The sequence below is a fragment of the Clostridia bacterium genome (assembly GCA_026414765.1).
GTDB lineage: Bacteria > Bacillota > Clostridia > Acetivibrionales > DSM-27016 > SKW86.
In genome coordinates this window covers 1-57,671 of sequence record JAOAIJ010000012.1, presented here as the reverse complement: position 1 = coordinate 57,671, position 57,671 = coordinate 1, and the positions used below count along the sequence as shown (strand labels likewise).

At 38.8% G+C, this 57,671-nt stretch carries 50 protein-coding genes, 1 pseudogene and 1 riboswitch (1 of these 52 running past the window's edge); of the genes and pseudogenes, 20 read left to right on the top strand and 31 right to left on the bottom strand.

All coding sequences use genetic code 11. The features are described from left to right. From N3I35_03155 to N3I35_03135, 5 genes are all read right to left on the bottom strand, one after another. Positions 1-646, bottom strand: the 5' portion of a protein-coding gene (locus N3I35_03155; protein ID MCX8129081.1) for a toll/interleukin-1 receptor domain-containing protein. The gene continues 485 nt to the left of window position 1, outside the view; the window shows 646 of its 1,131 coding nt (coding positions 1-646); the start codon lies at positions 644-646; its stop codon lies off the left edge, out of view. Between the two features lie 226 nt (positions 647-872). After that, entirely contained in the window at positions 873-1,340 is a 468-nt protein-coding gene (locus tag N3I35_03150; GenBank protein ID MCX8129080.1) for a DUF1934 domain-containing protein, read from the bottom strand. 51 nt (positions 1,341-1,391) lie between these two features. Beyond that, positions 1,392-2,198 carry a glutamate racemase gene (gene murI / locus N3I35_03145; protein MCX8129079.1) on the bottom strand — a complete coding sequence of 269 codons (807 nt, stop codon included), beginning with the start codon at positions 2,196-2,198 and terminating at the stop codon, positions 1,392-1,394. A gap of 179 nt (positions 2,199-2,377) precedes the next feature. Next, positions 2,378-3,484: a D-alanine--D-alanine ligase gene (locus N3I35_03140; protein MCX8129078.1), complete on the bottom strand. Its 1,107-nt coding sequence runs from the start codon at positions 3,482-3,484 to the stop codon at positions 2,378-2,380. A gap of 281 nt (positions 3,485-3,765) precedes the next feature. Beyond that, positions 3,766-5,055: a hypothetical protein gene (locus tag N3I35_03135; protein MCX8129077.1), complete on the bottom strand. Its 1,290-nt coding sequence runs from the start codon at positions 5,053-5,055 to the stop codon at positions 3,766-3,768. Between the two features lie 78 nt (positions 5,056-5,133). On the opposite strand from N3I35_03135, the gene N3I35_03130 reads away from it, so the two are divergent. Then, positions 5,134-5,991 carry a hypothetical protein gene (locus tag N3I35_03130; GenBank protein MCX8129076.1) on the top strand — a complete coding sequence of 286 codons (858 nt, stop codon included), beginning with the start codon at positions 5,134-5,136 and terminating at the stop codon, positions 5,989-5,991. A 55-nt stretch (positions 5,992-6,046) separates the two neighbouring features. Continuing rightward, the gene (locus N3I35_03125; GenBank protein ID MCX8129075.1) at positions 6,047-6,262 is read left to right on the top strand and encodes a zinc ribbon domain-containing protein; all 216 of its coding nucleotides are present in this window, start codon (positions 6,047-6,049) and stop codon (positions 6,260-6,262) included. A gap of 175 nt (positions 6,263-6,437) precedes the next feature. Here N3I35_03125 and N3I35_03120 read toward each other — a convergent pair whose 3' ends face one another. Beyond that, entirely contained in the window at positions 6,438-7,541 is a 1,104-nt protein-coding gene (locus N3I35_03120) for a CehA/McbA family metallohydrolase (protein MCX8129074.1), read from the bottom strand. Between the two features lie 197 nt (positions 7,542-7,738). Between N3I35_03120 and N3I35_03115 the strand changes: the two genes are divergently transcribed. The 5 genes from N3I35_03115 to N3I35_03095 all read left to right on the top strand — a co-directional run bounded on the left by N3I35_03115 (position 7,739) and on the right by N3I35_03095 (position 10,677). Continuing rightward, positions 7,739-8,170: a hypothetical protein gene (locus N3I35_03115; GenBank protein ID MCX8129073.1), complete on the top strand. Its 432-nt coding sequence runs from the start codon at positions 7,739-7,741 to the stop codon at positions 8,168-8,170. Beyond that, the gene (locus N3I35_03110; protein MCX8129072.1) at positions 8,163-8,474 is read left to right on the top strand and encodes a LytTR family transcriptional regulator DNA-binding domain-containing protein; all 312 of its coding nucleotides are present in this window, start codon (positions 8,163-8,165) and stop codon (positions 8,472-8,474) included. The genes N3I35_03115 and N3I35_03110 overlap by 8 nt, the downstream gene beginning before the upstream one ends. 144 nt (positions 8,475-8,618) lie before the next feature. Continuing rightward, entirely contained in the window at positions 8,619-9,257 is a 639-nt protein-coding gene (locus N3I35_03105; GenBank protein ID MCX8129071.1) for a hypothetical protein, read from the top strand. A 113-nt stretch (positions 9,258-9,370) separates the two neighbouring features. Next, positions 9,371-9,955, top strand: coding sequence for a hypothetical protein (locus N3I35_03100; GenBank protein MCX8129070.1), 585 nt, complete (start codon positions 9,371-9,373; stop codon positions 9,953-9,955). Between the two features lie 38 nt (positions 9,956-9,993). Then, positions 9,994-10,677, top strand: coding sequence for a hypothetical protein (locus tag N3I35_03095; GenBank protein MCX8129069.1), 684 nt, complete (start codon positions 9,994-9,996; stop codon positions 10,675-10,677). On the opposite strand, the gene N3I35_03090 is transcribed toward N3I35_03095, so the two are convergent. Next, on the bottom strand, positions 10,674-12,815 hold the full coding sequence (locus tag N3I35_03090) for an ATP-dependent RecD-like DNA helicase (GenBank protein MCX8129068.1): 2,142 nt from the start codon (positions 12,813-12,815) through the stop codon (positions 10,674-10,676). The two genes, N3I35_03095 and N3I35_03090, sit on opposite strands and share 4 nt — an antisense overlap. Before the next feature lie 263 nt (positions 12,816-13,078). Then, positions 13,079-13,161: riboswitch (cyclic di-GMP riboswitch) on the top strand. Between the two features lie 110 nt (positions 13,162-13,271). Here N3I35_03090 and N3I35_03085 point away from each other — a divergent pair. The 4 genes from N3I35_03085 (at position 13,272) to N3I35_03070 (ending at position 17,442) form a co-directional block, all read left to right on the top strand. Then, the gene (locus N3I35_03085; protein MCX8129067.1) at positions 13,272-14,324 is read left to right on the top strand and encodes an HD-GYP domain-containing protein; all 1,053 of its coding nucleotides are present in this window, start codon (positions 13,272-13,274) and stop codon (positions 14,322-14,324) included. Positions 14,325-14,525: 201 nt separating this feature from the next. After that, complete coding sequence (locus tag N3I35_03080) at positions 14,526-16,040, top strand: PLP-dependent aminotransferase family protein (protein ID MCX8129066.1); 1,515 nt, start codon at positions 14,526-14,528, stop codon at positions 16,038-16,040. Positions 16,041-16,076: 36 nt separating this feature from the next. Further along, entirely contained in the window at positions 16,077-17,315 is a 1,239-nt protein-coding gene (locus N3I35_03075; protein ID MCX8129065.1) for a PLP-dependent aminotransferase family protein, read from the top strand. Continuing rightward, positions 17,299-17,442, top strand: coding sequence for a hypothetical protein (locus N3I35_03070; protein ID MCX8129064.1), 144 nt, complete (start codon positions 17,299-17,301; stop codon positions 17,440-17,442). The genes N3I35_03075 and N3I35_03070 overlap by 17 nt, the downstream gene beginning before the upstream one ends. 88 nt (positions 17,443-17,530) lie before the next feature. Here N3I35_03070 and N3I35_03065 read toward each other — a convergent pair whose 3' ends face one another. Together N3I35_03065 and N3I35_03060 are read right to left on the bottom strand one after the other, a co-directional pair. Then, a complete protein-coding gene (locus tag N3I35_03065; protein MCX8129063.1) occupies positions 17,531-18,352 on the bottom strand; it encodes a GerMN domain-containing protein in 822 nt (273 codons plus the stop codon). Positions 18,353-18,478: 126 nt separating this feature from the next. Then, entirely contained in the window at positions 18,479-19,342 is an 864-nt protein-coding gene (locus N3I35_03060; protein ID MCX8129062.1) for an N-acetylmuramoyl-L-alanine amidase, read from the bottom strand. A gap of 268 nt (positions 19,343-19,610) precedes the next feature. Here N3I35_03060 and N3I35_03055 point away from each other — a divergent pair, with 268 nt between their 5' ends. Then, complete coding sequence (locus N3I35_03055) at positions 19,611-20,438, top strand: hypothetical protein (protein ID MCX8129061.1); 828 nt, start codon at positions 19,611-19,613, stop codon at positions 20,436-20,438. A gap of 36 nt (positions 20,439-20,474) precedes the next feature. Next, entirely contained in the window at positions 20,475-20,597 is a 123-nt protein-coding gene (locus tag N3I35_03050; GenBank protein MCX8129060.1) for a cyclic lactone autoinducer peptide, read from the top strand. Between the two features lie 180 nt (positions 20,598-20,777). On the opposite strand, the gene N3I35_03045 is transcribed toward N3I35_03050, so the two are convergent. The 4 genes from N3I35_03045 to N3I35_03030 form a co-directional block, all read right to left on the bottom strand. Next, positions 20,778-21,980 carry an MFS transporter gene (locus tag N3I35_03045; GenBank protein MCX8129059.1) on the bottom strand — a complete coding sequence of 401 codons (1,203 nt, stop codon included), beginning with the start codon at positions 21,978-21,980 and terminating at the stop codon, positions 20,778-20,780. Between the two features lie 243 nt (positions 21,981-22,223). After that, a complete protein-coding gene (locus N3I35_03040) occupies positions 22,224-23,774 on the bottom strand; it encodes an SPASM domain-containing protein (protein ID MCX8129058.1) in 1,551 nt (516 codons plus the stop codon). 87 nt (positions 23,775-23,861) lie between these two features. Then, positions 23,862-25,610, bottom strand: a complete 1,749-nt coding sequence (locus tag N3I35_03035) for a glycoside hydrolase family 13 protein (GenBank protein ID MCX8129057.1) — start codon at positions 25,608-25,610, stop codon at positions 23,862-23,864. 931 nt (positions 25,611-26,541) lie between these two features. Next, positions 26,542-27,195, bottom strand: coding sequence for a helix-turn-helix domain-containing protein (locus N3I35_03030; protein ID MCX8129056.1), 654 nt, complete (start codon positions 27,193-27,195; stop codon positions 26,542-26,544). 351 nt (positions 27,196-27,546) lie between these two features. On the opposite strand from N3I35_03030, the gene N3I35_03025 reads away from it, so the two are divergent. Beyond that, positions 27,547-27,924: a hypothetical protein gene (locus N3I35_03025; protein MCX8129055.1), complete on the top strand. Its 378-nt coding sequence runs from the start codon at positions 27,547-27,549 to the stop codon at positions 27,922-27,924. Between the two features lie 64 nt (positions 27,925-27,988). Next, positions 27,989-28,204 carry a hypothetical protein gene (locus tag N3I35_03020; protein ID MCX8129054.1) on the top strand — a complete coding sequence of 72 codons (216 nt, stop codon included), beginning with the start codon at positions 27,989-27,991 and terminating at the stop codon, positions 28,202-28,204. A gap of 164 nt (positions 28,205-28,368) precedes the next feature. On the opposite strand, the gene N3I35_03015 is transcribed toward N3I35_03020, so the two are convergent. The 8 genes and pseudogenes from N3I35_03015 to N3I35_02980 form a co-directional block, all read right to left on the bottom strand. Beyond that, a complete protein-coding gene (locus N3I35_03015; GenBank protein ID MCX8129053.1) occupies positions 28,369-28,644 on the bottom strand; it encodes a metalloregulator ArsR/SmtB family transcription factor in 276 nt (91 codons plus the stop codon). Positions 28,645-28,696: 52 nt separating this feature from the next. Continuing rightward, complete coding sequence (locus N3I35_03010; GenBank protein ID MCX8129052.1) at positions 28,697-31,165, bottom strand: FAD-dependent oxidoreductase; 2,469 nt, start codon at positions 31,163-31,165, stop codon at positions 28,697-28,699. Positions 31,166-31,502: 337 nt separating this feature from the next. Next, positions 31,503-31,730 carry a glutathione S-transferase N-terminal domain-containing protein gene (locus tag N3I35_03005; protein ID MCX8129051.1) on the bottom strand — a complete coding sequence of 76 codons (228 nt, stop codon included), beginning with the start codon at positions 31,728-31,730 and terminating at the stop codon, positions 31,503-31,505. A 91-nt stretch (positions 31,731-31,821) separates the two neighbouring features. Continuing rightward, on the bottom strand, positions 31,822-32,694 hold the full coding sequence (locus N3I35_03000; GenBank protein ID MCX8129050.1) for an NAD(P)/FAD-dependent oxidoreductase: 873 nt from the start codon (positions 32,692-32,694) through the stop codon (positions 31,822-31,824). 31 nt (positions 32,695-32,725) lie between these two features. Further along, on the bottom strand, positions 32,726-33,664 hold the full coding sequence (gene trxB / locus N3I35_02995) for a thioredoxin-disulfide reductase (protein MCX8129049.1): 939 nt from the start codon (positions 33,662-33,664) through the stop codon (positions 32,726-32,728). Positions 33,665-33,700: 36 nt separating this feature from the next. Then, a pseudogene (locus tag N3I35_02990) lies at positions 33,701-34,003 on the bottom strand (thioredoxin family protein). A 12-nt stretch (positions 34,004-34,015) separates the two neighbouring features. Beyond that, positions 34,016-34,588, bottom strand: a complete 573-nt coding sequence (locus N3I35_02985) for a TlpA family protein disulfide reductase (GenBank protein MCX8129048.1) — start codon at positions 34,586-34,588, stop codon at positions 34,016-34,018. A 13-nt stretch (positions 34,589-34,601) separates the two neighbouring features. After that, positions 34,602-35,306, bottom strand: a complete 705-nt coding sequence (locus N3I35_02980; protein ID MCX8129047.1) for a cytochrome c biogenesis CcdA family protein — start codon at positions 35,304-35,306, stop codon at positions 34,602-34,604. 938 nt (positions 35,307-36,244) lie between these two features. Between N3I35_02980 and N3I35_02975 the strand changes: the two genes are divergently transcribed. From N3I35_02975 to sleB, 4 genes are all read left to right on the top strand, one after another. After that, positions 36,245-36,568, top strand: coding sequence for a membrane trafficking protein (locus N3I35_02975; protein MCX8129046.1), 324 nt, complete (start codon positions 36,245-36,247; stop codon positions 36,566-36,568). A 91-nt stretch (positions 36,569-36,659) separates the two neighbouring features. Then, entirely contained in the window at positions 36,660-37,049 is a 390-nt protein-coding gene (locus tag N3I35_02970; protein ID MCX8129045.1) for a hypothetical protein, read from the top strand. A gap of 15 nt (positions 37,050-37,064) precedes the next feature. Beyond that, entirely contained in the window at positions 37,065-37,394 is a 330-nt protein-coding gene (locus tag N3I35_02965; GenBank protein MCX8129044.1) for a hypothetical protein, read from the top strand. Between the two features lie 224 nt (positions 37,395-37,618). Next, positions 37,619-38,320, top strand: coding sequence for a spore cortex-lytic enzyme (gene sleB, locus N3I35_02960; protein ID MCX8129043.1), 702 nt, complete (start codon positions 37,619-37,621; stop codon positions 38,318-38,320). 29 nt (positions 38,321-38,349) lie between these two features. Here sleB and N3I35_02955 read toward each other — a convergent pair whose 3' ends face one another. The 6 genes from N3I35_02955 to N3I35_02930 form a co-directional block, all read right to left on the bottom strand. Continuing rightward, positions 38,350-39,120 (bottom strand): hypothetical protein, encoded by a 771-nt coding sequence (locus tag N3I35_02955; protein MCX8129042.1) that lies wholly within the window; start codon positions 39,118-39,120, stop codon positions 38,350-38,352. Between the two features lie 435 nt (positions 39,121-39,555). Further along, positions 39,556-41,019, bottom strand: coding sequence for a hypothetical protein (locus N3I35_02950; protein MCX8129041.1), 1,464 nt, complete (start codon positions 41,017-41,019; stop codon positions 39,556-39,558). A 235-nt stretch (positions 41,020-41,254) separates the two neighbouring features. Continuing rightward, a complete protein-coding gene (locus N3I35_02945; protein ID MCX8129040.1) occupies positions 41,255-42,271 on the bottom strand; it encodes a hypothetical protein in 1,017 nt (338 codons plus the stop codon). A gap of 179 nt (positions 42,272-42,450) precedes the next feature. Further along, positions 42,451-43,098: a response regulator transcription factor gene (locus N3I35_02940; GenBank protein ID MCX8129039.1), complete on the bottom strand. Its 648-nt coding sequence runs from the start codon at positions 43,096-43,098 to the stop codon at positions 42,451-42,453. Positions 43,099-43,104: 6 nt separating this feature from the next. Continuing rightward, the gene (locus tag N3I35_02935; GenBank protein MCX8129038.1) at positions 43,105-44,901 is read right to left on the bottom strand and encodes a histidine kinase; all 1,797 of its coding nucleotides are present in this window, start codon (positions 44,899-44,901) and stop codon (positions 43,105-43,107) included. A gap of 228 nt (positions 44,902-45,129) precedes the next feature. Next, complete coding sequence (locus N3I35_02930) at positions 45,130-47,283, bottom strand: RNA-binding transcriptional accessory protein (GenBank protein ID MCX8129037.1); 2,154 nt, start codon at positions 47,281-47,283, stop codon at positions 45,130-45,132. A 433-nt stretch (positions 47,284-47,716) separates the two neighbouring features. Here N3I35_02930 and N3I35_02925 point away from each other — a divergent pair, with 433 nt between their 5' ends. Continuing rightward, positions 47,717-48,757 (top strand): diguanylate cyclase, encoded by a 1,041-nt coding sequence (locus tag N3I35_02925; GenBank protein ID MCX8129036.1) that lies wholly within the window; start codon positions 47,717-47,719, stop codon positions 48,755-48,757. Positions 48,758-48,982: 225 nt separating this feature from the next. Here the strand turns inward: N3I35_02925 and N3I35_02920 are convergent, their stop codons facing one another. The 4 genes from N3I35_02920 to N3I35_02905 form a co-directional block, all read right to left on the bottom strand. Then, complete coding sequence (locus N3I35_02920; GenBank protein ID MCX8129035.1) at positions 48,983-52,222, bottom strand: Ig-like domain-containing protein; 3,240 nt, start codon at positions 52,220-52,222, stop codon at positions 48,983-48,985. A gap of 463 nt (positions 52,223-52,685) precedes the next feature. After that, on the bottom strand, positions 52,686-54,275 hold the full coding sequence (locus N3I35_02915; GenBank protein ID MCX8129034.1) for an alkaline phosphatase: 1,590 nt from the start codon (positions 54,273-54,275) through the stop codon (positions 52,686-52,688). 228 nt (positions 54,276-54,503) lie between these two features. After that, a complete protein-coding gene (locus tag N3I35_02910; GenBank protein ID MCX8129033.1) occupies positions 54,504-56,279 on the bottom strand; it encodes a hypothetical protein in 1,776 nt (591 codons plus the stop codon). 842 nt (positions 56,280-57,121) lie between these two features. After that, positions 57,122-57,439 carry a hypothetical protein gene (locus N3I35_02905; protein ID MCX8129032.1) on the bottom strand — a complete coding sequence of 106 codons (318 nt, stop codon included), beginning with the start codon at positions 57,437-57,439 and terminating at the stop codon, positions 57,122-57,124. Positions 57,440-57,671: the final 232 nt, after the last annotated feature.

The following is a 57,671-nucleotide window of genomic DNA, read 5'->3' as shown; positions in this document are numbered from 1 at the left end:
CGTACTTTACTGTAAAGCTATTTTCACTAAGATTTTTCAGTTCATTTATCCCCATCCTCAGCCTTGATACTTCTTCCTCTCTCTGCCTGAGTAATTTTTGATATTCACTGTTATTCCCATGCATGACTGGTTTCACGATATCCGTATTTCCATGGATATTTTGTACACCTTTTATCAGCTTGTTAACCTCAAAAATAAAAGTATCTCTTCTGCGCTCCCATCTGTTTATATCAAATTCGTTGATACTAAAAAACTTCCTGACCTGATTGTACAGTGAATTCAACTTGGGCCTATCATTTATAGCCATGCTTTGGGTATTGGAAACCACACCCTTCATATCATCAAAGCCAAAAGGAGGTATTAATATGGGAATATGCATATTGGTCTTTATCCAGGTTGCACCCATCTCACAGAGACATATCGGGCTTCTGTAAAAGTTGTTTGAAAGGAGGAATAAAACCAGAACATTTTCATTCAATTCTTCTTTCAGTCTCTCGATAAAATATTCACCAAGAGGAATTCCATAGCCTTCAAAGGAGGAGCAGAATATCTTTCCTGATGGCACTTCCATGTCCTCCAATAGTCTTATCAAATAGCCCACATAGCTTTTATCATAGGATGAATGACTAATAAATATCTTATTCACAGATCATACACCTCACATATGATACTTTTTTATACCGGTACTTCTGAAAGGATATAGCTCTTACTTGCGAAAAGTTTAAGTGATAGGAAAATCAAGTGTCTTCATAGATAATTTTCAATATAATTATACCATAAATATCCATTAATGTATATCAAAACTAATTCTCCGAATAAAAAAACGTCAGGAAGCCTTTGATTGCGCCCCTAACGTTATGTATCAAAATAATTCAATTTCCCCCCGCATTTTTTGCAGGATGTTTTTCCCCCCTGGTACCAGCCTCTCTTATCAACATGTGAAAGTCATTTATCCCTGATTTATTATTATCAATCTCTATTTCATAATCTACTTTTATTTCACCGCCGTTATCATTTATATCAACATTGACTTCATTTGCAAAAACCCCAATAGTAAATGCACCATGCACAGTATCATAATATGATACATGTTTTTGCCCGCGCTCAAAAATGAATTGTGTATTTACAGCGCCAAATCTCATGAGCGTTACTCTACCCTCGGAGATTTTCAACGTAGTGGTAGTACCTTCCATACCGGTTACTTCACTTTCCTTATATGTCACAAAATAGCTGCTGCCCTTTTTGTAGTATTTACCTTCGGTTAAAAGCTCCAGCTCGCTGACATCCTGGTTTACGGAAGTCTGAGTGCCTTTTACTGAAATAATAACGTTTTTATTCAAGGAAGTCTCCACTAAACACGCACCTCTCATTAATAAAGAGTTTATCCTGTACTAATATTTTTCTATATCTACCTTTTCTGCCGAGCACACATTCCTTTGCAAAAATGAGTTGCCCAATGCTTCAAATTTTTCCACACTGTCACTTGTATAATACCTGTATACCGGACTTATATGGCCGTCACGCTGCAAGCTGTCAGACATTACAATATCTTTTACCACTTTTGCTACCTCCAGGCCTGAACTCACAAGCTTTACGCCATCCCCCATTACTTGGGATATGGTTTTGATCAAAAGCGGATAATGTGTGCACCCCAAAACGAGAGTATCGATACCTTCATTTTTTAAAGGGATAAGGTATTCTTCAGCTGTTCTTAATGCAATGTCATTATCCCACCATCCCTCTTCTGCAAGAGGTACAAAAAGCGGGCATGCTTTGGAAAATATTTTGATGGAATTATCAATACCATTTATAGCCTTTTCATAAACACCGCTTCCAATGGTTCCCGGTGTTCCTATTACCCCTACCTTTTTGTTTGCAGTCTCCCTTACAGCAGCTGCTGCCCCTGGTCGGACCACTTCAATTACCGGAATATCAAAACAGCTCCTGACCTGCTCATAACTGTATGCACTTGCAGTATTACATCCGATAACGATCATCTTAATATCCTGGTTGAGCAGGAATCTTATATCCTGAAAGGTGTATTTTATAATAGTCTCCCTGGATTTTGTACCATAAGGAGCTCTTCCGCTGTCACCGAAATAAACAAGACTCTCTGACGGTAAAAGCTCCATTATTTCCTTCAAAACCGTAAGGCCGCCTAGACCCGAATCAAATACGCCTATAGGTCTGTTGTCCATTTATTTTACCCCCAACAAAATACAATTGGCAACGTACATTGACAATTGATAATAGAAATTTTTCTTTTGTTAATTATGCTGCTTTTAAACTTATCAAAATAATTTCCTATATGAAATAATTCATTTTTCAGTAGTTATGCTCTCATTCTTCGGCAGTATACCTTCACTGTTTATTATTATCAAGCATCAATTGCCTTCCTGTTGTCCTCAAACCTTTCCAGTGCAAGGCCTATTAGCCTGTCTATGAGCTCGTCGTACGGTATTCCCGACGCTTCCCACAGTTTTGGATACATGCTTATACTGGTAAAGCCAGGAAGTGTATTAATTTCATTAATGTATACTTTTCCGGTTTCCTTGTGAACAAAAAAATCAACTCTTGAGAGTCCGGCACAATCAAGGGATTTAAAAGCCTTTACAGCGTAATTCCTGATTTTTTGCACTGTTTCATCATCAAGGTTTGCAGGAATAACACATTTTGAATCATTAGCCACATATTTTGCCTGATAGTCATAAAACTCATTACACGGTATTATCTCACCGACTGTGGAGGCAACAGGCTCGTCATTTCCAAGAACAGCGCATTCTACCTCCCTGCCGTTGATAAACTCCTCAACCAATACTTTTCTGTCATACTTCACTGCTTTTTCCAAAGTCTTAATCAGCTCAGCCTTATTGTGAGCCTTACCGACACCTACTGAAGAGCCTGCATTTGAAGGCTTTACAAAACAAGGATATTCCAGTTCGCTTTCAACTTTTCCTATTATTGCTTCCATATCATTTTCTACTTGCTTTCTGCTGAAAACAAGATATTTGCCCTGGGGTATACCTGCTTTTTCAAATATAATCTTCGAATAGGCCTTATCCATACCCAAAGCTGCCCCCAAAACCCCGCAACCTACATAAGGCATAGCTGCTAGTTCAAAAAGTCCTTGTATTGTACCGTCTTCTCCATTGCAGCCGTGAAGTACGGGAAAAACCACATCGATTTTTTTGTCCATCTCTTCTGCTCCGGCAGCTGCAAATATATATCTGGCAGAATTGCCGCAGGGTAATTGTATTCCCTTTTTCACATTATCTTCAGCTTCCTTTTCCCATTCCCCACTGCTCAGTTTCTCTACAGGGCCGCTATATGTAAGCCACTTACCATCCTTAGTAATACCTATCATTACTACATCATACTTATCCCTATTTATGTTTTTTATAACAGATTCGGCTGAAACTCTGGATACTTCATGTTCTGAAGACTGCCCACCGAAAATAACCGCTACCCTTTTTTTGTCAGACATATATACTCTCCTTCAACAAAAAAATTAGACTTGTACCCAAACAGGAAAAAGACTTGAAAAAAGACTCAGATAGTACTTTGTTCAAAGCTGTATCAGCCTTTATATCTCAGTCTTGATCTTAACAGGTTTTACCTTATTGCCGCTATTACACACAACTTTATCAGCATATATTAATAATATGCCGCTTATTAATATATATTTTTAATTTTACTATTTCAGTACGGCAACTTCAAGTTTTTTGGGAAAATAAGAGTTCTTAAAACAGTGGGAATATATTCATACTACTCACTTTCTGCTTTCCTGTAAGATTCTGAAGGGGCTGATGCAAGCATTCCGTATATCTCAGACTGTACATTTCCCATATTATCAATGACGTAAGCTTTTGTACTTCCTTCTTCTTCTGAAAAATATAGCATATATTTACCTTCTCCCCCATCGATTTTGTATGATGAAATAACAGGCCCTATGATATCCTGTCCCTTTACCAGAGTTCTGACATCCCTGCTTTGTGAATTTACTGCCATAATCGACTTTTTCCCACCCTCTGCATCAGCTGTATAGCAAATATCAAAGTTTTGATTCTGCTTCCTGTTGGTAATACTCAATGCAGGCATTTCATCAGTTTTTGGAGTGTACCTGAACCGCACCATTTTCTCAACATGTCCATCAAGCTGCATTTTTTGTACACTGTAAGAGTTGTTTTCTTCCCTTTCAGCAAAAACTATTACAGCGTCATCAGAATAAAATAATGGATTATGTACATTATCGCGTATTTTCCGTGGCTTGCCCCCTTGTGCCGGTACACGCCACAGATCATGCATGTCAACATACTGGAATTTTCTGTTCAATCTTGAAGTTGAAAAAAGTAATTCATAATTACCCACCCATCCTACAAGGCTCCCTGCAGCTATGGAAATCTCCTTCTTTTGCTCAGGCTGTCCTTGTATAAAACCTCCGCCTGAGAACATACCTCCTGCCAGGGAATATAAATTTATAAACGGCCTTCCGAACAGTCCTCCCTGACTGATATAGGCCAGATGGGAACCGCCGTAGGAAGACAGTACAGGCTCGGCCTTATCGTTGAAAGTAAAATATACACCATAGTCTATATATTGCCCATCATCTTCATAAGCAAACATCCCGTTTCCAAGCATTATCGTACCGTATCTTTTGCCCGGCGTAAGCGAAACTTTGCTACTTTCATCGTCCACATTATCCCTATATATATTGTTCTCAACCTGGCATATTTCTTTTTTTAAGGGGTCCAATACTGCGAATACCATCGGTGTTCTGCCGGCTGAGGGGTTCTCCTCTCTCGAGTAGTCTTCACCGGGTTCCGGAGCGTTAACCGCAAATACAAGCTTATACCCGCCCTTACCAACGTGAACCCATTCAGGCAAAGTATTATAGTATGAGTTTTCATTTTTGATGATCAAAGCCGGTGATTTCGGCCTATCCTTTTCCGGGCCAAAATAAAATCCGAAAGCAATACTGATGCAAAGTATCAGTACTGTACAAACAACAGCTGCTGCAGATATTGCAACCGCCGAAAGCCGGGTTTTTACTCTCATATATTTTACCAAACCCTTCATATGTGGTATAGTAATTTTAGCACTATAAAACATAAAATGGAAGAGGGAGGCAGTCCTTTGACATATACTGATGCAGCAAACAGGGGAGCGAAAATAATAAGAAAGAATTTATGGCTTTTACTTATACCAGTAGTAAGTGATTCAGTAGTTCTACTGCTGAATTACCTGTCGTCAGGGGTATTTATAAATATATCGAAAATTCCCTCATTCCAGTTGAAATTTACTCTGCCTTCGTCATTGCCCAGCCTGAAGAATATAGTAGATGCTTTTCCAGACCTTATCAGCTTTAGTACAAATACCGGCTTCCAAAACTCCATACTGTCGCCATATACTACTATACCGGCACCGTGGAGCAGCCTATATATAGTTTGCAGTGTCCTGCTCTTTTCGATTTTTACAGCATTCCTTGAGGGCGGCTTCCTGGGCTGTATAGCAAACACATACAGAAAGGACGAAAAGTCGTCTATAAAAGATTTTATACATTTTGGCTGTCACTACTGGAACCGTTTCCTCGGATTAAGAGTAATCGGATACCTTGCCATAGCATTTGGTATAGCTTTCTTACCTGTAATTTTTGTTTACTTTTTTGTCGCGCTTTTGATTTTTTATTTGTCCTATGCACTCGTATGGGATGATGTATCTGTTTTTGAAGCTTTTACCAGAGCTGTTTCGAGATTCACTTCCAGATTAGGCAACAGCCTGGGATATATGATATATCTGGCATTTCTGCTGGGACTTCTCTCACTGGTGGTAATCCCGCTTTCCCGAATCAGCGTTTTTCCGGCTTCAATACTGTATAATGTATGTGCCTGTTACCTGATAGCAGGCATTATGGTTATGTATGCAGGAGAAAGGTCTGTTCCGGAAACAGAAACCCGTCCGGAGGATAGCGGCAGTTTTGACATAAGGGTTTGAAACACGCAAATCATATGCTATAATTTTATAAAATCGCATAATGGAGGTTATAAAAATGCCCTTTTATGATTTGAAATGCAAAAACTGCGGAGAAGAGTTTAACATAATGGCAAAGATGAGTGACAGGGACAATAAGACTATAAAATGCCCGAAATGTGGCTGCGATGAGCTTGAAACCGTGTTTAAGAGTGTGAATATAGTTCAGTCAAGGAAGTCCGGGGGTGGAGAATGCCCGAATATACACAAGTGCGGAGGCTGCTGCGGACATTGAGTAAAGATCTGAGACCGCCACGAACGGCGGTCCCTGAATTTACTGTTTCTCGCACCTTTATAGTAATCAGCCAGAGCTTTATAAGAATTATTTGAATAAGTGATTTTCCGATTTTTACAACAATTTGTATAAGTTAAGTCCTTTTGCCCATCTTTATGCCAAAGCAAAGAGTTCCTCATTGTATATACACAGGAGAGGAAATTGCCTCATTGCCGTCTGCCTGTTTTACTTTAATATAGTAATAATCACCAGTGGAGGTAGTAAGACTTTGTGTAATAACAGGATTCGTGCTGTTTGGAGTCCATGTATATATTGCTGTCCCGTTTTTGAACAGCTTCACTTCAGAAAATACTTCAGAGTTCCCGTCTCCTGCTTTTATAACTGCATCGTATGTTCCTGCACTTATGGTTGAACCCATCTGGGATCCGCTTATTTCAAGTGACAAGGTAATGTTCTTATCCAGCGTGGTAAAAAATCTTCTGTTTTGCAGGGCTTCATATATGGAAGCTCTTGTTTTGGCAGTTGCCAGTATTGCAAGGCGGTAGTCGTTTTCAGTCCCCCATGTGCCGCTGTGGTTATCATGTGCACCTGCTGCTCCTACTTTCCACCTGCGGGTGTTGGCTTCATCGAAATACCCTTTGCTCCCGTCGTTTGGATAATAGCCGTCATTGTAGTAATAGGTAGTGAATGGATCGTTTTTATTCCACAACTCCATTCCGACAAATTTGCTGCTTGGCGTTGTTGAAAAGTGGTTAAACTCACTTCCTATAGAATCCTGGCGTCCGGGGTGATTAAAGAATGCGACGCAATTTCTTGATGATAACCATGTTATCAGCTCACTGAAAGTATTTGTGGCCAGACTGGTACTCTTACAGTAGTCTGTTGTGTTGATGACTGCAACATGTCCATAGGTTGAATGAGACCACTCAAATCCATGTAATGCAACAAATGTACCATCCTGGTTATAAGTATCAGCAGCATTTTTTATGGACGTCCATTCTGTCGAAGATATGCTTTCAGCATGGTCGGCAAGGGCAAAAAAATCAAGGCCTGCAGTGTCTCTTGCATATGCATATGCCTGTGCAGGTGTTCCTGTGCCGTCCGACACATTTGAATGATTGTGCAGTGATCCGTAGTAAACGTTATAGTTGACAGAGGCAGCATTTGAGACATATTCAGCACTTGCCAAAACAGTAAACGTTACTACAAGCATTACCACAGTCAGCAAAGCAGTAATAGACGGCTTCAAGTGATTAACGGTTGATTTGCTTTTTGACATTCTTCTTTCCTCCTTAAATTTAGTTTAACAATATAATAACCAAACTATGTTAAGTGATTATTTTCAATATGTTATTTTATGGTAAATACGTAAACACCACCCATATGCTCTTGCGCTGGTACTCAGCTAAAACCTCTGCAGATTGTTGTCAATAATCTATAGTGTATCAATCAGAACGAGAACGAGGAGGAATTTAAATGAGAGTCGTACTTATAGGGGATAATCAATCTTTTTTGGCAAAGCTGGAGAGCGAGCTGAACAAGCTCCCCCAGATTTCAAGCCTTTTGATGGTGTCTGCTCCGTCCCTGTTTGCCGGAGAAATAAGCAAGCTGGAAGCTGATGCGGCATTTATTGATATGGATATACCCTCAGGGATAAAAGCCGCAAAGAAGATACAGGGAGAAAAAAGGGAAACGGAAATAGTATTTATGTTTGAAAGCAACCCTACCCTCATAGACATATGCAAGCTGGAGTCCATATTTTTTTTATCAAAACCACTGTCTGCCGTGCAGTTGGAGGAGACCATAAACAACCTTAATAAAAAAAACCCGGGATGTGCAAAAAAAATACCAGGCACAAGGAACTGGCCGCAAGTCTTCTCATACAGGCAGGGTTGCAGTCATGTATGAAAAACGCATATTGCTAAAAAATGAAAAGGATATTTGTTTCTTCCAGGCAGAAACCGGCAGGGTGTTCAGCATTATTAATAAAGCATCCTCTTTTGAAAACAGGCACTCGTTGTCATATTTAGAAAAACACCTGTCGGACAGGTTCTTCAGGTGCCACAAAAACTATCTGATCAACCTGGACAAGGTTCTGGAGGTAACACCATGGTTTAACAGCACGCTCATGCTGAAACTGGAGTCATGGGAAGGTACTGTCCCCGTCAGCAGGAAATATATAAAGGAGTTCAAGCAGATTATAGGCTGGTAGGATATGCATTTTGCATGCTATATTTGAACATTATCCCTGCTATTTGCATCTCAGCATGAAAATAAGATAATCTTATCAATTCTCATCATAATAATACTGCGATAGTTAACTATTCAAAACAATCTGAATTAGGAGGAAAATATAATGCAATACAACCTCAATATCAATTTTAAGAAGGAAGATCTTGCCGCTCTGTACGAAGCCGGTGAAAATATTACCATATTCAAACAGGTTAAAACAAACGGGATAGGCAGCAAAAATGTTGCATGGGTAAGCTTTAAGCCATTTATGAGTAATACGGTTACGTGGGAGGAAAACTATGCCTTATATTGTTCCAATAAGGTAGAACTGGACGACGGAACGGTGATAAATAAGATGTCCCACGAGAACGATGTAGTTGACCAGAAATGCTATCCGTTTGAGAAGGCCATATTCCAGAAAAGGACAGAACCTCCACCGGAAAAGCCTCTCACCGGCGGTCAGTTCATGGTTCTCAATAAAGACTCGGCTTATAATAGTCTGACCTTTGGTATGGCACAGGATGTCATTGTAAACAACACGAACTATAAAGTAAACACCCTAAATGCAGCCGTAATACCTTACAATCAGTACGGTATTTTCACACCTCTTGAAAAAATAAGTGTCGTAATGCTTGCAAATACGCAGAACGATATGGTAATCAGCCAGGTCGGAAGTAAAACTCTGGATATAACATATTCAGGCAGTGACATAGAAAAAAATATCGTATATGACCAAAAGAAAGGTATGTTCGTATATGCCTGAGCCGCTTTCGACAACTTTGCCCTAAAACCGAAGTATCACCGGAGTTTTACAAGCCCTCCGGTGATGCCCTTTGTTCACAGGCCAGACAATTATTTCATGTGGAGGACATATAAATGAAAACCCGATTGATTATTTGGAATGATAATCATAATCATACTACAGGTCAGAAATATGCAGCAGCATTATGCGAACGGAGTGCCAGCTGCGTAAATATCCAGGCAAATGGGTTGGATGATATCACAACGCAAATAGCACGTTACCAGCGGCGAGGAAATGAATTTTCGCAGGTGATTATCGCTACCCACGGAACAGCAAATTCTTTCCAGATCTCTTCCGATAACGGAAGAGATCCCGTTGTCCGAGTAGGATATGGTGCCGGAGACATACCGCCGAGAGCTTTTATAAATGCAATAAATCCATATATTCTGCCGAACTCCTCCCTCATCATCCTCGCCTGCCAGGTAGCGTCAGACGGGGACAGGTCGATATTCATGGAAGATCTGTCTTACTACGGAGATGGACCGCGTGTACACTTCATATATGCCTGTACAGACACCGTATTCCTCTATCCCGACAGGCCAGCTGCCACAACAATTGGAAGCGTTTTGCGCCTTAACCACGATAGACTGGATGTAGTTCAACTAAACATACACCGTCCTAACGAGCTGGAAATTGATATCCCGAGTTATACTATTTGAAGAGCAGTATCAAATTATCCTGGAAGGGAGAAGAAACTGTGGGGACATATACGCTCACCGTGACTTTTAACCCGGAAGATCTTAGCATAATCAATAAGGCTGAAGAAAAGCTGGTCTTCGTAAAACTGTATGCAGACCCCACTCCATATACAAAGCATATTGTATGGGTAGCAGTAAAACCTTTTCAGAACAATGTATTTGAGTGGAGTCCTGAATACAGTGTTTTTTGCTCCCTGAACGATATTGAAGAAGGGAGTGTGATCAGAGTCAATTCAATAGCTCCTTCAATACCCGGAAAAAACTATAAATTCGCAGACAACATGTTTGAAAATCCAGTTTCACAAGAGGGGCTTGACCAGGAAGAATATATGATTACCAATAACCAGAGGGAGCCAAAAGGAATGGTTTTCGGCCTTGCCCAGAGTGCGCGTGCAAACCAGCAGTTGTATTCCCAATGTCCGACCACAGGAGTATATTTGCCCTACAGCCAATATTCCCTGTTTAAACCGGTTGAGTATTTGTGCATCCTGCTGTCCAGTCAGGTGGAAAACGGCAGTGTAATAAAGATTTACCAATGGCAATCTTCGATGGGCAGAACCAGTAACTCATACGTAAGCAGAGCTCAGAGCAAGGCCTTTAAGATAGCCTTCAGCAGCAACCAGACACAGAAAACCGTAAAATATAATGGGAGCAGAGGTGAGTTTGAGTATATTGCGAATTAAGGTGCCTGCAAATCAGATAAGCGTTTTGACAACATAGTGTTCCTGAGGATGTTCTTGTTGTTTTTGATCGCATATGCAACAGCTTTTTTTGTGCCCACAAGAACTACTGCTTTTTTAGCCCTGGTTACACATGTATATAGAAGATTCCTTTGCAGCATCATGAAATGCTGCATCGTAAAGGGAGCGACAACTATCCTGTATTCTGAGCCCTGGCTTTTGTGTATGGTTGTTGCATAAGCCAGGACAACCTCGTCCATCTCGGCTATATCGTATTCAACCTCATTATCGTCAAACAGTATTGTTACCGACTTTTCTTCTGTATCTATTTTTGTTATCTTTCCCAAGTCACCGTTGAACACGTTTTTATCATAGTTGTTTTTTATTTGCATCACCTTGTCGTTTAGCTTGAAGCTGATTCCACCGTATTTAATGCTTTCACTGGACTTGTTAAGAGCTTCCTGCAGCACTTGATTCAAGTTATATGCTCCCGATTCTCCTCTTTGCATGGGGCAAAGAACCTGGATATCCTTTATCGGATTCACCTTGAAGTAATTAGGCAGCCTTTTAAGGCACAGCTCTTTTATTTGTGATACTATTTTCTCCGGTTCAGCTTCTACATAGAAGAAATCACTTTGTTTTCCGCCCCTCAGATTCGGGAATTCCCCTTTGTTTATCCTATGGGCGTTAGTTATGATCATACTGTCCTGAGCCTGGCGGAATATCCTTGTAAGCCTTACCACACTTGCAACTCCCGAGTCTATTATATCCTTCAGCACGTTACCGGCCCCGACAGACGGAAGCTGGTCTACGTCTCCTACAAGCAATACTATAGTACCGTTTGATATGGCTTTAAGCAGGTTATACATCAGGATGATGTCAATCATTGATGATTCGTCTACGATGAGTACATCGCCTTCCAGCGGGTTATCCGCATTTTTGTTATAACCTTCCGGGGGCTTGTACTCCAAAAGACGGTGTATAGTCTTTGCTTCCATCCCTGTAGCTTCGGACATGCGCTTTGCTGCCCTGCCTGTGGGGGCAGCTAGTAAGACCTTAAGCCCCATTTTCTCAAATACCTTGATTATTGCAAGCGTTGTTGTTGTTTTTCCAGTTCCCGGACCACCTGTAAGCACCATAAATTTTGAGTCGGCAGCTTTCTTTATTGCTTCTATCTGTACATCGTCATAAGCTATTGACTGTTCTTCCTGGGTTTGAGAGATTATTCCGTCGATATTCAGATTGGCCGAATCGCTTCTCAAACTTGTTATTTCTTTTATTCTTTTTGCAACCCCTGCTTCACTGAAATAGAAGGTTGGAAGGTAGATTGAATTTTCATAGTCAAGTATAACTGATTTTTCAATAATCATTTTTTCTATTGTTGAGCTGATGTTTTCTTTCGTGAGCTCCAGCATTTTTACCGTTTCGGAAATAAGCTGCTCCCTGGTAGCAAAGCAATGACCGTCATTGGACAGCTCATTTAAAACATAAATGAGCCCTGCACGGCAGCGCTCGTATGAATTAGCGTCAAATCCAAGCTTTTGAGCTATTTTATCTGCGGTTTTAAATCCGATTCCCCAGATATCATCTGCAAGTTTGAAGGGATTTTCTTTAACTATTTTTATACTGTCATTGCCATACGTCTTATATATCTTTACAGCGTAGGAGGTTGATACACCATAGCTTTGCAGAAATATCATGACATTCTTGATTTCCTTCTGTTCCTGCCAGGCTTTTTTGACCATCTCAACTCTTTTGTATCCAATTCCTTCTACCTCTATAAGTCTATCTGTTTCTTCTTCAATAATCCGTATAGTATCTTCCTTGAACCTTTTCACAATCCTTTTTGCATTAACCGATCCGATGCCTTTAATCAGGCCGCTGCCAAGGTATTTCTCAATACCAGCCACAGTGGCAGGTACCATTTCAGTATAGGAATGCACATTAAACTGCTTGCCGTATTTGCTGTCACATTTCCAATCACCCTGCAGCTTTACTACAGAGCCGATATTGACAGCAGCCATATTGCCCACAACAGTAACAAGGTCCTGAAAGCCCCTGGACTTTATTTTAATAACGGTAAATCCGTTTTCCTCATTTTCAAATGTAATTCTCTCTACCATACCTGACAAAAATTCCATAGCTGATATCCATTTCTAATATGATTACTGGCTTTATAATAGATTATATCATAGTGAATCCGGCTTTTTCATATATTTAGGAGTTTTTCAGTGAAGAAAATAACACCTTTTGGAATGATAACACTAACATCATAAGATAAAGAAAAATACCACACTTTTACAGTGTAGGCACCAGAAATAACCCTTGATAGTCTACTGAAAATATTGTATTATTAAGTCGTATTCTGTTGTTTTTGATAAAATCTATGAAAAATCAATACTTGCTGTGTAAAGAGTAAACTTATTGAAAAATAAGGACACAAAGCCACGGGTCTAAAGTATATACTATGACAGCCGGGTTGCCAAGCGACAGGAGAAATACCTAACCGCAGCCTGGCTGCGGTTTTATTTTTTCATAACCCATTATTTTTCTCTTTAGCCTCACAAATGAAAAACTCATATAACGGAGGATTTTTGATGAACAGGAGATATGTTTCGGTTTCAGACTGCATTGAAGGTGACATACTCGCAAAGGATATCTTCAATCAGCAGGGAACTGTGATTGTATCAAAGGATACTGTCCTAAATAAATATATTATCGATAGGCTGAAGCTCTGGGATGTAAAGTACATATACGTTTATGGAATGCATGTAGCCTCAGATACAGACAGCCCTGAAGAAAAACTTGCCAGAATGGAATCGGCATACAGGTGCAGCGTCAGGGAAATAAAAGAGCTGGTTTGCAGCATAGCTGAAGGGCGGAAGCTGGATGAAGAAAAGCTGAACAATATTTCCAGTTCGATAATCAGTAACATTAATGAGACGCATACAATAATATCCCTTCTTGATAAAGTAAAAAGTACTGATGAATATACATATACACACTGTATGAATGTATCGCTTTACTCTATGCTCATCGGAAAATGGCTAAAGCTCCCGCAGCATGAAATAAAAAAGCTGATTTCTGCAGGACTGCTTCACGACGTGGGTAAAACCCAAGTCCCATCTGAAATCCTCAACAAGCCAGGGAGACTGCTTCCTGAAGAGTTTGACATAATGAAGAAACACTCCCTATATGGTTATGATATGCTGAAAAATATACGGCTGCTTGATCAGGATATAGCTTTAGCCGTTCTTCAGCATCACGAGCGCGAAGACGGTTCAGGGTACCCTTTAAGGCTGACAGCCGACAAAATCAGTATCTATTCGAAAATAATCGCTGTTTCGGATGTGTATGATGCAGTTACATCCGACAGGGTATACAAAAAGAGGGCTACACCTTTTGAAGCTTTCAAAATATTCCGGGATGAGTGTGTAAACAGCTTTAACTTAAGTATAGTCAATACGTTTCTGAACAACCTTGCATCATACTACACAGGAAGTAAGGTTATGCTCAGTTCAGGCAACATCGGAGAAGTAGCATTTATTCCTCCGAACAATATATGCAAGCCAATCATCAGAATACGTGATACATTCCTTGATCTCGCAAAAGAAAAGAATCTGGAAATAGCCTATTTTATAGACTGCTGATTCTTTAGCACAATAAAGGAAATCGAAGAAAAATTTTAGACAAGGTATATGGCATGAAATATAACCAATATCTTGTTTTTTTTTGCAAAAACCACAAAATTGGATGGTTAAAAAAAGTACCAATTGGATGTTTATTTTAATAGTATAATGTTGTAAAATATAATTGGATTAGTCCAAATACAAAAAAAGAGTGGTGTACCTATGAATATTAAAATTGACAGAGATTCTAAGATACCGGTATATATCCAAATAAGAGACCAAATAAGATCCATGATTCTGGATAACAGTCTTACCGCAGGCTGTATATTGCCTCCAGAAAGAAAGCTGGCAGACAGTATGGGAATAAACAGAAGCACTGTACTAAATGCTTACAGGGAGCTTAAAGCCGATGGCCTTGTAGACTCACATGTAGGAAAGGGTACTATTGTACTCTCACATCTGTCACAAGTTTCCAATGAATATGGGGTCTACGAACCTCCGGTATGGCGGCAGTTTTTCAGCCAGATGGCAGAACGGTCAGGCGGGCCGCTTTTAAGAGAACTTCTGGAGGCTGCAAACAGAGATGATGTTATTTCTTTTGCAGCAGGCATTTCATCTTATGAAACAGACCCGGTAGAAGCCCTCAGAGGTATTGAAGCAGAGCTTTCAGAGCAACCCGGACATTTCGCACTCAAACACACGCCCACAGAGGGGTTTTCGGGCTTAAGGGAAAGTATAGCCGGGCTTATGCAAAAAAAGGGTATAGGATGTACCGCTGAAGAAGTGCTTGTTCTCTCCGGTTCCCAGCAAGGCATAGATCTGGCGGCAAGAGTATTTATCGACCCCGGCGATGTAGTCATTGTCGAAGAGCCTTCCTTCTTCTGCGCGCTTCAGATCTTCCAGGCAGTCGGCGCAAGAGTTATCGGTATTCCTGTTGACTATAACGGAATGAGAGTAGACCTTCTGGAGCAGGCTCTTCAAAGATATCGCCCCAAATTCATCTATACCATGCCCACTTACCAGAATCCATCAGGCGTAAGCATGAGTCTGGAAAGAAGGAAAGCACTCATCGAGCTGGCATATAGAAAAAAAACTCTTATTCTGGAGGATGATCCCTACGGAGAACTCCGGTTTGAAGGAGGCAGAATTCCGACACTGAAGGAATTGGATAAATATGGATATATAATATATTTGAGTACTTTTTCCAAGATTTTGTTCCCCGGTATAAGGATTGGATGGATGGTAGCTCCAAAGCCTGTAATCAGTCAATTTTCAATGGTGAAGCAGATGTCCGACCTTCATGCCAACAGCATATCGCAATGGCTTGTAGACAGGTTTATACGAAGCGGTCTGCTCGAACCCCACCTGAAAAAAATCTGCTGCGAGTATCGCGAGAAAAGAGACATAATGATCGACGCTCTTCTCGAATATCCACAGGAGGAGCTTGTATGGAACAAGCCCCTCGGAGGATTTTATCTTTGGTGCAGGCTGCCGGAGGAAATACCGCACTCATCTCTTCTTGCAAAAGCAGCAGAAAACGGAGTCGTATATGTACCAGGTACTACCTTTTACATAGGAGCAAGGGGAGGAAACTACATCAGGCTGAACTATACTTATCCGGACAAGGATAGTATCAGACCGGGTATACAGCGATTATGCAAATCCATAACTGAAACCCTGTCCGGCATAACAAATTCAAAGAAACTGAAACTTATTGAAATCAGGCCTATTGTTTAAAAGCATCACCGGTCTGAAGAAAGGCAGGACAACTATATGAAAACTTTTAACTTTGCAAAACGTATGGAAAACATCAGAGCATCTGAGATCAGAGAGCTTCTAAAAATAACGGAAAATCCCGAGATCATATCCTTCGCCGGAGGCCTCCCGGCTCCGGAGCTTTTTCCTACCGAAGAGCTGGCTGCAATATCTGTAAAAGTGCTACTTGAAGAAGGCCAAAAAGCTCTTCAATACTCTACTACGGAGGGTTATATCCCATTGAGGAAAAAAATCGCCGGCAGGATGAACAGGATATTCAAAACTTCTGTCAGCTCAGACGAGATCCTGATCACCAATGGCTCTCAGCAAGCACTTGATATGATAGGCAAGGCTTTCATCGATGAAGGAGATGCAATTTTTTGTGAAAGTCCCTCCTACATGGGTGCTTTGAATGCATTCAGGGCTTACGGCCCGAAATTTGTAGAAGTCCCCACAGACAGTCAGGGTATGCTGCCGGAAGAGCTTGACAGAGCCCTGTCTGCCAATCCGTGTAAAAAACTGATTTATGTCATACCCGACTTCCAAAATCCTACAGGAAGGACATGGTCTGTAGAAAGAAGAGAAGCTCTTGCCGTACTGGCAGAAAAGCACAAAGTTATTGTAGTGGAGGATAATCCATACGGCGAATTGAGCTTCGATGGCAAAATCCAACCGTCGGTAAAATCAATGGATAAAAACGGAAAGGTCATCTATCTAGGTACGTTTTCAAAAACCTTTTGCCCCGGAATGCGCATCGGCTGGGCAGCAGCCGAAGCAAGGATTATAGAAAAACTTGCTCTGGTAAAGCAGGGCGCCGACCTCCACACCTCCACCATAAGCCAGATACAGCTAAACCGGTATTTGGAGGAATACAACCTGGATGAACGGATTCTAAAGCTCCGTGAGGTTTATAAGTTGCGCAGAGATACAATAGTTGAAGCTATGGAAAAATATTTTCCGTCTTATGCGAAATTCAACAGACCCGGCGGAGGGCTCTTTACCTGGGCTGAGCTTCCTGAGTGCATAAACAGCAGAGCCTTGCTTAAAAGAAGTCTTATAACGGGAGTTGCTTTTGTTCCCGGTGGTTCTTTCTTCCCATGCATCCCAAAAGAAAATACTATGAGAATAAACTATTCAAACATGCCAGAGGAAAGAATCGTAGAGGGCATCAGACGATTGGGCTCCTGCATTGAAGAAATGTATAATTCACATAATTCAACTCCAACGGAGATAAATAAACATGGATATCAGGTTTGAACGGATGACAGCCGAATACCGTAAAGAAGTAATGGGCATATTCAATCATTATGTAGAAAACAGCTTCTCAGTATATCCTGAAAATGTACTGCCTTATGAATTATATGGGATGTTTCTGTATCTATAACAAGCATCCAACCAGGGCTTGCTGCATGCAGGGTCCCTGGTTGGATACAAAAAAAATAAGCCTGTCAGGCTTATTCTAAAAAGTATCTTTATTCAAGGGGTTCGCCATCGAGCTGCTCTATAACATCTTCATCCCCAAAAGCGCCGCTTGCGTCATCCTCCAGCATTTCTTCACTGTCCCCGGTTTTTGTTCCATCCTTCTTGTCATCCTTTTTCTTTTCATCTGTTTTCTTTGTGTCTTTTTCTGTACCATCCTTTTTTATATCTTTCGCATCAGTTGTTGTAACAGAGCTTGGAGTGGCTATTTCCCTGCTTATTAAAGATTCTGTCCTTGGGAACGGGACGTCGAACTGGAAATTACCCTTGAACTCCTTTGTTTTCTTTCCGTTAATGGTAAATCTTACTTTTTGAATTTCCTTCAATTCGGTAAGCGAATTAACTATGGAATAAATAGTAAGCCTTTCTGCATCTTTGCCTCCGGGATGCTTACTAATAAAATCATTATTGAAATCAACAGTTGCTGTTGCTGTTTCGGTATCTACCTTTACCTTTGAAGCAAGCTTAGCTTCCTTCGGAACTGTGGCTTTCAGTCCGCTATCCTTGCTTGGTCCGTTTATGAGCTCGGTTACTATCACGTTTGCCAGGTTGCTTACACTTTTCTTTGCTTCGCTCATTGGAATATACCTTATTTCCAACTTAAGCTTCTTATTTTCCGCATTGGCAAAGTAAAGGCGTATCTGAGTATTATCACTAAGTTTTTTTGCTTCATCCTCGCCTATAGCAATACTGCTTACCGGGCGAAGTTCATCATTATCGCTCTCCTGCAATCCGAGCTTTTGTAGTATAGCGCATCCTGAAAATACAGTAATTATCATAAAACATACAACAGCAATACTTACAACCTTTCGCATTATCTGGCCACCTCACAATAAAATCTTTTATACGATATTCTTATGCCAGCAACGCTTCCAGTATTCTAAAGTCAAATAAATTTTTGTCCCATAGTGACCATGTATTGTATAATCACATCATGAAAGTCAACTCTTAAAATATTCTACAATACCGAGTACCACTGCCTCTGCCATATTCTCACGGTATTTCTTTGTTTTCATCAACCTGTCTTCAGCAGGGTTTGACATAAACCCGACTTCAACCAGTATAACAGGAACCTCAGACCAGTTAAATCCCGTCAGATCATTCCTCTCCACCGATTTCACAGATACTGCAGCCGAATTCTTCCTAATGCTCTCGGTTACTTTTTTCGCAGCGATCTTGCTCTTTTTCAGCATGTCGCCGTCCTTAATATACTTTCCCCCGGGATAGAGCACCGATGCCCCTCTTATTTTACTGTCAGCAGCCCCGTCTGCGTGAATCCTTACGGCCAGTCCGGCATTGCTCTTGTTTGCCATCTTCGCCCTGTTTATATTGCTGATATTTACATTATTTGTTTCGCGGGTCATTATGACCCTTGCCCCATGCTCCTCCAGCTTCTTCTTTATCAGCAGTGAAATATGCAGATTCAGCTCGTATTCGGGAATTTTTGTCACAACCCCGGATGTTCCGGAAGTTGTTTTGTCCTTCATAATATTGCTGCCTGGCGCAATCGGTTCTTGCCCGCTGTTCCCCTTCAACTGGTGCCCGGGATCTATGCAAATGGTCCTGCCCGCAAGCAGGCTTTTAGCCTTAATCTCTGATCCGGCACTATTCTTTTTATCCCCGGCGTGCGTTGTGCCGTTTTTTTTTGCATTACCCTGAGAAGCCGCGTCCACACTATTATTTCCCGTTTTATTCACAAGCACGTTTTTACGGTTTTCTACCTGCCTTTCACTTCCGCAGCCAGCAGACAGTGCCGATATGATAAATAAACAAAGCATTATTCTGCTAAAACTCCCTTTTCTCATGTTTCGCTCCCCTTAGAATATATGAAAAATAAGATATCTCCAAAACTATTTATAGATTATATCATATAATAGCGGACAGTTTTTTGTATAATATTATATATTTATGGGAAATTCTCGGAATACGTGTTTACATTTTTGTAATTTTATTGTAATATAAGTATAAGGAAAAAAATTACTATATAAAAACTGCTTTGTCCAGAGCAGTTTTATTCATTTATAGACAAGCAACATTCTGTTGCGGAATGATTGTATTTTATGTGAGGAAGGTGTGGATACAATGCTTCAAACACTAGTTACTTCTGCACTGTTTGTAAGTTTTCCAGAGGAACTCTTAACAGTAATTACTACTTTAATAGTATCAGGAAATAAGGACTTATTGAGTTTTAAGAATAGGAACAATATACTTAGAATTTTTTTATGCGCCATATTAATGGTTATTTCGTCGTTAACTGTAAATGTTTTCTTTACATTTTCCTTCCGTTTTATACTTAATACATTATTATTTTATGTAATAATGACACTAGTATTTAAACAAAAACCTTTTTCATTATTTTTTGGCTTTTTTCTATCATCCTTAGTTGTAATGGCAAGTGAGTTCTTGTTTTATCCAATCCTTATAAAATTAAGTGGTTTTACATATAACGATGTTTACAATCATGTTCTTTATAAATTTATTTTTTCCTTACCAGATAGAATATTTCAAATCGCCTCTATAGTAATTGTTTTGAAAGTAAAAAAGGTAAATGTAAGAGAGAATAAATTATTCTTGCCAGACTTAATAATAATGATTGTTTATCTAATAATAATTACAGGAAATATACTCTTAATTGATGAAAAAGGAACATATGTTAGAGATTTTTCTGCATCTTCAATATTATTAATTGCCGTAAATGCAGTTTTACTTATTAGCTTTTCTTTCTGGCTTATAAGTTATATTTTCAACCTCAGACAGAAAATTTCTATGAAAGAAAATATTCATGATATAGAGTTACATCATTTAAAACAACTAATTATAGACGGCAATGCTGATTACGCAGCAGAATTAATAGACATAACTTTACGAGAACGAGGCTATTATGATGATGAGCACCAATAGAAAAACTTAATATATTTAGGTAGGGGGATGTTTACAATGAAGCAAAAAATTCTCAGACTCTTAGCAGGTTTAGCAGCTATATGTGCTATGTTAGCTGCTTCTAGCGCATCTTACTTCTTTTGGTATCAACCTAAGGAACCCAAATGTTTGAAGCCTTAATCCCCGCCCGATTGAAGAACACGGTATGTACCGTGTTCTTTTTCTATGTATACTAAATTAAGTGTAGTACTTGCATTGCTAAATATTGCTTGAAGTGGTTAATACAAGATTATTTCAGGAGGATACAGGCAGGATCATAGGGATGACCACAGGTAAGTACTATGGCCATTCCCAATTTTACTACACAACCTGTTTTTGTTCTTCATTCTTAACTTCATTTGGTATATTTGTAATAAATCTTACAGTAGAAAGACCGCCAATTAAGCAAATTAATAAAAGAAAACCAACAGCTAATTGAATAGAGTATTCTAGAAAGAATCCTGCAATCATAAGAAACACGGTGTTAACTAATGATACCAGCAAGGATAAACAAGATATATACGTAGCCCTATAGCTATTTTCGACAACTCTATTTCTCTGTATTCCCAAACATTGTCCTCTAAGTGGCGAGATTATTTCTACCATAATCATACCAGCGATAGTTGCAACTGGATTGGGGATTAAAAGTATTGCCAGGCCAATTGCAAAACCAAAAGGGGAAATTTTGAGTATAAATTCAATACTAAGCTTTTCAATTATTATATGAGAAAAGTTTTGAAACACTGTGGATATTACCAGGGTAGTTGCTATGAGAAATCCAAAGTATTTAAGATCCACATCATTTTTCAGCAAGAGCATTTGTATAATTATTGGCAAGTAAAAGACTAGTCTTCCAGAAGCTTCATATACTATCATAGTCAATGAAAAAAAGTCACGTCTTATTAATGAAATACTATCTGCAAGAACTTTAAACGGGTTGGATTTATTAGATTTCTCTATTTGAGAAGGAGTAACATTAACAAAAAAAGTTAAGGCTAATGCAATAAGTTTTGTTACTACAGATAATAGAATTATTACTTTAAAGTTAATATTACCTAGATATATTGATACCCCTGTATTTAAGAAGCCTGCTATTGCTGCACCTAAAGGGAGACCAGTATAAAAAAAAGCAATTTGTTTGCTTATATCTGTTTTTTTAGCTAGTGAATCCTCCACAACAATAGCCTCTGTATTGCCAGAAAACAAGCTCCATCCCAATGCTTCCAGAAAAACCACCATTAGGAAATGAATGGGCGATTTTCCTAAAAGGTATAGTAAAGCTGATGCACTAAAACAAAATCCACATAAAATAAGAGTTTTTTTTCGTCCAATGTAATCACCTAAAACTCCTGTAGGTACTTCAAGAGCTGCGCCGAATATTGGAGAAATAACGTATAGCATAGATATAAATGATGCGGAGATTCCTAAAGTCTTCAAATATACAGCTTGAACAGACATGATTAAATTTAGGTTTAAAAATAAACATATAAAAAAAATGATTTTAGTATTTCTTAATCTCTTCAAATAAAACTCTCCTCTACTGAAATTTTAGATGGTGCCACATAACATAAGTCATTTTTGACAAATTGTCAATAACCTTTGAAGAAGCTTGACTTTGTGTCAAGCTTCTTCAACAACAATTACCGGATAATTAGCACACTGCGATTGCTAATATGTCTTCTTCCTCATTTAGTAGACAAAGGTATTCACTAAATGTAACGATATTTGACATTCTATTCACATCCTTTCAAATGATATTTAGGGAAATTACCAACTAGTTGCATGGGTTACAAGTGATATAAAATCATTTAAGTCCTTCAGTTCTTCTTCTGAGGAAACTGATTTGACTTCACTCCACAGATAGCAAGATAACATTAATATAAATTTTGTAAGTTCACATTCAGACTCTATAATTCTGTCTCCACCGTTGATTGTTTGGGTATATGCACATGGTCCACCACATAAGTACCTGGCCCAGCAATTAGAACACTTTTCAATTTCATCTACAAATGGAATCCTGAATGTTGTGTCATCGATAGATCTGTTGTTTATATTGCCAAGCAAATGCATTCCCATGCCATTAAAACTGTCACAAGGGTAAATGTCACCATTATTTCTAATGCTAAATATTTTTTTGCCAGCTGCACATCTTTTGATAAATATTTTATCTCTTATAAATATCCTGATTAAGAACCTGCCGAAGAAATCAATGGGATATAAAATTGCCTTTAAGTATTCAAAATTACCTTTTTTACAGTTTTCAATTAAAAAGTTTGCAAAGTTGGTATATGAAGCTTTTATTTTATCCATGTTATTTGATATAGAAAAATCATTATCTTCACTAGATCTAACCGGCTTGGTTATAATAACTCTAAATCCTATATCCCAAAGATCAAGGAAGTTTTTTAAAATGTCGGGATTTTTTGCAGTTAAAACCGAACTAACTCCGGGTGCAAATCTCCAATTAAGATTTATAATTTTTTTAATATTACCTATGGCTTCATCGTATGAACCTTTTCCATCCTCAAATTTTCGCATGCTATCATTAACTTCCTTGCAGCCATCTAAGCTAAATCCAATTTGATTATGGTTTTTATTTAACCATTCAATTATTTCATCATTAAGAAGTGTACCGTTTGTAAGGAATCCTATTACTACGTCTTTCTGGTCTTCAATATCATTCTTGTATGAATTTAAAATTGGAAGTATCTTTTTAAAATTTTCAAAGTCTAGTAAGACTTCCCCGCCAAGAGAATAGTCGATTCTTATAAAAAGAGTGTTTTTGCTGTTTTCCAATGTAAAATCTAATGCAGTTTTAATAATTTCTTCAGATAGATCACCATCCTGAATATCAATATTGTTTTCCTTATCTTTTTCAACAAAGCAATATCTGCACCTAAGGTTACATTGACGTTTGCCTAAAAACGAAACAATTGTCTCACTAGCTTCTAAAGAAGTAGAATTATTTAGATTTTCTTTTAGCGAGGTTATTTTCTTGTGAACAACATCTCTAGAATGCTTAAAATTCTCACACAATGACAGAAGTTCTTTTTCATTAGTTTTATTTAGAATTTCACATATCACTGAATCTAAGTCTGATGAGTCAGTATCTTCATGGCTGAAATATTGAGGCAAAAGAAGCTCCATCTCTTGAGGAATTTTTACAGCAAGTCTATGAAACGAATCCAATAAAAAGCTTTTGTTTTCAATTTTAAAGTAAATAAAATTATTAATATCTTTTGATTTGAAGCTATAGATGTCATCTCTAATTTTATTAACTAATTCCTGTGTATGTAAATCAATTATGTTTTTATACATATTTCACTGTTCCTTTCTAATTAATTATGCTTACCTAATAGCAAAATGAAAGAGATCAAGAATTTTTTAGTGTTTTTACACTGCTCATTATTTTAAAAGTACAAAACCTTCTGATTTTACAGAGATATTAGTTACATTAACACTCTTTCCATCCATCAACTTAAACGTTTCAGTAGCCTTAAAATAAGGCGAAAGATCGTAGCTCTTCTCTGAATTTGATAGATTGATTATTAAATATATCTCTTCTGCAGCTCTTACTTTTTTCATAATAATCTCTTCCTCTTTCACCATAATAAATTCGGTTTTTCCACCTAAGGCTTTATATTCTTTTCTTAAGCTTATGAGCTTTTTCAGTGTTTCAAAAAATTCTGGTTTTTCGTTTTCCCAAGGCATTGGTACTCTGCAGTATGGGTCATGTTCTCCTGCAATTGCGTACTCGGAACCATAAAAAATACAAGGTGTTCCAGGTAGTGTATATAAAAGTACATAGCAAATTTCTAATAAATTAATATTTTCCTTTGCAAAAGTGAATAATCTGGCAGTGTCGTGGCTATCTAATAAGTTAAACATAGTTTTATTCACATTATCGCTATATCTTAACAGTGCCTCTATATATGTTCTCTGAAAATCCAGAGCATTAATACTTCGGCAGGCTACCCATTCTAAAATAGGCTTTGTTTGTGGATAATTGGTAGTTGCATCAAATTGATCTCCTTGCAGCCAATTATAAGCATCATACCATATTTCTGCTAATATATATATATCTTTTTTACATGCTTTTACAGTGTTTCTAAATTTTCTCCAAAACTCATGGTCAACCTCATTAGCAGCATCTAACCTCCAACCATCAATATCAAATTCTTCAATCCAATACCTAGATACTTTAAGCATGTGCTGTATTACTTCTTCATTTTCGGTATTTAATTTAGGCATTTCTGCACAGAAGTTCCTATAATTCTCACCTATAAGATTACCTTGGTCATCAGTTACAGGCCATTTATTAATATAAAACCAATTATAGTATGCTGAATTCTCTCCCTTTTCAATAACATCCTTAAATTGTATAGAACTTGCACCAATGTGGTTGAAAACAGCATCTAACATAATTTTAATATTTCTTGAATGGGCTTCTTTAACTAAAGTCCTAAACTCTTCTTTAGTTCCATAGTGGGGATCAATTTCAAAGTAATCCGTAGTATCATATTTGTGGCTTGAAGGTGACTGGAATATAGGTGATAAATATAAACCGGTAATTCCCAAATCTTTTAGGTGATCCAACTTTTGTATTATTCCCGCCAAATCTCCACCGTAGAATTCATAAGGTCCTAATATTTTTTCTTCCCATTCATGCACATTTTCAGGATCATTACTCTTATCTCCATTGCAAAATCTATCTACAAAAATCTGGTACCAAACAGTATCTTCTACCCAGGAGGGCGATCTAAAGACATCTGCATTGTTAATATACGCAAAATTAAAATAGCTGTTTATATCATTTTCAATAGATACATCATCCACACTAAAAAATCCTCTTTCTAAGTACATTAACCTCTCTTGGCCTTTTATTAACTCAAAGCCATATTTTAGTGTGTAATTTTTTGGACTAATATCTATTCTCCAATAAGTATATAAATCAGTTTCGTACTCAATCTTTAAATCTATTTTTTCCTTTCTCCATACCCATCTGCCATCAACATTTGCCCAACATTTCCCATAATGCATTTTAACTTCGTCAATATCCTTACTAGCTGTTCTAAGCCTAATGGCCAATGTTTTTTCATCAATTGCAAAAGCGTAATTACTATTTGCTCTGTGGTATACTGCATGCTTGTTCAAGTATAATTCCTCCCTTTACATAATCATAAAAAACAATTTTTCATATTTCTTTGTGAATCCAATTGAATTCTTTCGCAAAGCTCGCGTGCTCAGTTATAATTTTAATGCCGTTATTTGAACTACTGTGTCGCAACTACATTATAGTAAATTCATAGCCAATATTGGATAATTTTACATGTTCTCCTTTTATTTTACATCCGATAAGATAGCTTGTCAATAAACAAACGGTAGCCCCGTCAGTCCCGACAGTACCATAAAGAAGCAAATCTGCGTAACTGGAAAAGATTTTAAAATTTATATATCCCTTGCTGTACCACTATATAAATGGCACAGCATAAGAGTAGATTATATTTTAAAGAGGAATTATTTATGTTGAATTTTCAAGAGTTTTTTAGATGAACAAAGCTAAATTTACCTAGTAATGGAATTCATAGATGGAGATGCAAAATAGCGTTTAGAAGCAGTTAAGAACGGCCATACATAGCAGGAAAGCCATCTTTCTTTTCTGTCGAACCATTCGCAAAAACGTTCAGACCTCCCTAATGTAATATTAAGTATTATAACAATACGGGATTCAAAATTTATAACATTAATCATCCCTATGATTTCTCTTATTACAACTTTTTTACGGGATGTTCATCGTAGTTAATAGTTGCCAGTGTCCAAATACCGGCGGCATTGTTAATGCGGATCTTATGCTTGCATGGAGACGCAAACCTGCTGGCCGCTATTAACTATGACTGCTATTTTGTCTGTTGACTGCCTGTTCAGCAGGTATTCACAGGTAAAAAGCCATCGTTGCTGCAACTCCGGTACACTGCCCGGCTCACTTACAATTAAAGAATTATTTTTATTATTTCAATTATGTCAAGGCACAAAACAAGCTGCTGTCATATGATGACACCAGCTTGTTCATAACTTTACTATCTTTTTATTCTTGAAAGAATGTACTTCTTATAAACTTGACTTTTATCTTTCTTTCATACAGGTCTTTAGCCAACTGCAAGTATTCTGCACTCTCGGGGCTGTTAATAAAGTTCAGAAGATCCTTATCCTTGATATGGGATAACGAGCTTTTCTCGTTTTGGGAATAGTATGGGCTGCGTTCTTTGGCTTCCTCGTATGCTTTTTCAGTATTTTCCCTATAGAAGAATGAACGGTCAACCCCTGCATACTTTGCAAGAGTATCTATGAAAAGAAGTGAGGGATTTTTATCCTTTCCTCCTTCTATTGCCTCATATATGGAAGAGTTTATCTTGCTTCCAGTTTTTGAAGCTATCTCCTTGCATATTTCTTCAAAGGATTTGCTTCCTCTAATGAGCTTAAGGTTTGATCGTTCAAACTTACCCGGACTGTCACTGATATATCCTATTCTTTTTAGCAGTTCCTCCAAGGACATTTCCAAAGCAGGAGCAATCTTTTCAAGGGAATCAATGGTAGGTATTATGTTTTTACCCGTCCTAGGGTCTCCATCCTCGAGGTTCTTAATATATGAATGGCTTAATGTACATCTCTCGGAAAAGTCCCTAAGTGAGAGACCACTACTTTCCCTTTTGCTTTTTATTAACTCACCCAACCTAGTCATTTCATCCCCCCCGTCATATTATATCAAGTTTAGAAAATATTTCATAGTAGTTTTTGATAAATTTGTATATTTTGTAGAACAAAATTAATTAATTTGTAATTTATGATTGACACTATTGTTACAAAATGGTAATATTAACATGTACGTTATCATTATACTATAAATTTTCAAAGACATTTAGTTATGTAGAAAATTCTCTTTGATATACCACATATCTTGATTTTTATTGTACCATATACGAACTTTGATAGTATTTTATTTTGGTGTATATCATGGTTTACGCAGCGTAATCAAGTGTCGCTCAAGTGTTCATAATAAAGCTAATCCGGTTATAAGGAAGGTTGGATAGAAATGTTTATAAGATGGTTAATAGGCGCTTTAGGCAAAAGTAATAACGTGGACATGCTCAAGGCATATCCTATGGTTTTTTCCATCCATGAGTATGAGATTCGTTCATTTCTTGACTGGATGAGAAATCATGAATGCGAGTATTCTGAAAACAATCAGACACGAATAATCCTTAATAGTTATACCAATGATGAAATAATCGAAAACGGGCTTGTAAGCATGGTTTTCGAACAATACGGCAATGATGGACACAAATTCGAAAGCAACATATCTCTTATATTGGAACCGTCAACTTTCGGTACTAATTATAAGATAAAATGCAAATGCTGCGAAGAGTTCAGACCCGGTAAGAGCATAGCCCTCAAGATGAAAACAGCTTAATTCAATAAAATCCGATACCAATACGTTTATTCAAAATACATAATCAGATCTTTAGAGAGGCGGGATGAAAGTGGTAGTTAAAAGACAAAAGCTTGCAGAATTGATGGAAACATATTTCTCAGGAAACTATAATAGATTTGCTCGTGAACTGGACGTTGACCCTTCTCACTTACATCGTTTCATCAACAGTGGTATAGGAGGCGGAAAGAAAATAGTAGGCGCAACAATTCGCTTTTGTAAATCAAACGGCCTTAACTATGAAGAATATATAGAAATATAGATATCAGCCATTTCATGAAATTTTATTGAAATACCGATTTTTCTCTGGCAATGATACAGCTCAAGTTTTGTATAAACAGGCCTTAAGCTGTACTGGAACATAAGCAAGAAACAGAAGAAGGCATGTACTTGGTTTAGTACATGCCTTCTTCTGTTTCTTGCTCTTTATTCATTAAAAAGTATTCTGATCAAATTCACCGCATCATCACTCACTACGCTATAGCATACCTCGAGGCCGTTTCTTTCTCCATCTATTATGCCGGCTGCTTTCAACTTGGACAGGTGTTGGGATACGGTAGACTGAGGCAATCCCAAACACTCCTGTATCTTGGTAACATTACATTTGCTTTCCAAAAGTCCTTTTATAATACAAAGCCTGTGAGGATGAGACAGTGCTTTTAGTAATTCTGCTTTTTCTTCATATTTTTTAATGTTCTCCACTGAATGCAACCTCCAAATAAATGAGTAATCCTCAGAGCTGCCGGTTTTGCCCCTATATGAACAAACCCATATCCGAGTCCTCCATAGCTCCAAGGAATGATGCCACACCACCGATTTCCACTTCATCCATTAATTCTTCTTTTTTTATACCCATTATATCCATAGACATATTACATGCCATAAACCTTACACCATTAGCTTTAGCCTGGTATATCAACTCCTCAAGCGAAGAAACATTCTTTCTTCTCATAAGAAACCTGATCATTCCGGCACCGATTCCACCCATATTCATTTTGGAAAGTGAAAGTTTCCTTGACCCCCTGGGCATCATAAATCCGAACATCTTGCCAAACAAATCCTTTTTCACCCTAACATTATCAGATTTACGCAAAATGTTCAAGCCCCAGAATGTAAAAAACATGGTTACATCTCTTCCCATCGCTGCTGCACCATTAGCTATAATAAATGAGGCTATAGCCTTATCCAGGTCATTGCTGAACACTAGTATGGTTTTATCATGTTTTTTAACTCCAGCCGCTGCCACCGTCTCTTGTTTCTCCTTCTTTATCATTGCACAGAAAGCATTATTCTCATATTTAACACCCAGGAGCTTGTTGCCCGTCCTGTCACACCATGTTTTTATATCTTCCTGAAAAGCAGGGTCTGTAGCCCTTACTTGCAGAATTTCTCCACAATTCATGGATTTTATAGTGCTGAACACCTGCATTATAGGCCCAGGACATTGCAATCCGCATGCGTCGACCTTTATGTCGGCATCCGCCCTGCAATCCCCCCCGGTACAATCTACAGGTCTTATTTCATCGTCCTTTGTAATTTTATCATACTTGTATATGTCCTCATTTGACTGCTTCTGTACTGCCAAATGGTATGTCTTGTACCCGCCGCTTAAATTGTTTATTCTGTCATAACCTTTCTGTGCAAGCACTCTATACGCCAAATACCCTCTTAATCCTACCTGACAGAAAATATAAATGTCCTTGTCGCGGGGAATCTCATCCATTCTTTGCCTCAACTCATCGAGAGGCACGTTTACGGAGCCTTCGATTGTCCCGAGATTATACTCCATCGGAGTTCTTACATCAAGTAATACAGCATTGTTTCTATCTATACTGTCAACCTGGTTCCAATGGAAAACTCTGCAATCGTGTTTCAATATGTTTGAAGCGGTAAAACCCGCAATGTTTACAGGATCTTTTGCCGATGAGTATGGAGGAGCGTAAGCGAGTTCCAATTGTTCCAGATCATATACTGTCATTCCGGCACGTATTGCAGTAGCAATAATATCTATCCTTTTATCAACACCTTCATAACCCACTATTTGTGCGCCGAGTATTTTCCCATCCTTCTTTGCAAACAGCAGTTTTATTGACATTGGGATAGCCCCCGGATAATATCCGGCATGTGATGCGGAATGAGTAAATGATTTTTCATAATCTATCCCGTTCTTTGCCAAAATCCTCTCATTGTTTCCACTTATAGCCACTGTTATATCAAACACTTTTACTATGGAGGTTCCTTGTGTACCGTTAAATCTTTCTTCAAAGCCGCATATATTGTTTGCTGCAATCCTGCCCTGTTTGTTTGCGGGACCTGCCAGAGGTATAAGCGCTGCTCCACCGCTGACAAAATCCTTCACCTCAACGGCATCTCCTACAGCGTAAATATCCGGATCTGAAGTCTTCATATATTCGTCTACCAAAATTCCCCCTGTTTTGCCGACAGTAAGCCCGGCATCCGAAGCAAGCCTTGTTTCGGGTTTAACACCTATGCCGAGCACTACCATATCTGTCTTTATTGTCTTTCCACTGGCAAGGTCAACCTCAGTATATGAATTTGCATGTCTGAATGCCTTAACTGCGTCTTTTAAATAAAGCTCTACATTTTTTGATTTCATGTGCTGGTGTACTATGGCAGCCATCTCATAATCCAATGGCCCTATAACATGATCCGCAAGTTCAACTACAGTAACTTGTACCCCCCTCATATGAAGGTTTTCCGCTACCTCCAAGCCTATAAAGCCTGCACCTACCACAACTGCATGTTTAGGCTTAGCCATATCGACAAAGTCCTTTATTCTGTAGGTGTCCGGGATATTCCTGAGTGTAAAAACCCTGGGACAGTCAACCCCGGGCAGGTTTGGCCTGACTGGCTCTGCACCTGGAGAAAGAATAAGCTTGTCATAGTTTTCCGTATATGTCCTTTTTTCCACGCTGTCAAATACTTCAACCAGTTTCTTTTCAGCATCAATCTTAGTCACTTCACTATTTACCCTTACATCTATACTAAAACGCTCCCGCATTTTTTCCGGTGTCTGCACAACCAGTTTGTCTTTTTCAGAAATCACCTCACCTATATAGTATGGCAGACCACAATTCGCAAAAGAAATGTATTCTCCTTTTTCAAACATAATAATCTCTGCATCTTCATTTATTCTCCTCAAGCGGGCTGCCGCACTTGCTCCCCCCGCTACTCCACCCACTATAAGAACCTTTAAAGCCATATAAAAACCCCCTCTTCCTTTTATATTTATTTACCACCGGTATGGCAAACATAAAAAAATTTATATTTATCCCGCGCGGATTAAATTTGCCCGAAAACAAATTTATACACTCTTGTTGTAGGACTTGCATTTATTTAGCCGGCATGGCAACTCAAGTAATTTTTGTAATTCTATATATCCATATATTACGATTTTACGATATGTAATCATATTTGTCAATGCACTATTGACATGAGTAGCTGCATATCTTACTTAGTAATCCGGGTAAAAATATATATGTCTGCCTGATGCACAAGTAAGCCCTACGACCTTAGGCCATAGGGCTTACAAAAATTATTCAAAACAGCAGACTGTCTATCCTGTCCTTATCAAATCCTACGATTATGTTACCGTCGATATCTAAAACCGGAACACCTCTCTGACCCGACTTATTTATCATTTCCGTTGCAGCATCCCTGTTAGTAGAAACATCTACGCTTTCATATTTCACTTCTTTAGATTCCAGATATTTTTTGGCCATAGTACAATATGGACATGTCGGTGTGGTATAAACCTTAACTGTCATATGGAGCCTCCTTGTTTATAGTTTGCTTAATTATCCTCATAATTAGTTTTTCACTTTTATCAATCCTTAAACTATAAACTTTAGGCAGTTCTTACAAACTCCTTACATATTCGATCATTCTTCTTCCTGCCATTGCACCCTGCCCTACAGCTGTGGAAATCTGCTTGAATCCGCCGGTGCAATCACCTGCAGCAAACAATCCGTCAAGATTGGTTTGCTGGTTCCTGTCCACAACTATAGAGTTGCCGTCGGCAATGACCCCCATCTTTCTTGCAAAATCTACACTGGAAGCAGTTTCATTTGCTACGAAAATACCCTCCAACTCCTCGCTTGTCCCATCTTCAAAGTATATCCTCTGTAAGAATTCTGTTCCGTCTATTTTTGTGACAGGCTTTGTATTCACCCTGAATTTTTTGCCTTCGTCTTTGAATTTGTCTGAAAGCACCAGCTCTGCTCCATTTGTATATATAGTTATATCTTTAGAGAAGGTTTCAAGCTCAATAGCCTCATGTACGGCATAATCCCTTGCTCCAAGCACTCCTACTTTCAAGTTGTTATAAAAGAAGCCATCACAAGTAGAACAGTAGCTTACACCTTTTCCTTCAAATTTTTCAAGATTTTCTATCCTTATTTTCTTTTGCGGCTGTCCGGTCGCTATCAATACCGCCTTACCGGTATAGTTGGTGCTTGTAGTTGATATCTCAAAAAAGTCATTTTTCTCAATAGCAATAACCTCTTCATCCATAAGTTTCACACCAAGCCTCAGAGCCTGTTTTTCACCCTGCACAAGGAGCTCCTGTCCACTTACCGCATCTGAAAAGCCATAATAATTCTCTATTTTGCCGGCCTTTGTCAGTGCACTGTCCTGCTTACCTAAAACCAGAGTCTTCAGGTTTGCCCGGACAGTGTAAAGTGAAGCAGATATACCTGCAGGGCCTCTTCCTATTATGATAACATCGTACATCATTGTTCCATACCCCCGTTTATTGTTTATACTACTTTCCGTTTATATATCTCTCAGCCATTATGCCGGCAATTACTCCATCGCTGGTAGCGGTTGCAATCTGCCGTATTTTTTTGACCCTTACATCTCCAGCTACGAATATTCCGGGTATGCCTGTTTTCATATCCTCATCCGATATAATGTATCCCGATTCATCCATGCTTACTTTCTCTTTAAACATATCTGTTTTAGGCTCCATTCCTATATATACAAATACACCCTCAGCCGGTATTTCACTTAACTCCTTTGTTTTTATGTTTTCAACTGTTACACTTTTTATAAAATTCTCTCCACTCACCTTTCTGATTTCAGAGTTCCATATTATTCTGATTCCGGGATTCTTAAAGACTTCATCCTGTGCAGCCTTGCTTGCCTGGAAATTTTCAAACTGATGTATTATTGTCACATATTTGGCATATCTGGTAAGAAACACTGCCTCTTCAACTGCCGAGTTGCCACCACCCACTACCAGCACATCGGCATCCTGATATAATGCTCCGTCACAGGTCGCACAGTAATGTATACCCCTGCCTCTGAATTCTTTTTCGCCTTCTGCCGGAAGCTTTCTCGGCTGTGCCCCAGTAGCTATGATTACACTTTTTGGATAATAGTCTGTATCTTCGGTTTTAATGCATCTGCAGTCTGCACTAAGATTTACCTCAATTATTTCTTTCAGATCATCTATCTGTACTCCAAAATCCAGGGCCTGCTTTTTCATATTCTCCATCAGATCCGTCCCACGAATGACACCATTAGTGCCCGGATAGTTGGCAACATGGAAGGTTGTGGCCACCTGCCCCCCTATCAATCCTTCATCAACTACTACTGTAAACAGCTTGGCCCGTGCAGCATATATAGCTGACGATAAACCCGCAGGGCCTCCTCCCATAACAAGAACATCACAGTAAATCTTTTCCCTTTCTTTTTTTATACAAGCTCCCTGTATTACACCTTCTATAGACTTTCTGAACTCTGCACCCGTTATGTAGCCCGTCAGCCGTGCACATACTTCCTCCCCATCCCTGTAAAAAAGGACGGCAGGACTGCTTTTCACACTATATTTTTCTGCAAGCGGTCTATTCTGCTGGCGGAATATTCTGACAAACTTCATATGCCCTTCATATTTTTCCGCAAACCTGTCAAATATAGGGGAAAACGCTGTGCAAGGAGCACAATCCTCTGAGTAGAAATAAACTGCAACAGGCAAACTGCCTTTCAACACATCGCTATCAAAACTTTGGCTGTCGGTTAGAACAACCTTGTTACCCATAAACTCCTCCAATTATCTCCGTATTTCATTGACAAAATCCAAAACTGTTTTTTTATTTGTCTTGCCCGGTATGTATTTATATAATTTTCCGTTTTTATCGACGATATATGTATTAGGATACCCTGAGACACCATATGATACAGCTACTTCACCGGTTTCGTCCAACAAAATCTTTAAAAACGGCAATTCTTTCTTCTTAAGAAAGCTTTTTACTACATCTGCACCTTCCTGTACATTTACAGCCAAAACAACTGCATCTCCCGCCTTCTCAAACTCACCGCCCAATTCATTAAAATCAGGCATTTCTTCAATACAATATCTGCACCAGGTGGTCCAGAAGTTAATCACTACTACTTTTCCTCTATAATCGGAAAGTTTTACAGAATCACCGTTAATATCTTTAAGCTCAAAGTCAGGCACCTGGGGCCCTTCCTGATGCGGTTCTTGTACAGTCCTGGTCTGCTGCATTCTGGGAGCTTGTTTTGCCTCTGTATCCTGTTTGCTTTTATTATAAAATGTATATAAAGCGGTAAGTACTGTCCCCACAACTACTGCCCAAAATATTACATTGCCGGCTTTTTTCATAATGTATCCCCCTTCACCACCATGTAAGGCTCCCGAGATATTTTACCTTATCCGCACATACAAGAATTCCAGCCGCTAATAATACGATTCCCGAAATAATATTTATTATCCTTCCGTGTTTTTGTATCTCTTTCAACTGCTGCTTGAGCCTTTCAAACAATATGGAAAACAAAATAAAAGGTATGCCTAAGCCTACAGAATAAGCCAACAGAAGTGTTATCCCCTGAAAAACAGTAGCAGCATTTGCAGCTAAAGCAAGTGCTGAACCGAGGAAAGCACCCAGACACGGAGTCCAGCCAAATCCGAAAACTATTCCGAAAACTATCGAATTCGCAAATTTCAGCCGGTTAAATTTATATTCAAACCTTTTTTCAAAGTTTAAAAAACTTCTTTTTAGTATTCCCATAAGCAAAAAATTAGCTCCAAAAACCATCATTATTATACCGCTGGTTACCCTTAACAACTCACTGTGTCCCTTGAGAAAATGTCCAAAAGAAGTAGCGGCAGCTCCCAATGCTACAAATACTACAGTAAAGCCCAGGACAAAGCCTATTGAATTTATTGCTAAAACATTGTTTCTGACTCCCTCTTCCCGTTCTTCACCGGAGGATATTCCGGCCAGATAAAAGAAATAAACCGGCAGAAGCGGTAATATACATGGTGAGATAAAAGTTAGAATTCCCTCAACAAAAGTCAGTACTAGCGTAAAAGTGTTCAACAAATCACCCTCCTTTCAAAAATCAGCTATTACCTATATACCACTTCTTGATATAAATAATTCAAGAAATTAGTTTCACCTTTAGATATACCCCCCTCCCGTATATTAAAATTATTTTAGCACAAAACCCCAATCTTATATATAGTAAACAGCGTTATTTTGTAACAAATATTTTTTTCCGGAATATTATGTGAATAGGAGTATTCATATAGCCGTAGGAAGTCTGGCATCCTTTTATAATCTCCAGTATCTGCCGGGCTGATACCAGCTTTTTGTATACAGTAATGTTTTAGGGGGAATGCAATATGCCTGCAACAAACAAGTATTCCAACAACTCTGAATTACTTTTCTTTATTATTATTTTTTTGCTGCTGTTTTATGACGATAGCTATTTAGATATACGAAGAAGAATCTCTCTGGGTAATTGCAAAACAAATGACAGCTCCATATTGTTTTTCATATTGATTTTCCTTTTACTTTTTTACTAGAAATAAATAAAGAAAGTGGGTAGCACCCACTTTCTTTATTTATTTCTAGTAATTTTATTAACGATTGTAACACATTTGCAGTGACGCTCATAATATATAAGTGAAATATATTGCAGGAGGTAGTGTAATGGGCTTTATCGGCAACATCTTCAAAGGAGATAATGACGAAATATTGTTTTTCATTTTAGTATTCCTACTACTGTTTTTCAACAACAGAAATTATGGTTACGACTATAAAGAATAGTATACTTACCTCTTACATACTATGAAATCAATGTACTTGCCATATTTTTCAGCAATAAACAACTTATCGCTATCCGGTTATATATTTCGCACTGCATAGTTATTTGCAGTGCGAAATATGTTTAACGGGGCAAAGTGTACATAACATATGGATTGCTTATTCTTATACTTCTATATGCTTTATATTTAAATGAAAGGATTGATTTGATGAGTGAATCACTAAATAAGAAAATCGCAGAAATGCTGGGGAAAATGGATGAAAAAGTAATGCAGGCAAAGCTGAATGCAGCGCTTGATATGCTAAAAAAAGGCAATACAGACGAGCTGGCAAAGAAAATAAACAAAGTTGATAAGGATGAGCTGCTTAAGAAAGTAGATGAGCTTGATGAATCCAAGCTTAAAGAACTTAATATCAATAAAAGTGAAATTCAGAAAAAAGTTTCAAATGCTGACCTTGAAAAGCTGTCACAGTTAATCGGGGAAAATGGAGACGAAATTGTCAAGAAAATAAAGGCATTTTTGAACACTTAATAAAATATACTTATACCATGTATCCTGCACAGGATTATTCTTACTATTTATTCCTTATCAGTCATAAGGGGAATAAACGGAGGCGTTTCTGATGAGTGATGATCTGAATAAGAAGTTAAAACAAATTACTGATATACTCGGGCAGGACAATATGCCGGATAATGTAAAAGGGTTACTGAGCCTTCTGACAAATCCAAACAACAAAGAGGAATCTGTCAGTCCAAAAGTAACCGAGCCCCCTTCACCCAGGGAAGAAAAAAGTGAGAGAAGTGAGCTCGATGAAAATATGGAAATGATCAGAAAAGTCAGGAAGGTCATGGATAAACTGAATATAAACAACGATCCCAGGGTAAATCTTCTGACAGCAATAAAGCCCTTTCTTAACAGCAAAAGGCAGAAAAAACTGGGTAATTGCATTAAAATGCTGCAAATGTCAAGCCTGACTAAGCTGGTGGATGACCAGGATAAGGGGATTTTCTAAAGGGGGAATGGAAGAATGATGTACAGAAGGATTGGCCAAAGACAGAGAAGATATGGATACCAAACCCCTACTGCATACCAGAGCGTTAATTCAAATACAGGAGCGGCTGAAGCTATAAGAAAAATTGAAGATATACCTCTGCCAAATGAAATAGAAACCCCCCCGGAATTTTCATCGTATGCCGGGAGTATGCGCAATTCAAGTATTATAAATTTTTTCAAAACCCGGATACATTTTGAAGAGATTATCCTGATCGGACTTATTATAATCCTTCTTGATGAAGGTATAACGGGTATTGAGGATGAGTTCCTGTTAATCATACTTGTCTATTTACTCTTAGCATAAAATAGAGGCCGATGGCTTCTATTTTTTTCCTTGTTCACAATTCATACCTGCATTTCTTATTTTTCTCAAAATTACTGCTCAACTAAGCAATGAATATTTTAGGATTTATTACAAAAAATAATTCAAGAAATTCGTATGTTGGTTTCCGGGTTATTCTTGATACCGTAATTGCTATATTTTATTTGTGTTTAGCCTACCAGTATTTTTTACAAAGGAGAATGAGTTTGCGCAAGAATAAGTTATTATCGTATTTTTTGACCCTATTATTCACTATAGTTATTTGCACATCTTTAGTTTACAGTGAAAATATTTCGAATCTATTCGGATACAGCAGGGCAGCAATTTCCTATTATGGCTCAACAGGACAGGAAGTAAAAAACATTCAATACCAGCTAAAAAAATGGGGCTATTATAATGGAGGCATTGATGGTGTATATGGATATGGAACCTATACAGCTGTAAAGTCCTTTCAGTACAAAAACAGGCTCAAGGTAGATGGAGTAGCAGGCCCCGAAACCCTATCAGCACTTGGTCTTGCAACAGGTACTCCCGTTGCGCAGAATGTTTCCACTGCAAATAAAGACATCAACCTTCTTGCTCACCTGATACACGGTGAAGCACGTGGCGAACCTTATCTGGGACAAGTAGCAGTAGGTGCAGTCATAATGAACAGAATAAGGGATGGAAAGTTCCCGAAGACCATAGCGGGAGTAATATATCAACCGGGTGCTTTTGATGCTGTAAAAGACGGACAGATAAATCTTGAACCGGACAGTAATGCATACAAAGCTGCAAGAGATGCTATAAGCGGCTGGGACCCTACATACGGCTGTATATATTATTATAATCCGGATACTGCAACCAGCAATTGGATATGGTCCAGAAAAATTATAGTCAAGATAGGCAAACACAATTTTGCAAAGTAAACCGATGACAACATCAAGAGGACGGATGATTATTCATCATCGTCCTCTTTTACCCTGTTTTTCTTATTATTCAAAGCGGTTATAGAGCTAAAAAGCGCAAACACGTATGTAACCAGGAATGTAAAGAAAATCGTATAAAATGCCCACTTTACGGCAAATACAGCCAATGAACCTCCGATGTTGATAAATATAACCTGTGAAAGAATGAAAACTATGTCTATTGCCAGAAAACGTCTGACCAATCCCCAGAAAAACGCGTCCGCAGTCCGTTTCCCTATCGTAAAGGCTCTTTTTCCATAACTGATAGTTGCTGGATACCAGAAGGACATGTATATCCTGAAAAACATAAATCCGAAGAACAAAACACTTACAGTGATCAAATCTACTAAAACTGTAGTAACATATAAGCCCGGTTTCCCGGCAAAAGCCGCTTTCGTAATTACTAGCGCAGGTACTGAAGCTATCAGCATAAACAAAACAAATAGAATACTAAACAGTAAAAGTATAAAGGACATTAAAAAAACCCGTCCGAAATACTTTCTGAATCCTGCTGAGAATTCACCTTTTATTTTTGGTCTGCCTTCAAGCACGTTATTAACCATTCCGAAGTAACCGGAAAACACAAGACCTATTATGAGGGAAGCAGCAAGCAGTAATACTGCTATAAACACTATTCCTTTAGTCGATATTACAAGCTTGAGTATGAACTGAAGGAGAAAAACTATACTTCCAAAAATGTCCCCACTGCTGATAGTGCTGAACTTCAGAAATACTCCTGTAGGGTTCAAATAATCTATCATACTGTAAATAAGTGCTATAATACTAAAAAAAACAATAATAAACGGCCTCTTAAAAATAACACGTATGGTTTTCCCGAATGCTTTCGTAAAACCACCCTCTTTCTTATTAATATTTCTTTATGTAAACTAGATCTATCTTAAGTATTTTACCATCATTTTACGTACAGAGGTAATTATAACATAGAGTTCCAAGAGTGTAAATAATAACAGCAGACCCCTCCGGACGTATATTCCATCATTACCCAAGCCGTACCAACTGCTTATGTTTCAAGACTTAAAACTGTTAAATCCGACTCCGGCAAAACAAAACCCGCCATCGTTCAAACAACAGATTTGCCAACATTCCATTAGCAAGTACAGCCAACTCAATAAAAAACAGAGCCGGAAATTTAAGGATTTCCAGCTCTGTTGCTTGTGTTTTTAGTATTAAAAATATCATGACCCCGCGCTTTCAACCTTGTACTCAAGGGGAGCAACTGCGTTGCTGCTGAGTTTTTCAGCGTCTTTCACCGTAAGTCCAGGGGCCTTGTAATATAAGTATTTTTTTATTTCCAGCATTTTTGCCTCATCCATACTCGGGTCTGTATTAGGAATTTTCCGGGCGATCCGTATACCGCTGGAACCGTAAGCATATGCATCTCCCGTACACTGCATATCTACAGGCGTTATACTGTCCAGATAATATGAGGTATGGGTTAACTCCGGTATATCGGTATTAATCTTATGGGTAATGGAAAGTGCTCCCTGAGAGCCGTTAACCATCTCCCATTTTATTTTGCCTTTTACAACATTGTCCTCAACTCCGTCAATTATCACACCGGATTTGTTCAAGTCATTATAATATGTCATACCACCAGCTTCAGGGCTGTAGTCGAAAAAGTCCAAAACACCGATTATTGCATGAACTCTGACAAAGGTAGTTATATCCTGCCTGCTTTCATAAAAAACATGCTCCCTCTGTGTAAAAAATCCGCTATTGGCTCCCAAATATGAGCGTATAGCCCTTACCGGTCCGGATTTATTAACCACAAAGCAACCTTCGCCCGGAAATCCATCCTTTGCCCCCTTACTGAAAGTGTCCTCGCTTCGCGCGGGGTTACCCGGTGTAAACAAGGCTTTATGCCGGTCAAGTATATCCACCCCTGTAGCAGTGCCTGCATATATATGGAGCTCATCATCAATCCACCTGTCTGAAAAATGACGGGAATAATACGGGGTGGAAATCTTACTATCTTCAGGGTTTGGTCCACCTGCTGTCTTATAGGTTTTCATATAGTCTCCGGACAATAGTTTGAAGGAATAATCAACATACTTTTCCCCTGCACTTTGAGACAGAGTACCGTCTTGTTTGAACAAATACACATACCCCTCTGCCTTACTGTCGTTGGGATCGGTTATTCTGATACGAACTCCCGTATCCTTGATTACTCCGGCAGGTTCGGCAAATGCGTCCGGTACTCCTCCCGTATCCTTTGCCATGAATACTATCTCATCATTATCATCTACCAAAGGGTTCTTGTCTGCTCCGGCAAACGTGTTGGAGTCAGTATAGGAAAGCATGGAAACACTCTTTCTTCCGGCAAGCCTGAACAATACATCGAGATATTTGTTAGCATTGTAAATTTTCTTAAATTCAAGAATATCTTTCTCATCTACCTGTACAGGAATCTGTTCCCAGCCGTTAGAATACTTCCATGCAACCAGTTCTTCTGGCTTTATGCCTTTTAAGGAAGGCACGTCTGCACCAGTCAGTATTACAGGATCTTCAGGACGGCTCAAGGTACTGGCACATCCATAAGCATCTGAAGCAGAAACCTGGACAGGCTGTACCCCGGTAGCCGGCATAATACTAGATAATAAAATAAAAGAAGCTACTGCTATTTTCGTCAAACGTCTCATATTTATCTCCATTCCAGCGCAGGATAATTGAATTTAGCTTGCACAAGCAAAACCCTTTATGAGATTCTCAATGGGATAAAATTCAATTATTTCGCTTGCAATTTATTTTTAGCATCTGCAAAAAAATGCCAATCCGATATTTGTAAAACAAAGGGGTTGGCTTAGCCGGCCCACCCCTCACCAAGTTGCTGGCTGCATTATTTTATGATTACGCATCAGCTATTAACCACATTTCCTAAAAGTTAAAACTAATCTGTACACATGGATTCCTCTTTTCTAGCTCTTTCTTTATTTCTGCATTCAAAGCTGCATTTATGGTCTCATCCAAATCATTTACAGTTAGGGTGATAGTGCTTATCCTTACCCACAAGCTGTCATCCTTTGAGTCTATATATAAATCAATGTCCACATTAAGACTTGCTATATTATCCATCTTTATTGACTCGCCACTGTCCAATATCGCTTCTGCACTCATAGACGCACTGATACTTGCTTTTCCAGTCCCTATGTCGAATGTGTTGAATTCAATATCTTTGAATGATACTTTAGCTGCTCCTCCTGGGAGCTTGGCTTCAAAGCCTATGAATTGGTCGGCTGCCAGCTTGGAGCTTAAAGTCTTGTTTGCAAAGTCTGTAAGGCATACATTGTTGAATGCTTTTTCAAGTACAGGAGAATTGTCTACCATCCTGTCTCCTATTTTATTGTTGATTTCTCCGCCAATCCACCTTGCTATTGTACCGGGTACTTTATCCATACTGAAATTGTCAAGCTTATGGCAGTAAATACCTATTTTGGAATAGTCCTCATTTGTCCTCAATTCGCACTTTAGAATACCTTTTCCTTCCGACTTGACAGTAATAATCCAGTACTTGTATTCAAATTTCACCCAAATTTTAACATCCAAATTACCGGTTAAAATATCAAAGCTGACACCCTTGATTTTAAAATCCTTTATCTTAACATCTTTATATTTACCTACTACCTTAGCCTTTATAGCCGCTTCATTTTTCATAACCAAACGCTCAATATAATCATTGAATGCCTGTGTATCCATGTGCTTGAATGTTTCCGGAATACCGTCCGGGAATTGGATAATAACAGGTTCCGAAGCCTGCTGTATGTCCTCTGACTGAAGTACTGTGTCCGTTGTCTCTGTTTCGGCAGCCATGACCTGTGCAGTTCCTGCAGAACTGAAAATTACCGCCATTGATAAAATGAACACCAAAATGAATGAAGTCAGTTTACTTTTCATAAAGAAATCCTCTCCTTTTATTTATTATTCGTTAGTGATTAATCACAATTACAATACTATACTTTTTCCCCAGTATATGTAAGGTAACCCAGGTCACGAATTTGCTATATGAAATCACTTTTTTGCGTGGCTAAAGTCACACATATATAAATACAAACTAAATCAACTAGCGCAACGAGTTAGAGCAATTTGTTTTTTATGGCATATACGGCCAACTGCGTCCTGTCCTTCAGTTGAAGCTTATACAGTATTCCTGTAATTATGTTTTTTATCCTTCCTTCACTGAGATGAATGTTTGAAGCTATTTCCCTGTTGTTTTTCCCGAATATAATCAAACGCACCACATCCTTTTCCCTGTCTGTCAATACATTTTCCTTGTTTTCGGTACTAACGTTTTCCTCCCCGTCATTATCGCTGAACTGTCTTATTAATGCATTAAAAACATTTTGGTGCATAACATTTAAACCGTTAACTGTCGATTTAATCAATTGTTTCAGATCACCAGGGGTAATATCTTTCAGCACATAGCCGTCAGCACCGTTTTTTAATGCTTTTGAAATTTTATCCATATCACTGAAAGTTGTTAATATCACAACCTTTATTGAACTATACCCTGATTTGATCAACCTTGTCCCCTCAACCCCATCGCAGCCGGGCATTATTATATCCATCAGCACCAGATCGGGATTCAGCCTGTTACACAGTTCGAAAGCCTCTCTTCCGTCTGCAGCGCATCCTACCACCCTTATATCGGGGTCCTGCTCAATAATCAACTTTATACCTTCTCTGATAACTTCCTGATCATCTGCTATTACCACATTAATCATCCTCTATTAACCTCCCACAGGTAATTCCACGTATATGTTAAAACCCTTTTCACCATCAGACCCGTATTCTATGATACCCTTTGCACTTTTAACCCTCTGTTCCATACCCGACAGCCCCAACCCCTTGTTTAGGTATTTACATCCGAAACCATCATCAAAAATATATAGCTTCAGCTTTTCTTCCTCGAATCTCAGAACTACCGTGATGTTTTTCGCTTTACCATGGCGTAGAGAATTTGTCAGTGCTTCCTGACAAACTCTGTATACTATATCATGGTGTAAGAGACTGCTGCGGGCATACATACCATCCACAGTAAAATCTATATTTATCCCTGAGGTAGAAAAATCTGCAAATAGTTTTTTCAGTACATGGGTAAGGCTGTTGAACTCAAGTTCCTGGGGAACCATGCCGGAAATAGACCGCCTGATCTCGTGCAGGCATTCCCTTGAAAATCTCACTGCTTCACCAAGTTTTTGCCTGGTCTTTACAGGGTCGCTTTCACAGATAATATTGCATACTTCCAATAGTGTAATAATCTTGGACATATTATGCCCGACAGTATCATGCGCATCCCTTGCAAATCTGTTGCGTTCCTTTGCAATAGTTAATTCCTCAACTGTAGACGCATAGTTTTTCAACTGATCATTTGCCGCAATCAACTCTTCATTCATAGCTGTCAGTTCTTCATTCATGGCTGTCAGTTCTTCATTCATGTCCACAATCTCTTCGTTTTTATCAGATAAATCATTAACTAACTTCTTATATACCGATACATCTTTAAATGATACTACCCTTCCAAGGGCTTCATCAGGACTGCATAATATGGGATAAATCTCTACAGTAAATATCTTATCCATGCTGTATTTTAAATTCAATTCACCCTTGACACTTCTCATAGTTCCATTTTCAATAGCCTTAATGATTTCATTTGCTTCTTTTGAGTACTCAGCCCCGGACCGCAACTGCTCAACGATACTGCCTATGCTATTCCCATCTTTGTTCATCCTGCCTCTAAAAAAAATATTGACGAGTGAATTGTTATAATAAATTATCTTATTACTGTTATCTGCAAAAAAAATAGGCTCTCCCACACTGTCAATTATGCGCTTTAACGCTGTTACTTCACTCAGAAACCTGTATTTTAGAACAGTAATGCTAAAAAAAACCGATGTCACTGATGCACATATTATAGTGGATATTATAGTAAAAATACTTGAGACATTTTCATTAATAAAACTTAATATTATGCAAAGAACATTAATCATAAGTATAATTGCCGAGGAAAGCAACAGTATTAAGGAAGATTTTTTATGTTTTATGCAATGCCAAATGAATATAACTATCCCTGTAGTTATGTTGGAATATAACTGAGTGGTGTTAAACCAGTAAAACACGCCTCTGGCTGAACTCCCATCCAGATTTCTATAATAGAACAAATGATGAAAATCATTCGTGACTGATATAAAGTAGCATATTGCCGGCGGTGTAAATACTAGCAGCAATACCCAATAATTATCATTTATTTTGCTGTTTGTGTAAAACAGGCAGAAAACCAGAAAACTTGTACCTAAGAAGCACAAAGGAATATTTTCAAATATACGGTATGCTAAGCTTTCCGGTTTAACCTTAAACCTTTCTGCCAATCCGCATACCCCAAGCATGAAAATCAAAGTCTGGTAGGAAATAAAGCTGTATAATAGGGAGTTCTTTTTACCCTTTAACAATATGTAGATTATTATTGATAATGACAACAATGCACCAATAATAAGGAGTATAGAACGCAAATCAACTACTCTTCCCATGCATGCCTCCTTTTCTTATATTTTTACACATTTTATATATTTTACCATATTTTTTTAGATATTGCGAAATATAGCATAGAAATATTTCAATGTGGAATCAAGCAGCAAATCCTATTACCACAAAAAAAGCCCCGATATGCAGGGCTTTTTTAAATTTAGCTGAATATATTAAAATATAATACGCTAGATAATAAATATTTAGTTAAACAGTCGCCTTGTACATCCGGCCTACAATCCTTTCATACTCAATGATATTCTCTTTCTTTGCACATCCACATCAAGGATTTTCACTTTTACTATATCCCCTACAGATACTACCTCCATTGGGTTTTTTATAAACCTGTCGCACAACTCTGATATATGAACCAGGCCGTCCTGATGTACTCCAATATCCACAAACGCCCCAAAATCGGCAACATTTCTCACCGTACCGGTCACTATCATTCCCGGCTTCAAATCCTCTATATGTAACACATCCGAAAGCAGTATCGGCTTTGGGAGCTCATCCCTCGGGTCACGTCCCGGCTTAAGAAGTTCATTTATTATATCCTGAAGGGTCGGTATACCTACCCCGATTTCTTCAGCGACATTGTCAATACCCTTGTTTTCCACGTCCTTCCTAAGATTGTTAAGCTTTCTTTCCTTTACATCCTTCAAATCGTATCCCATGTTTTGAAGAAGCATTTTTGCGGCTGCATAAGACTCAGGATGAACAGAGGTATTATCAAGTATATTCTTACCATCAGTTATCTTCAGGAAGCCTGCACACTGCTCAAATGCCTTTTCCCCAAGTTTCTTGACCTTCTTAATCTCACTTCTTGAAGTAAACTTGCCGTTTTCTTCCCTGTATTCTACTATATTTTTTGCAATAGCGGAGTTTATCCCTGATACATACGAAAGTAAAGACGGTGATGCGGTATTCAAATCAACACCTACACTGTTTACACAATCCTCAACAACATTTCCCAGAGATTCTCCAAGTCTTTTTTGATTCATATCATGCTGATATTGTCCCACACCAATCGCTTTGGGATCAATTTTTACCAGCTCAGCCAAAGGATCCTGCAGTCTTCTTGCAATAGAAACTGCACTTCTCAAAGCCACATCAAAATCCGGGAATTCTTCCGCACCTAATTTGGAGGCAGAATAAACAGATGCACCGGCTTCACTGACTACCATATAATATATTTCCCTGTCTATTTCCTTTAGCAAATCAGCAACGAATATTTCTGATTCTTTGGATGCTGTACCGTTACCTATGGATATCAAGTCAACATTGTGCTTTGCAATAAGCTGTTTTAGTGTCTTCTTTGCCTCTTCTGTTTTGTTCTGAGGCGGCGTAGGATAGATCACAGTAGTTTCAAGAACCTTTCCTATGTCATCGACAACTGCAATTTTGCATCCCGTCCTATAAGCCGGATCAAGTCCCAAAACTATCCTTCCTTTAACAGGAGGCTGAAGCAGCAGATTTCGTAAATTAACCGCAAATACTTTCATTGCCTGTTCTTCTGCCAGCTCTGTCAGTTCATTTCTTACCTCCCTCTCTATGGAAGGTGCAATCAACCGTTCATAAGAATCCTCTACTGCCTGCTCAACATAGCCGGATGTAAGAGATCGGTTTCTTTTTACGGTTTTCTCCTTTAAGAAGCTTACAACCCTTTCTTGAGGAACATCGATTTTTACACTTAAAAACTCTTCCTTTTCACCTCTGTTTATTGCGAGAATCCTATGTCTTGCAATTTTAGAGACGGGTTCCTTAAAGTCATAATACATCCTATATACTGAATCTTCCTCTTTTTTAGCCTGTGAAATTACTATACCGCAGCTGAAATACATTTCCCTTATACCTTTTCGATATTCCGCATTATCGGATATATTCTCTGCAATAATATCCATAGCCCCTTTCAGAGCATCCTCTACCGTGTTTACATCTTTCTCGTGATTTAGGTACGGCAGTACCAATTCATCAATGCTTCCCTTCATTATGTCCTGTGCATAGATTATCTCTGCCAGAGGTTCAAGTCCCTTGTCCTTCGCAATCGTCGCCCTGGTTCTCCGTTTTGGTTTGAAAGGCCTGTAGATATCTTCAATTTCCTGAACAGCGACAGCTCTATCCAGCGCAGTTTCTATTTCCTGAGTCAGCTTGCCCTGTTCTCCTATGAGCCTCCTTACATCCTCTCTTCTTTCCTCAAGATTTCTCAGATAAACCAACCTGTCATGCAGTTCTCTCAAAACCTGGTCGTTCAGCTCACCTGTGGCTTCCTTCCTGTATCTGGCTATAAAAGGTATGGTATTACCCTCATCTATAAGCCTTACTGTATTCTGTACCTGAAAAGGCTTCAGTCTGAATTCCTGTATCAATTGTGAAACTATATCTGCCATCCTTAACCTCCAAAGTAGCTCAATATTAATATTTAAGACTTCTATATAATATCCTGTATTCTCATGCCCTATTTATTATACCAGTGTATGCCTGAATGGGAAATACTTGTCCTTTTTTGAACATGCCAAAAATTCCGTAACCCGCTTATTTCAACTTCTCCATAACTATAGACAAATAAACCTCATAATATATTTGTTATTTTATCACATTTATGGTTAACATTTATATTACATGAGATACTCATAATTAGCAAGGGACAGGCATATTATAGTAGTGGCATTATATACCACCATGCCCAGAATGCCTCCTTATATTGAATTAATACATAAAGTATTATATTAGTCTGATGAGGACAGCAAAAGTAATAATTATGGCAGAAAACTCCAACCGGAATAATCATGCCGGATAAATTAAATAGAAGCAGGTATTAACATGTTGAATAACAAGAAAAATACTATACTGATAATAGATTCCGACCATGTATTAACTAAAAAGCTTTCAGACCGTTTAAACAGTGTAGGATTTGGTGTGCTTTCAGCAACAAATGCTGATATGGCATACAAACTTTTTTTAGTCTCAAAGCCGGATATTATACTGATTGATATACATATGAAGGACAGCAGTGGAAATGATATTTTTTTAAAGATCAAAACTAAGGCTGTATCTGATAAAATACCTATAATAATCCTTTCATCCGATGTTGATGTAAATACAAAGGTGTATAGTTTTCTTTCAGGAGCAAGTGATTATATAGTCAAACCGTTTAGTTTTGCGGAAGTATTGGCAAGGATCAATACCCAGCTAAAAATTGTCAGTATCCAAAGAGAACTTGAGCAAAAGAACAGGGAACTTACTGAAAGTAATGCACTTTTGCAGAAGCTTGCAATCACTGATGCATTAACAGGCTTGTATAACAAGAGATACATACTGAGCAAACTGCATACCGATATTGCTCATTCAATCCGATATAAGGAACCTATATCTTTTATCATTGCAGATATTGACCATTTTAAAAGAATAAATGACAGGTACGGTCATCAAGTAGGGGATTTGATCCTAAAAGATGCTGCATCCATTATTAGAAAGTCAGTACGTGAAGTTGATATAGTTGCCCGCTATGGTGGAGAAGAATTTCTGATCATTTGCCCGAATACTGAAAGACATGGTGCGGTATTAGTTGCAGAAAGAGTCAGAAAAGGTATAGCCAGCCACAACTTCTTCTATAGCGGAAAAGAAATACACATTACAATCAGCTTTGGTGTGAAGTGTTCTGTTTTTAATGCTCCCACAGATACAGAAAAAGCTATGAACAAGCTCATCGAAGAAGCCGACAAAGCTTTATTCCGGGCTAAAACAAACGGCCGGAACAGGATTGAAGTTTTTGAGGAAAAAAAGGAGAAAAAGAGTGAGCAAAGTCCCCCATTAGATGCTATGCACAAATCCAACCGGGGAGATGACAAATTCCTGAATTAGGGGGTTCTTTATGCAAAGTATGCAACAAGGTTTAAGCCCTTCACAAAGACAACATGTGAGTATATGTGCCAAGCACTGCCGCCACTCCTACCTCTGAAAAAACAGTTGAAGATACCAAGAGGCGTAAATAAGCGATAAAACAACCGTCTCCATTTCAAGAGAGACGGTTGTTTTGCTATTCAAGCAAGATATGAGTAAGATAATCGCTTCTGCCGGTTTTCCCTGTTATCTTAAGTATGTACCGTCTGTCCCTATTTTACCCGGGCCGTTAAGTACATATATGCCTGCAGAATTACCTTTTACAGTAAAGGTGATTGATCCATTGGATACAGTAATTGTATTCCCTGTTACTGCATCCTTATAAGTTCCGTTACGGACATTATTTATGGTTATGCTCTGATCTCCTCCAATTGACAGCCCGACGGCTACATAGCTTTGACCATTGTTATAATCCCTTGTGAAGCTCATGCCGTTGCCCCATTCATTTACGTTGCTCATGTTTGCCTTTTGAAGAGCAGGTATAGTCTTCCTTATGAGGTTCAGTCTCTGTATATGCTTGTATAAAGGCTTGGCCTGAGTCGCAGCTATGTTTGCGGATGTTATGTTATCTCCGTAATAAGCTCTGCCTGTCATATCAAGAGTATCGCTGTTGCCGCTGATATCCTGAGGCAAACCTTTCTGGAATTCTATTTCTTCACCGTAGTAGAGGCATGGGATACCGCGTATGGTCCACAGCAGGTTGTAAGCATTTGCAGCCATATACTGATCTCCCTTGAAGCGGTATTTGAAATCGTTATCCGGTCCTACGTCATGGTTCTGCAGGAAGGTCACCAGCTTGGTGGCATCCCCATACACCCAGTCTCTGGAAAGTATTGTTCCTATACCGCCGAAGCTGCCTTTACTCAAATTGTCACGGAAGGTTGAGAATAATGAGAAGTCAAGGACTGAAAAACCTGAGTCACCACCGGAGTTAGGATTTGTTTTGTCAGTTCCCAGCCTTGTATACCACCAAGGCCTGATGTCGGAAGGCCCGTTATCACTGCCGTCGATATTACCCCATCCGGTTCCTTTTACCAGTACTTCTCCGAATACAAACAGATTAGGCTTGTGTGCCTTCCATGCATTTACATACTGTAAAAGGTTGCTGCGTTCTACATGTTTTGCAGTATCTACTCTTATAGCGTCAACACCCATATCAAGATATTTTGTTACTGCACTGTTTATATAATTCAGAACAACTGAATTTTCCGTATTAAGGTCAATACAATCTCCTGCCATATGCTTGGTCTGTAACGGTATCGGGCTTTCCCAGTCTCCACCGGCAATAAAACCGGCAGTATGGTACCAGGTAGTATTCAGCGTAGCATTATCCGTTCCAAAAAACCTGTTTGAATCATAATCGTTCAATGGCACGGTAGTACCTGTTTTCGGATCTACCAGCGGTGTAACACCCAATGCATCGGTTATCTGTCTTGCTCTGAACCAATCAGGAGCCACTGTATTGTCATTATCTTCACGGTAAGTACTCTTGTAATCCCCTAAGTGATTTGTATAAGGTGGAGTGACAGTCATGCCGCTTTTCCTGTAATACTTAATGGGAAGACGGTCGATCCATACCTTGCCACGTATACCATAATTGCTGGAGTGGTTGATAACTACATCCTGGATTATTTTCATTCCTTTTGCGTGAGCGGCATTTATAAGATCCTGATAGGTTGCCCCTGTAGACTCAAGCCTCGGATCAATCTTTGTCCAGTCGTAAGCGTGATAACCATGGTAGTCAAGTCCACTTCTGTTTTCTACAGGAGGAGTAATCCATATTGCTGTAAAGCCTAAATCCTTAAGGTAGTCAAGCTTTTCTATGAGACCTTTAAAATCTCCGCGCCATTGGGGATCCCCGTTCTTTATCCTGTCGCGGTTGTAATAATTGTTGTTTGAATCTCCGTCATAAAATCTGGTTGTAAGTAAGAAGTAAATTGACTCGGATCTGAAGTCACTGCTTGTAACCGTATTGTTGACAGTTACACTTACTGTACCTGATGTTCCTACATTGCCGGAGGTGTCATAGGCCTTTGCAGTGAGAACAAATGTCCCGTTATTCTCAGTATTTGTATACCATGGCACGCTGTAGGGGGAGGTTGTATCTTCTCCGACAAGTGCATTTCCAGCGTAGAATTCTACTTTTGCGACCGCTACATTATCGTTTGCATTTGCGCTGATGGTTGTAGTTCCGCTTACAGTAGCGCCTGCAGCAGGTGCACTGATGCTTACCGTAGGAGCAAGAGTATCGACGGTGTTATTGACTGTAACAGATACGGGAGCAGACGTTCCTATATTTCCGGCAGCATCGTAAGCTTTTGATGTCAGACTACATGTTCCGTTTGCCTGAGTTCTTGTATTCCAGGAAACACTATATGGTGAAGTAGTATCTTCCCCGATCTGAATGGTTCCTACGTAGAATTCAACCTTTGTAACTCCTCCCGTGCCATCGCTTGCATTGGCACTTACAGTTACAGTATTTGAGAGCGTGGAGCCTGTTGTAGGAGAGGTAATCGAAGTAGTAGGGACTACGTTCTCAATGTTGGTTGCTGTAACTGTCACACTCCAGTTGCTGCCGGAGTTGTTGTCCCAGTAATCGGAAGGCGCAAGTATGTGGAAGCAGTAGTTGACTACCGTTCCTTTTGGTACGGTTACAATATATTCGAATACTCCGCTGCCTTTGTTTGTCATAGGGCTGTCAACTACATTTGTCCAGCCATTTACACCCCAGTGCAGATTGATGGAAGAAACGTTAGTTTTAGTACATCTTATTGCATAATTTATCAGTGATGTCGGATTATTTACAGTGACACTTCTTGCAGCTGAAGTTGTTACATTGCCTGCAGCATCATAAGCTTTTGCAGTCAAGCTGTAAGTACCATTCAAAACATTGGTTGTATCCCATGTCATGCTGAAAGGAGGAGATGTTACATCAACCCCAAGCTTTGTTGTACCGGCATAGAATTCAACTTTAGCAACACCTACATTATCGCTGGCAACTGCATCTATCGGTACTGAAGTACCGCTTACAGTTGCTCCGGCAGCAGGTGCTGTCAAGCTGATGGTAGGTGCAACCGTATCAACATTGCTCGCATTCACCACAACGCTCCAGTTGCTGCCTGAATTGTTATCCCAATAATCTGTCGGAGAAGTTACATGATAGCAGTAATTAAGGGTAGAACCTTGTGCAATACTTAATATTACAGAAAAATTCCCACCACCGTTAGCTGTCATAACTGTATCTGTTGTGCCTGTCCAACCGTTGATGCCCCAGTGCAGAGTAACAGCAGTAGCTGTAGGATTGGCATATGTAACTTTATAGCTTACATTGGCCGCAAAAACCATATTAGTTTGTCCAACCAGGCTGATAATAAAAACAAGTGCCAAAATACGTACTAAAAACTTCCTTACCATTTTGTTTTTCAAAACAATCACTCCTTAAATAATTCAAATTTTTGTATATGTGTGTTCCCACACATAGGTGGAGTGGTTTTTCCTCTCTAGGAAGAATTGTACACAAAAATCACCCCCTGACGGTATAAGAGTAAATATATTACGTCACGTCATTGGAGACCGAATAAAAAGGGTAGTGTATGAACTGTGCAAATACAAAAGTGTTAATTTTCGGAAAAGTAATTAAGAAAATTGCATGGAAAAATTCAATAAGATTTGATAAAAATAATATAATCACATTGAAATGCTATTTGCATATATAAACAAACCAGACTAGTATTAACATTATATCCATATTATGTATCTGTGTCAACAAGAATTATTTATGCTACAGTGGCTTTATTAATACATCCCTTAAGCCCAGGATAAAAAATTGTCGATACATAAAAAACCCCTCCGGATCATTATTTCCATCCGGAGGGGTTTTTACATACAGCTACTTAATAAGATTTATTGCATCTTTTGATACATATACATCTGTACCGTTGTATACCGTTACTCCCGGTAATTCAATGATTTTGCCATTCAGTTCGGCAATGTTTTTATTGACAGACAGTTTTAACACATATGAGCCTTTCGTCACTACAAAAACAGGATTTTGCTCATCTGTGACATCCAGCTCTGCTGTTGCACCTTTACTTTCGTATGCAGGTTTTGCAGATACAAATAATCTTTCGGTTGTCTTATCCAGATCTACCCCCATCACTTTTGCAACGTATTTTGCAATATCTGTATTTTCGACAACACCCGTAAGGCGTTCTACAGTCTTTGGGGCATATACATACATGGGTACATCTTCACCTGTGTGGCCTATGGTTGTCCATCCTATATGACATCTTGCCCTCATTGCTGCAACCAGCGGCACATTAGGATCCCTTGCTTCTTTGATTGCCTTTTCTTCCTCTGCCGTAAGGTCTGCTATACCATAATACTCCGCAACCACTTCTCTTACATTGGACCTGTCCGGACTAAATTTTGAAACAGTGCCTTCTGAAGTTAATTTAGCTTTTTTCAGCGTATCAAGGATACGTGAAAATGGTATTTTATAGTAGTCTCCATCCACACCGGCATCCCCTATAGTAATACCTCCTGTGCCATGGTCCGATACAGCTACGACTACGGTATTTCCATCCTTTTTTGCAAAATCCAGTGCCACTCCTACTGCTTTGTCAAATGCCAGAACATCGCTGATAACACCAACCGGATCTTTTGCATGAGCAGACCAGTCTATCTGGCTTCCTTCAACCATCAGGAAAAAACCATCTTTATCTTTGGATAATACTTCCAGAGCCTTTGCCGTCATTTCAGCAAGACTTGGTTCTTTTTTGGGATCTCTGTCAAAATCACGACGCAGCCTGTCCGGGTCAAACATGCCCCAAAGTTTATTTGCTTTAGAGCTTTGCATTTCTTGAGGGGTTGTTATGTATTCGTACCCCTTATCCTTCAATACGCGAACTAAGTCCTCCTTATCTCTTCTCTTATCCTTTTCCAGGTATTGAGAACCCGCGCCCAGCACTACATCCAATCTGTTATATACCTGCTGTTCTCCTAAGATATCATACCTGCCCCTATCCGGATAATGAGCAGAAAAATCAGCTGGAGTTGCATGTTGTATATTTGAGGTAACAACAAGACCAGTAGCTTTACCTTCAAGCTTTGCTGCTTCCAGCACAGATGCAACCGGTTTTTCTCCATCCTTTTTAGGGAGAACCCCAACATAAGCATTGTATGTTTTATGTCCGGTTGCCAGCGCAGTCCCCCCCGGTGCAGAATCAGTAATTGGACCATCCGACCAGTATGTCTTTGATAAGCCCGCTGCTATTTCATCCATCGCCAGAGGCTTTCCATCCTGATACAATCTTGCAAGTGTGGTGGAAGCTATACTGGAACCATCAGGAATCAGCATAATTACGTTTTCTGCAGTATGGTGCGGTTTTGCATAAGTAGCCTGAATACCAACTGCACACCCCCACAGTACTCCTGCAGTAATTGCTAATGCCAGTATTCTTTTGATTTGTATTTTCATAACAATCCTCCCATTTTTACTATTTTTTGTATTACACACATAAATTATATCATTTTTACAATATTTTCATCATATATTTAATAATTTTTTACTATGTTTTAACAAGTAGCTATGAACCAACAAGTAGCTTCACGCAAAAAGATAACTGATGCCGCAGCCATGCATCAGTTACTTTTTACTATTTTTATTTACTTTACTTAATACCAGATTTCTCTTTTTATTTCATTTTCAATTAAGAATATTACATGGGGAAATCAGTGTATCTAAATCAAAGATAAAATAATTATTTAGGTATTTGCTGCGTACATTGGCTGTATTTAGTGTAAGAGTGGCAATCTGGTTCACTTTATTCACCTCTGCCAATTCCTCAATGGAGAAACCGCTGTTTTTAATAATCATTCCGTTTCCAGTCCAATCTGATGCAGCTAAATGCAATCCTTCATTTGTTCTGACTTTCCACAAGGTCTTTAAATATTTGATATTCCAATAATAATTCATGCTTAGTATATCATTTGTCTCAAATTCCGTGCCTGCTGTTGATGAAATCAATAACAGGTCTGTACCTGATTTTGCCAGGCTTGTCACAGATTCCGGAAACAAGGCATCATGTCCTGTCAGTATCCCGATTCGTGCTCCAAGCAGGTCTATGGTATACGGGGGTTTTCCACTGCCTTTCTTCAAAATTCCATCATGTAATTGTTGAATCAACTCAGGTCTTTTCCCTGGTTGGACCAGAAGCAAGGACTGATGGATTCCATTATCTGAAAGCTCATTTACTGTAGTAACAAAAAGAGAAATCCCTTTTTCATTAACAAAATTCTGTATACCGATCAGATTTGGTGATTCACTCCAATTTGTATTTTTTGATCTTACCAGCTCTTGAGTAATTCCCAGACCTGGCGCAACAACTATATCAGCACTGCACTCCTGATTTTCCCATAAGCTGTATATCTTCTCAATATTCTCTATGGAATACGGAGAAGGTTTGTATGCAAGACTTGCCACCCTGATAGCCCCTGGGGTGGGAAGCCCTGGTACGGGTTGATAAGAGTGATCACGCCGGTAATAATCATTGGCTAATGCTCCATATGAACCTGGAGAACGTTTTATAACTGAGTAGTTTAGATTTATGCTCGTACCAATCCTGTATTTAGGTACCTTTGTTGTCTGATATAGTATTTTGTCCTTAGGCTCAGCAGTATCCATAGCTCTATACAGCTGGAGTATCTCACCTGAAGGGCTTATTGCTACTGATGGAGCATCTTTCATATCACAGACATAGCCGTATGTGCTATCCACTTCATATCCCCACCGGTTAGCCACCAAAAACCATACACCATTTTCTTTCGCCCTGATTTGCCATGTTTGCTCCTGGTCATAAAGTCCCCACCAGTTGGCTGGAGTCACTATAATATCTGCACCCTTTAAAGTAAGTATGCGTGAAAAATCCGGCAAATAAGAATCTGCACAGACCAAAACACCCAAATCTCCGTAAGGTGTCGGTATTACATCAAATGGATTTTCGCCACTATTATGCCATAGCGGGAGAGTACGCTTCTGCTGCGTTCTTATAAAACCCTCCGGCCCAAATACTGCAGCAACATTGAACACCTCGTTTTCAGGAGTTACCTCCGCAAAGGCTATAACAACATATCCTTTATACTTAATTGCAAGATCTCGTATAGTATTTAGCTGAGGGTACGGGGACGAGAAACCCAAACCATCAATGACCTGCTGCCTTGTAATACAATACCCCGTTGTTGATAACTCCGGAGTTACAACAATATTCGCACCATTACCGAATGCCTCGTTCACTAAATTACCGAGTGCGGTCAGGTTGGCATTTACATCTCCAAGAGCAGGGTTAAAATGTAGTAGTGCAACTTTCCCTTCAGCGGTAAGCTCGCTGTCGCTTAGTGAAAAGCCAAATGCACTAGAGCTTAAAGTAGTTAATATTATGGCTATAATAACAATGCTAAAAGATATTCTTTTGAATGTTTTCAAAAAACATCCCCCCTTATTTCCTAAGAATTAGTCGACTGCAACAGATATAATATAGCATATTTTACATTAATTTACAATTATTCATTAAGGGGTGAGTATTATATGAATTCAAAGTATCTTTTATAAAATTCTTCTCCGAAGGGGAACTAGCCCTTGTTCCCCTTTGCATCCCCTCCCCCATAAATCCTCACGGCATCCGTTGGCCTCATCACTCGGTTTTATATAGGGCAATAAAACCTTGCTCCGAAGAGTCCTTCTTAAGCTGCCTATTTGAAGCCCGTCCTGGAATATGTTGCTTTCTACTCAGCTTGAATACTGGTGACGGGTTCAGATGACACAGCAAGGAAGGGGTGGGCTCCGGAAGAAAAAACTTCGCTGGAGGGCTTATCCCCCGGATTGTTTTAGAAGTATGCTAAATACTTTTTTTATGCCGTGGCTGTATTGGAGTAGACTTTATTCTAGGTAAAAAAACCAGTGGAGTTTTTTCTCTGATTGGGACTTTTAGTGGTTGTGATTAGTGGAGTTGGAGGGAGTGAAACGACAGTTCTTCCCCCTTGTTTCCTTTAAAAAATGGTCAATTTGTTTAACAATCAGCAACTGGATTTTAGTCTTTCGCTCAACCCTATTTGTACACTTTCAACTGCAATCTGACACTTATGGCTGTAGAATGGCGCTGCCTAACTATTTATAGATTTACACATTGTTTTTCTGTATTTAAAAGAAATAGCCCTAGCGTGAGATACCCCAGCTAAGGCATAAAACTGTTTATTTCATTTGCTTTCAAGATAGGGAAGCAAGCAAACCGTCTTATTTCCTAAGAATTATTTTTTCAGCACCCCTTATTATCCTAATATATAGCTTTGAGCAACTTCTACTGATCTAGTGATATTTAGTTCAGGGTATTTTTTGTCTAACCTTTTCAAACAATCAATATACTTTTGACTTTGTAAATTATACGCTACTTCTTCAAACACCTCACTAATCCACAGTATTTCATATTTGTGACATGCTTCTAGACAATTTATTGTTTCTTCTTCACTGATACTCAGTATCTCAATTAACTGTTCCCAACATTTTTCTAATGCAAAATCATTTTCTATATGAAGTTTTTCCCTTTCACAAAGAACTTTTCTTACTTTATTATATAGCAAAATTAACACCGCCTTTACTTTTTAGGTTGTGTTGATGCATCGGGAAATATAGTTCCTATCTCTCCGTTAGTTTCAATAATACCAAAGCACAGGGACGGTTCGAAACCACTGAAAAAGTGCCATTTTCATGTAACTTTTAGCCAGTAAATTTTACCTTTAACAGAAATATTCGAAATTTTTACCATACAGTAATAAATAACGTTAAAACGAGAGGGTAGTAGGCTTGCTATCCTCTTTAAAT

Coding starts and splice junctions, on each gene's coding strand:
- N3I35_03020 (MCX8129054.1), top strand. CDS start 27,989: ATGAAAGTGGTAGTTAAAAGACAAAAGCTTGCAGAATTGATGGAAACA.
- N3I35_03070 (MCX8129064.1), top strand. CDS start 17,299: ATGGATATCAGGTTTGAACGGATGACAGCCGAATACCGTAAAGAAGTA.
- N3I35_03005 (MCX8129051.1), bottom strand. CDS start 31,730: ATGACAGTTAAGGTTTATACCACACCGACATGTCCATATTGTACTATG.
- N3I35_03065 (MCX8129063.1), bottom strand. CDS start 18,352: ATGCGAAAGGTTGTAAGTATTGCTGTTGTATGTTTTATGATAATTACT.
- N3I35_03110 (MCX8129072.1), top strand. CDS start 8,163: ATGTATGAAAAACGCATATTGCTAAAAAATGAAAAGGATATTTGTTTC.
- N3I35_03075 (MCX8129065.1), top strand. CDS start 16,077: ATGAAAACTTTTAACTTTGCAAAACGTATGGAAAACATCAGAGCATCT.
- N3I35_02935 (MCX8129038.1), bottom strand. CDS start 44,901: ATGGGAAGAGTAGTTGATTTGCGTTCTATACTCCTTATTATTGGTGCA.
- N3I35_03115 (MCX8129073.1), top strand. CDS start 7,739: ATGAGAGTCGTACTTATAGGGGATAATCAATCTTTTTTGGCAAAGCTG.
- N3I35_02940 (MCX8129039.1), bottom strand. CDS start 43,098: ATGATTAATGTGGTAATAGCAGATGATCAGGAAGTTATCAGAGAAGGT.
- N3I35_03090 (MCX8129068.1), bottom strand. CDS start 12,815: ATGGAATTTTTGTCAGGTATGGTAGAGAGAATTACATTTGAAAATGAG.
- N3I35_03040 (MCX8129058.1), bottom strand. CDS start 23,774: ATGTATAAAAACATAATTGATTTACATACACAGGAATTAGTTAATAAA.
- N3I35_02915 (MCX8129034.1), bottom strand. CDS start 54,275: ATGAAAATACAAATCAAAAGAATACTGGCATTAGCAATTACTGCAGGA.
- N3I35_03100 (MCX8129070.1), top strand. CDS start 9,371: ATGAAAACCCGATTGATTATTTGGAATGATAATCATAATCATACTACA.
- N3I35_03105 (MCX8129071.1), top strand. CDS start 8,619: ATGCAATACAACCTCAATATCAATTTTAAGAAGGAAGATCTTGCCGCT.
- N3I35_02945 (MCX8129040.1), bottom strand. CDS start 42,271: ATGAAAAGTAAACTGACTTCATTCATTTTGGTGTTCATTTTATCAATG.
- N3I35_03050 (MCX8129060.1), top strand. CDS start 20,475: ATGAAGCAAAAAATTCTCAGACTCTTAGCAGGTTTAGCAGCTATATGT.
- N3I35_03125 (MCX8129075.1), top strand. CDS start 6,047: ATGCCCTTTTATGATTTGAAATGCAAAAACTGCGGAGAAGAGTTTAAC.
- N3I35_03000 (MCX8129050.1), bottom strand. CDS start 32,694: ATGTACGATGTTATCATAATAGGAAGAGGCCCTGCAGGTATATCTGCT.
- N3I35_03010 (MCX8129052.1), bottom strand. CDS start 31,165: ATGGCTTTAAAGGTTCTTATAGTGGGTGGAGTAGCGGGGGGAGCAAGT.
- N3I35_03080 (MCX8129066.1), top strand. CDS start 14,526: ATGAATATTAAAATTGACAGAGATTCTAAGATACCGGTATATATCCAA.
- N3I35_03140 (MCX8129078.1), bottom strand. CDS start 3,484: ATGTCTGACAAAAAAAGGGTAGCGGTTATTTTCGGTGGGCAGTCTTCA.
- N3I35_03025 (MCX8129055.1), top strand. CDS start 27,547: ATGTTTATAAGATGGTTAATAGGCGCTTTAGGCAAAAGTAATAACGTG.
- N3I35_03085 (MCX8129067.1), top strand. CDS start 13,272: ATGAACAGGAGATATGTTTCGGTTTCAGACTGCATTGAAGGTGACATA.
- N3I35_02975 (MCX8129046.1), top strand. CDS start 36,245: ATGAGTGAATCACTAAATAAGAAAATCGCAGAAATGCTGGGGAAAATG.
- N3I35_02925 (MCX8129036.1), top strand. CDS start 47,717: ATGTTGAATAACAAGAAAAATACTATACTGATAATAGATTCCGACCAT.
- N3I35_02970 (MCX8129045.1), top strand. CDS start 36,660: ATGAGTGATGATCTGAATAAGAAGTTAAAACAAATTACTGATATACTC.
- N3I35_03060 (MCX8129062.1), bottom strand. CDS start 19,342: ATGAGAAAAGGGAGTTTTAGCAGAATAATGCTTTGTTTATTTATCATA.
- N3I35_02950 (MCX8129041.1), bottom strand. CDS start 41,019: ATGAGACGTTTGACGAAAATAGCAGTAGCTTCTTTTATTTTATTATCT.
- N3I35_02955 (MCX8129042.1), bottom strand. CDS start 39,120: ATGATAGATTATTTGAACCCTACAGGAGTATTTCTGAAGTTCAGCACT.
- N3I35_02985 (MCX8129048.1), bottom strand. CDS start 34,588: ATGAAAAAAGCCGGCAATGTAATATTTTGGGCAGTAGTTGTGGGGACA.
- N3I35_03030 (MCX8129056.1), bottom strand. CDS start 27,195: ATGACTAGGTTGGGTGAGTTAATAAAAAGCAAAAGGGAAAGTAGTGGT.
- N3I35_03120 (MCX8129074.1), bottom strand. CDS start 7,541: ATGTCAAAAAGCAAATCAACCGTTAATCACTTGAAGCCGTCTATTACT.
- N3I35_02965 (MCX8129044.1), top strand. CDS start 37,065: ATGATGTACAGAAGGATTGGCCAAAGACAGAGAAGATATGGATACCAA.
- murI (MCX8129079.1), bottom strand. CDS start 2,198: ATGGACAACAGACCTATAGGCGTATTTGATTCGGGTCTAGGCGGCCTT.
- N3I35_02930 (MCX8129037.1), bottom strand. CDS start 47,283: ATGGCAGATATAGTTTCACAATTGATACAGGAATTCAGACTGAAGCCT.
- N3I35_03135 (MCX8129077.1), bottom strand. CDS start 5,055: ATGAGAGTAAAAACCCGGCTTTCGGCGGTTGCAATATCTGCAGCAGCT.